A 57281-nucleotide genomic window follows, 5' to 3' on the forward strand; every position below is an offset into this window, starting at 1 on the left:
CGCGGGGGCGGAGGAGGGAGTCGGCCCGGGTTTGGCCGTCGACCGACGACAACCCCGTGAGGTGCGTGCCTGGGCGTCGCGCAGTAGGGCAGGTGACCTTGAGACACACCCTAGGACGCGAGGGTCAGTACAGCTCGACGCCGAACGCGCTCAGCGCCGGGCCGACCGGCTGGAAGAAGGTCTCCCCGCCGGACGTGCAGTCGCCGCTGCCGCCCGAGGTCAGCCCGAGGGCCTTGTCCCCGGCGAACAGCGAGCCGCCGCTGTCGCCCGGCTCGGCGCAGACGGTGGTCTGGATGAGGCCGGTGACCGACCCCTCCTGGTAGTTCACCGTCTGGTCGAGTGCGGTCACCTTGCCGTCGTGCACCTGGGTGGTGCTGCCGCTGCGGCTGACGGTCTGCCCGACGACCGCCTCGGCGGGGCCGGTGATGTCCTGCTCGCCCTTGTCGTACAGGCTCACCACGCCCTTGGTGTCGGACGGGGGGCTCGCGTACTTGACCAGGCCGTAGTCGTGGCCGGGGAACGTCCCGTCCACGGTGTCGCCGAGCGTGGCGCCGCCCTGCGTGGCCGACCACGACTTGCCGATCGCGGTGCAGTGCCCCGCGGTCAGGAAGTAGTAGTCCGAGCCCTTCTTGACGTTGAACCCCAGCGAGCAGCGCCCGCCGTCGGTCCAGATGGCCTCGCCTCCCGCCGTCAGCGGCCGGAACCTGCCGCCGACGTGCGCGAGCCGGACCGCCGCGCCGTGCCTGGCCGCCGCCTTCTTCACCTTCGCGAGCCTCGCGCCGGTGACCGTCTTGTCGACGGACAGGACGACCTGGTTCGTCTTGGGGTCGGGCGCCCAGGCGGTGCCCGGGACGGTCGCCTCCCGTTTGAGCGCGGCCATCACCTTCTTCAGGTCGCCGCCCGACCGGCTGACCGTGCGTGGTTCGGCGCCCGCCGCTCGCACGGACTTGGCCGCGGTCGCGTTGGTCACCGTGACCACGAGCCTGCCGGTCGCGTCGTCCACATAGGACCCGGCGGTGGCTCCGCCGAGCTTGGTGGACAGGCCCTTGACCAGGTGGGCCTGGGCGAGCATCGGGGAGTCGGACGCCGTCCGGGCGACGTCCTTCCTCGCCGGCGCGGCGCTCGCGAGGGCCGGGACGACGGCCAGGCCGGTCGCCGTGAGCCCGAGGGCCGCGCACAGCACGACCGGTCCGCGTCCGCGGGTGTGACGGTTCTTCATGGGAGCCTCCAGAGGGGGATGGGCGCGCCCCTGATGGCGCGCCGGAGGTCGCCTCCGAGCCTGGTGGGTCCGGTTCGCTGAACGGAACCCGAGAATCTGCCGAAGGATCACCGCGCGCGTTGGCACATTGGGTTCGAGTCCGAACCCGTATTTCGGGCATGGTGGCCCGATGGCCGAAACCCGGGCGACCTTGGACGAAACGTCCAATACTGGCCCTGTGTTGGTGCGGGACGGGCCTCCCGGGCGCGTCCGGCCGGACGTATCGTCGAAGACGGCGGGGGCGGCAGCAGGTCACGGGATCCACCCCGCCCCCGGCCTCCGCCCGTTGGAGTCGCCATGGGCATCGAGATCCGGGTGGAAGGGCTCAAGAAGTCGTTCGGGCGGCAGGTGGTGTGGGAGGACGTCACGCTCACGATCCCCGCCGGTGAGATCTCCGCGCTGCTCGGGCCGTCCGGCACGGGCAAGTCGGTCTTCCTGAAGAACCTGGTCGGACTGCTGCGCCCGGACCGCGGCCACGTCTACGTGGACGGCCGCGACGTGCCCCGCGTCCGCGAGAACGAGCTGTACGAGGTGCGCCGCCGGTTCGGCGTCCTGTTCCAGGACGGTGCGCTGTTCGGCTCGATGAACATCTTCGACAACATCGCGTTCCCGCTGCGCGAGCACACCCGCAAGAGCGAGTCGGAGATCCGGCGGATCGTGCTGGAGAAGATGGAGATGGTCGGCCTGACCGGCTCCGACGACAAGCTGCCCGGCGAGATCTCCGGCGGGATGAAGAAGCGCGCCGGGCTCGCCCGCGCGCTCGTCCTCGACCCCGAGGTGATCCTCGCCGACGAGCCGGACTCCGGCCTCGACCCCGTCCGGACGGCCTACCTGAACCAGCTGTTCGTCGACCTGAACGCCGACATGGGCGCGACGTTCCTCATCGTCACCCACGACATCGGCACCGCCCGCGTCCTGCCGGACAACCTCGGCCTGCTGTTCCGCCGCGGCCTGGTGATGTTCGGGCCGCGCGAGATGATCCTGTCCAGCACGCACCCGGCGGTGGACCAGTTCTTCAACGCCCGCCGCGAGGGCCCGATCGGCATGGCCGAGGAGAAGGACTCCGCCGAGCTGGCCGCCGAGCAGGCCGTCGCGGGCCCGGCCCCGCGCGCGCTGCCCGCGCCGATCCTGCCGCAGCTCATGCCGAGCGACGGCCGCGTCCGGCCGGCGATGCGGCGGCCGGGGGAGTGGCTCGCCGCCCACGACGTCCAGCCGCCGCCCGGGTCGTTCGTGGACGACGTCGGGCGGGACTGGCTGCGGGACTGGGACGCGCTCACCGGCGCGGGGCGGCGTCCCGAGTAGTCCGGCCAATTGCGACAATCGGGACGTGACGCTGCTGCTGAACCGCACCGACCTGGAACGCCTCCTCGACCCGTCCGCGATCCTCGCGGCCCTCCGCGCAGGGTTCACCGCCGAACCCGGCGAGACCGGCGCGCGCCGGGTGGTGACCGCGCTGCCTGGGCCCGGCAGCGCGACCGCCCTCATCCCGGGCCTGGTCACGGGCGTCCCGGCCTACACCGTCAAGGTCAACGCGAAGTTCCCGGACGCGCGGCCCGCGCTGCGCGGTGTCGTCTGCCTGCACGACCTGGAGTCCGGCGAGCTGCTCGCGCTGCTCGACTCGGCGACCGTCACCGCCTGGCGCACCGGGCTCGCCGCCGCGCTCGGCACCGACGCGCTCGCCCGGCGCGGCGGCGGGAACGTCGCCGTCATCGGCGCGGGCGCCCAGTCCGACCTGGTGCTGCTCGGCCTCGGCGCGCTCCGCGAGATCACCGGCCTCACCGTCGCCGACCTGGACGCGGGTCGCGCCGCCGCGTTCGCCGAACGGCACGGTGAGCGTCTCGGCGTCCCGTCCGGGACCGCCGCGGACGCCCGCGCCGCCGTCGAGGGCGCGGACATCGTCATCACCGCGACCTGGGCGCGGCACCCGCTGCTGGACGCCGCCGACATCGCTTCCGGCACCCATCTCACCTCGCTCGGCGCGGACGAGCGTGGCAAGACCGAACTGGCCCCCGACCTGCTCGAACACGCCCGCGTCGTGGTCGACGACGTGCCGCTCGCGGTCGACATGGGCGTGCTCGCCACGGCGGGCCTGTCGGTGCGGCACGCGGCCGGGACGCTCGGCGACCTGCTGCGCGGCGAGGTCCCCGGCCGCGTCCGGGACGAGGAGATCACCGTCTACGCCCCGGTCGGCCTCCCCTGGCAGGACCTCGCCCTCTCCTGGACGGCCTACCGGGCGGCGCGCGAAGCGGGCTCGGGAGCGTCCTTCGACTTCCTCGGCTGAGACCTCGGTCGCCGCCGAAAGTCGGATGCCTCCCCTCGCCGGCCACCGCCTAGGTTGGGACCATGACGACCTCCTCCGGCACCACGCCCTCCCACGACACCGCCCTCGTCCTCGGGCCGGGCGGCCCGGTCGGGACGGCCTGGCTGCTCGGCCTCGGAAACGGGCTGCGCCGCGCGGGCGTCGACCTGACCCGCGCCGACCTGATCGTCGGCACCTCGGCGGGCGCGATCGCCGCGGCCGCCTTCACCTCCGGCCGCGACCTGGACGACCTGGCCGAGCTTCCGCCGGGCGAACGGGTCGGCGACCCGTCGGTGATGCCGCGCGCCCTCGAGATCATGAACAGGCCCGGCGCGGACCCGCGCGCGTCGCTGCGCGAGGTCGGCGCGCTGGCCCGCGCGGCGACCGCGATGTCCGGCGAGCAGCACGAGGCCGCCATGGAACGCACCATCGGCACGCGCGCGTGGCCGGACGCGAACCTGCTGGTCACCGCCGTGGACGTCGAGGCCGGACGGCCCGTCGTCTGGACGCGCGACAGCCGCGTCCCGCTCTCCGCCGCCGTCGCGTCGAGCAGCGCCGCGCCCGGCGCGGTCCGCCCGGTCGAGATCGACGGCCGCGAGTACATCGACGGCGCGTTCGGCGGCGGGTCGAACGTCCACCTCGCCCAGGGCGCGGGCACGCTGATCCTCATCGAGCCGCTCGGCCACCTCATGCCCGGCCCGGACGGCGGCGCCGACCTGCGCGTTCGTCCGGACGACGCCGCAGTACGGGCGTACGGCCCGGACCTCGGCGACCGCACCCGCTGGGGCGCGGTCTACCAGGAGGGCCTGCGCCAGTCCGCCGGCCTCGTCGAACCCCTCGCGAAACTGCTGCGCTAACCGGTCACGCGCGGCTGCTGCGAGGTGAGGTGCCACCCCGCGCAGCTCGGGCAGCGGTAGACGCGCGTCTCCGCCTTGTCCCGGTCCTGGCGGCCTTGGCGCTGGATCGTCGCCAGGGCCAGCGTGGCGGCGATGCGGTCCCGGAAGCGGACCTTGCCCGTCGGGCAGCGGCCCGGGGAGTGCTGCCCGGTTCGGCGACGGGACATCGGAACCACCTCCGGCGCATCGGGGAGATGATTCCGGTGTACATCAGGTTGGGAACAAAGTCCCGACTTCATCCAGCAAATGGGTGGGAATAACCCGAGATCCGCATTGAACCCCGTTGGCTTTCGTGTTGGGGTTGAGAGGTGATCTGGGACCGCTTCCGCATCGACGGCCGGGTAGCCGTCGTCACCGGCGCCGGGCGCGGGATCGGCGCCGCCTCCGCCGTCGCGCTCGCGCAGGCGGGCGCCGACGTGGTGCTCGCCGCCCGCACCGAGGAGCAGCTGCGCAAGGTCGCCGCCGAGGTCGAGGCCGCCGGACGGCGCGCGCTGGTCGTCCCGTCCGACCTGGCCGACCCCGCCGCCTGCGCCGAGCTGGCCGGACGCGCCGCGGGCGCGTTCGGACGGATCGACATCGTCGTCAACAACGTCGGCGGCGCCATGCCCCGCGCCTTCCTCGACACCGGCCCGGAGCACCTGGAGGAGGCGTTCCGGTTCAACGTCTCCGGCGCGCACGCCCTGACCTCCGCGGCCGTCCCGCACATGCTCGCCGCGGGCGGGGGAGCGGTCGTCAACATCGCGTCCGCGATGGGACGCATGGCCGGACGCGGCTACCTCGCCTACGGGACGGCCAAGGCCGCGCTCGCCCACTACACCCGCCTCGCCGCCTGCGACCTCGCGCCGCTCATCCGGGTCAACGCGATCGCCGTCGGGTCGGTCGCGACGTCCGCGCTCGACATCGTCATGACCGACGACGGCCTGCGGACCCACATGGAGGCGAACACGCCGCTGCGCCGCATCGGCGACCCGGAGGAGGTCGCCGCGTCCGTCCTCTACCTCGCCTCGCCCGCCGCCGGATACGTCACCGGGACCCTCCTGCGCGTGGACGGCGGCACCGACGTCCCCAACCTCGACCTCGGCCTGCCCGACCTCGCCGCGGGCCGGCCCGGCGCCGCGGATCGGCCCGACCCGGAGGAGTGACCATGACGTACCGCGTCGCGCTGTGGGGAACCGGCAACGTCGGACGGCACGCCCTCGCGGGCATCGTCGCCCGCCCCGACCTGGAGCTCGCCGGCGTCTGGACGTCCACCCCGGCCAAGGCCGGACGTGATGCCGGAGAGCTGTGCGGGCTCGGACCGGTCGGCGTCGCCGCGTCCGGTGACGAGGCTGAGATCCTCGCGCGCGGCGTCGACTGCGTCGTCTACACGTGCATGGCCGACGTCCGCATCCAGGAGGCCCTGGACGACCTCGCCCGGTTGCTGCGCACCGGCGTGGACGTCGTGTCCGCCAGCCCGGTGTTCCTGCAGTTCCCCGATCAGGTCATCCCGGACGAGATGATCGCGCCGATCCGCGCGGCGGCGGCCGAGGGCGGCTCGTCGCTGTTCGTGAACGGCATCGACCCCGGGTTCGCCAACGACGTCCTGCCGATCGCGCTGTCGGGGATCAGCGAGCGGATCGACCAGATCCGCTGCATGGAGATCCTCAACTACGCGACCTACGACCAGGGCACCGTCCTGTTCGACATCATGGGCTTCGGCCGCCCGCTCGACCAGACCCCCATGCTGCTGCTGCCCGGCGTGCTGACGATGGGCTGGGGCAGCGTCGTCCGGCAACTCGCCGCAGCCCTGGCCGTCGAACTCGACGCGATCGAGGAGCACCACGTCAGGCTGCCCGCGCCCGAGACGTTCGAGATCGCGTCCGGGATGATCGAGAAGGGCACGACCGCCGCGCTCCGCTTCGAACTGCGCGGCACGTCCGGCGGACGGCCCGTCATCGTCCTGGAGCACGTGACCCGGCTGCGCGACGACCTCGCGCCCGACTGGCCGCAGCCGTCCGGGCAGGGCTGCTACCGCGTCGAGCTCACCGGCGAGCCGAACTACACGCTCGACCTGCGGCTGCTCGGCTCGGACGGCGACCACAACACCGCCGGGCTGAAGGCGACCGCGATGCGGCTGGTCAACGCCGTCCCGGCGGTCGTCGCGTCCCCGCCCGGCCTGCTCACCGCGCTCGACCTGCCCCTCATCCCCGGCCGCGGCCTGGTCAACCCAGGTGCTTGAGACGCGGCCACAGCTCGGACCAGGGAATCCGCTGCCCCCGGCACACCCAGATCGGGTTGCCCTGTTCCTGGTTCTTCAGATGGACGCCGTCGTCGATGCGCCCGGCGACGGTCACGGACGTCCAGGCGGTGAGCAGGTCGTGCGCTGATTTCGGCCCGACCACGATCGTCGGCCCGCCGCTGTCCGGCGGACGTCCGAAATACCAGAAACCGTTGTGACCGCTGTAGGCACGCGGAAGCCCGTACTTCCCGCCGTACCGGTCGATCGCCCCGGCTTCGCCGTAGTTCCCGGTCAGCAGCGTCGCGCGTGCCCTGTCGGGCAGCGTCCGGTAGACGTCCGCGATCCGCGCGGCGAACCGCGGCCATCCGACCATCTCCGCCGAGTCGACGTTGATGACCGGCTGCGGCGTCACGTGCAGCCACCGGACGGGGTAGACCGGCAGCGTCAGCGCGACCGTCGTCAACCCGACGATCACGATCGTCGGGCGGGCCAGCGTCCAGCCCCAGCCGCGCGGCGCCGACCGCCGCTCCACGTGGACCGCGCCCGCCGCCCACAGCGCGGGCCACAACCCCGCCAGATAGTACGGCTTGCCGCCCGTCGCCAGGAAGAACACGGCCAGCAGCGCATAGGCCCAGGCTAGGAACCGGAACGCCCGCAGCGGACCGGGCCGGGCGAGCCGCCACAGCCCGTAGATCCACAGCCAGGACGGCACGATCCCCGTCAGCAGCACCTGGAACGGCAGGAACCCGGGACGTCCGGCCATCGCGCCCTGCGCCTCGATCTTCCCGGCCATCCCGACCTGCGGCCAGCCGTGCCGCGCCTGCCACACCAGACTCGGCGCGGCCAGCGCCGCCGCCACCGCGACGCCCGCCCAGAGCAGCGGCCGCCGCAGCACCTCACGCGGCCCGGAGATCAGCAGCCCGGCGACGATCCCGGCCAGCAGGAACCCGGCCAGGTACTTGATGTTCAGCGCCACGCCCGCGACGGCTCCGGCGGCGAGCAGCAGGCGGTCGTCGCGCGTCCGCACCCACCGGACGGCCAGCCAGACCAGCGTCGTCGAGACCGGCAGGTCCGGGGACGCGGTGTAGAACGAGTGCCCGATCGCGGCCACGAACGGGCAGATCGCCGTCAGCACCGCCGTGAGCGCCTGCGCGCGCCGTCCGCCGCCCATCTCGCGGGCCGTCAGCGCTGCGACCAGGACCGTCGCGGACGCCGCCAGCGCCGCCGGGATCCGCAGGACGGTCAGCGAGTGCGGCGCGATCTCCGTCATCAGCCGGGTCAGGAACGGGAGCAGCGGCGGCTGGTCCGGATATCCCCAGGCCAGATGCCGTCCCGCGACCAGAAAGTACAGCTCGTCCCGGTGGTAGCCGTACCGCGACGCGAGCAGCATCAGCAGGACGAACGCCCCGCCCGCCGCGAACGCCACCGGACGCCACGCGACCGGCGCGACCGACCCGGGCGGCAGGCCGGACTCCTCCGTCGCCGATTCGGCCATGCCCGCACGCTAACCCCCCGGAAAACCCCGCGTCTTCCGTGGTCCATGGCCGGACACGGCCTCGCCGGGCGCCCGGCTACAGGTTCTCGCGGTGCGCGAGGGCGGCGGCCTGCGTGCGGCTCGTGACGTTCAGCTTGGCCAGGATGTTCGACACGTGCACGCTCGCGGTCTTGGGGGAGATGAACAGCGTCGCCGCGATCTCCTTGTTCCCCATGCCCGTCGCCACCAGCTTCAGCACCTCGCGCTCGCGCGAGGTGAGCCCGCCGAGCGGACCCCGGTCGCCCGCCGCGCCGCCGTCCTGGCGGGACCGGTCGTCCGAGAGCCGCGCCCGCGAGCCCAGGTCGCGCAGCACCCGCAGCAGCGGACGCGCGCCCAGCCGCTCCGCGTCGGCGACGGCGGCGCGCCACTCGTCCGCCGCGCCGTCCCGGTCGCCGTGCTCGGCGAGCGACTCCGCAAGCCGCCACCGCGACCGCGCGACCTCGTAGACGAACCCGTAGTCGAAGATGTCCCGGACGGTCCGCCAGTGCTCCGGCTCGTCGGTGCCGTGCGCGCGCCGCCACTCGGCCTCCGCGCGCGCCAGCCAGCCGCGCCCCTCGGCGCCCATCCACGCGTCGTGCCGTCCGTCCAGCGTGTGCGCCGCCGCGAACCGGGCCTTCTTGACCAGGTCGTCGGCGGCGGCGCGGGCGGCGGCCTCGGCGGCGGCGTCCTTGGAACGCCGCGCCCGGACGGCCCGGTCGGCGTGCGCCCACAGCCCCACCGCCGCGATCCGGATCAGGCTGGTGTGGGTCGGCAGTTCGTCCCGCAGGACGGTCGCGACGTGCTCCAGCGCCCCCGCGTCGTCGCCCTCCCACATCCGCTGCTCGGCGGCCATGCCGCGCGCGACGTAGGAGAGGAACTGCTCGCCGTCCCACAGCGGCTCGATCCACTGGAGCCGGTGCGCGGCGCGCGCGCTGCCCCGCCCCACGTCCAGGAACAGCGCGTACGCGGAGACGACGGCCTCCACGTCGCGCACCACGCGGATGCCGAACCCGTCGGCGATCTCCGACGCCCGGTCCCAGTCGCCCTCGGTGTAGGCGATGAGGAACTGGAGGAACCGGATGTTGATGCCGTAGGTCGACCAGGTGAGCCCGTTGTCGAGGGTGAACCGGACGGCCTCGTCCGCCAGCGCGCGGGCGCGCGAGAGCTCTCCCGTCTCGTACGGCAGATGCGCCTGGACGTACAGCGCGCGCAGGATCACCTGCATGTTGCCCGAGGTCCGGGCCAGCCGCACCGCGTCAGAGAAGGCGCGCGAAACCTCCGGCCCCGGCCCGAGCGTCGCCTCCGTGTGCAGCCCCAGCGAGATCAGCGCGGCGGCCTCGGCGGACGGCACGTCCGCCTCACGCGCCACGCGCAGGGTCTCGGCCGCCATCGCCGGAACCTCGTCGTACCGCTCGGGCGTGGCCAGCAGCGATCGCACATAGGTCGCGAGGACGCGCGCCCGCGCGGGAGTCGGAGGCTCCACCGGGGTGAGGTCGAGCGCCTCCTGCGACCATTTGACCGCCTCTTCCAGGCGGTCCATCTCGTGGAGGTAGTACGCGAGGCGTTCGCGGACGTCCGCGCCGAGCGCCTTGTCCTCCGGATCGATCAGCGTGAGCAGCCGCCGCAGCCGCTGGACCGCCCGTCGCAGGTCCCCGGTCCGCGCGCCCGACCGGACCGCCGACCACTCCAGCTCCACCCGGCTCATGCCCGCGCCCCCTTCGGGGTCGGGCACGCCGTCCCACAGCGCCAGCGCCTGGTCGTAGTGCTCGTATGCCTCGTCCGGCGCGCCCACCCGCTCGGCGTCCTGGCCCGCCTGCACGGACGCGGCGAACGCCGTCGGCAGGTCGTGCGCCGCCATCGAGTGGTAGGCCAGCTCCGCGGCCGCGCGCGGCGTCCGGTTCGCGTCCGGGACCTGCTCCCCGTCCGGCGCCACGGCCTGCAGGAACTGGGCCGCGAACGCGCGGTGCAGCCGGGTGCGCTCACCGGGCAGCAGATCGGCGTAGACGGCCTCGCGGAGCAGCGCGTGCCGGAACGTGTACCCGGCGGGGCCGCTCGGCACCAGGATCTGGTGCGACACCACCTCGCGCAGCGCCTCGCCCGCCACGTCCTCCGACAGGCCGGAGACGCGGCGCAGCAGCTCGTCGTCCACGCGGCGTCCGGCGACGGCCGCGACCCGCACCACGTGCTGCGCGTGTTCGGTCAGCCGCTCGACCCGCGCGAGCAGCAGGTCCGCCAGCGCGGACGGCAGCTCCCGGTCGTCGGCCGCGGCGAACAGCTCGCCCGCGTAGAACGGGTTGCCCTCCGACCGCCGGTGGACGCGTTCGACCAGCTCGACCGGCGGTTTCGCGCCCGTCCGGGACAGCGACGCCAGGAACTCGGCCGTCTCACCCGGCCGGAACGGCTGCAACTCGACCGCCGTGACGTTCGGCAGCCGCAGCAGCTCGGCGACGACCGGCCGCAGCGGATGCCGCCGGTGCAGGTCGTCGGCCCGGTAGGTGCCGACCAGGCAGACCCGCTCGCGCTGGAGCACGCGGCTCAGGAACACCAGCAGGTTGCGGGTGGAACGGTCCGCCCAGTGCAGATCCTCGAGGACGAGCAGCACCGGACGCTGCCCGCCCAGCTCGCCCAGCAGCCCGAGCGTCGCGCCGAGCAACTGCTGCCGGCCCAGGTCGGACGCCTCGTCCGGCGCCCCGTCGCCGTCGGGCAGCAGCCTGCGCAGCACCGGACGCTCCGCCAGCGCCTTCTCGATCGCGGCCCGCTCGTCCTCGGAGGAGCGCGGATCGCGCAGCGCCGTCCACAGGGCGTCCGCCAGCGGCAGGTAGGGCATCGACTCGCCGAGCGCGGCGCACTGCCCGGTCAGCACGGCGAAACCGCGCTCGCGCGCGGTCGTGGTGAGCTCGCCGACGAGGTGCGACTTGCCCACCCCGGCGTCCCCGCCCACCAGAACGACCCCGGCGTGCCCGGCGGCGGCCCGGTCCAACGCCGCGGTGAGCGCGGCGAACTGCGCCTTCCTGCCGATCAGCACCCTTTTCAGCACCTCCACGCGAGTTGCCTCAGTATGCCATCGGAGTCGGGATGATCAGGGCGAGCCCGGCCCCCGGTCCTGGGTGGACCGGGGGCCGGGGCGGCGCCGGGCCGCCGGACGGGAGTGACGGACGGCCCGGCAGGCCGGGAGGGTCAGCTCAGCGACCCCACGAGATCACTGTCGGCCTCCGCGAGCACCCGCTCGACGCCCGACGCGACCTTGGCCTTCTTGGCCTTCGCCTTGTCCTTGCTCCCAGAAGCGGGCGCGGGCTCCCGCTCGGGCTCCGGCGAGGGCGCCGGGACCTTGATCGGCTCGGGCGGCTCCTCGGGCTCCTGGTCCGGCTCCGGCAGGGTCTCGGGCTCCGGGAGGAGGGTCAGGTAGGCCCGCTCGGTCTCGTCGGCGATCCGGTTCCAGCCGTGCCGGGACCGGGCGCGGTCGGCGGCGGCGATCGCGTAGCCGCGGCGCGTGGTCTCCTCGGCGAGCAGCCCCCGGACGGCCAGCCCGATCTGGCGCGGACGGCCCGCCTGGACGTGCAGCCCGGTGATCCCGTCGAGCACGGCGTCCGCGTTCGTTCCGACCGGCGTCACGACCGCCGGGACGCCGCAGGCCATCGCCTCCAGCGCGGACGTCGGGGCGGGCTGCGCCGGAGCGAGGCTCAGCGCGATCCGGGTCGTCCGCAGCAGCCGCGGCAGCGACCGGCGCGGCACCCGGCCGAGGAAGATCACCCGGTCCGCGACGTGCAGCTCCTTGGCCAGGACGGTCAGCCGGCGCACCGACGCGTCGTCCTCCAGCTCCTCCCGGTCCGGGCCGCCCGCGACGGTCAGCTCGGCGTCCGGGACGTGCTGCAGCGCCCGCAGCGCCATCTCGGCCGAGCCGTCCGACAGGTTCCGCGCCACCACCGTGAGCCGCTGCCGGTCGCCGCTCGGCATCGCCGGGCCGACCTCGGAGAACAGCTCCACGTCCACGCCCGGCGGGACGACCCGGACGATGTCGCGCGGGACGCCCGTCCGCACCGCGGCGGCGGCCTCGTCGGCGCTGCGGGCGAGGACGGCGGCGGAGCCGCGCCCGATGGCGCGCTCCAGCCGGGACCGCGCCGGGTGGGCGGTCCGTCCGGCGCGCGCCTCGGTCGCGGCCATGCCGTGGAAGGTCTGGACGAACGGGATGCCGAGCTCCCCGGCGACCGCGCACGCGGCGAGCCCGCCGATCCAGCCGTGCGCGTGCACCACGTCGGGGCGACCCGCGCCGGACCAGCGGCGGCGCAGCTCGTCGGCCAGGTCGCGGACGTGCTCGAGGAGCAGGTCGTCGGGCAGCGGGCGCTCCGGGCCCGCGGTCAGGTTGAACAGCGTCGCGCCGGACGCGAGCCGGGTGCGTCCGCGCGCGTCGGGGGAGCAGCGGCGGCCGTACACCGAGACGCGGTGCCCGGCCCCGTCCTCGTCCTCGGGACGGCCGAGGGCGCGCGCGAGCTCGCGGACATGGGATGCCTGGGACTGGTCTCCGCCGAAGTCGGAAGCGGACACGAGAGCGATGTTCAGGGACCGACGCATCTGGGGGACCTCCGGGTCAGCACAGGGGTAACCGGGAGGTATCTGCGTCGTAGACACCTGTTTCGTAAGCGCGAACGACCGGCGGGAACCGCCCCCGTCAGGGGCGAAGGGCGGGGGGCTTTCTGTCCCCACCCGGTTTCACGCGGTCACGGTGACCATAGTCCCCGACTGTCGGATCGGGCAAACGTGACGGTGTCGGGCATCACTGCGAAAGTGGCGCGCCCGCCAGACCATCCTCACCGTCCCGTCACGGCCTCGGACCGCGTCAGGGAACCCGCGGATCCATCCCGTCGGGGAACCGTGGCCGTCGCGACACCGTCCTAGCGGCATGCCGACTCCCCGCTCACTCACCGCCCTGGCATGCGTGGTGGCGCTCGCCGCGGGCGTCGCGGCCTGCGGCGACCAGACCCCGAAGGCCAAGGTGCTGCGCGGCACCGTGATCAAGCTGCCGCCCGGCGATCCCCGCCCCCTCGGACGCGCCGACACCGCGTTCGGTTTCGGACTGGTCTCCTCGTGGTGCGGAACCGACCCGAACGCCAACATCGTGCTGTCGCCGAGCAGCGTCGCGTCCGGCCTCGGCATGGCCTACCAGGGCGCGCGCGGCCGGACCGCCACCGCCATGGCCCGCACCCTGCACCTGCCGCCCGGCGACCTGCTGCCAGGCCTTCGCGCGCGCACGAGCGAGATGCGCTCGCTCGGCGACAAGAAGGTCTCCGTCAAGGTCTCCGACCAGATCTGGGCGAACACCCGCGTCAGGACCAACACGGACTACCTGGACAGGCTCGCCACCGGCTACGACGCGGGCCTGAAGACCCTCGACTTCTCCAACAAGCCCGAGGACGCCCGCAAGGCGATCAACGCCCAGATCAAGAAGGACACCGGCGGGAAGATCCCCGAACTGCTCCCGAAGGACAAGATCAGAGGCGACACCGGCTGGATCCTCACCGACGCCGTGCACCTCAAGGCCGAGTGGCAGACCAAGTTCGGATCCGCCGGCACCGACCGGTTCACCACCGCAGGCGGACGGACCGTCCAGGCCAAGCTCATGGAGAACAAGAGCCGCTTCGGCTACGCCCGCACTGCCGGATGGACGGCCGTCGACCTTCCCTACTCCGGTGGCAGGCTCAGCATGACCGCACTGCTCCCGGACGCGACGACCCATGGCTGCCCGAAGCTGACCGCCGCGACGTTCGACCGGCTCACCACCACACTCGACATGGGCACGGACGTGGAGATCGTCATGCCCAAGGTGAACCTCTCGTCCAACACCGAACTCGCACCGCTGCTCACCCGGATGGGCATGGGCATCGCCTTCACCGAGGGCGCCGACCTCAGCGGCATCTCGCCGCAGGCGGACAAGATCGGATTCGTCCAGCACGCCGCCACCCTCACGGTGGACGAGAAGGGCACCGAGGGCGCCGCGGCCACCGCCGTCGGCATCGGCGCGACCGGCGCGCCCGCGCCGACCACCAAGAAGATCGAGGTCGTGTTCGACCGCCCGTACCTCATGGTCGTCCGCGACACGAAGACCGGCGAGCCCTTCTTCATGGCCCGGGTCGCCGACCCGACCCGACAATGACCGGGTGATGCTCTGGTACGCCGCCTACGGCTCCAACCTGCACCGCGACCGCTTCCTCCGCTACCTGGAGGGCGGCCGTCCCCAGGGCGGCGCGCGCACCTACACCGGCGCCCGCGACCCGCGCCCGCCCGCCGCCGACCGCCCCGTCCTCCTGCCGGGCGGCATCTACTTCGCCATGGAGTCCCCGGTCTGGGGCGGCGGCATGGCCTTCTACGACCCCACCCTGGACGGCGTGGCCCCGGCCCGCGCCTACCTGCTCACCGCGGGCCAGTTCTGCGACGTCCTCGCCCAGGAGATGCGCCGCGAGACCGGCGCCGACATCGACCTGACCCCCGCCATCACCACCGGCCGCCAAACCCTGGGCGACGGCCGCTACGACACCATTCTGAACGTCGGTGACGTGGCCGGACACCCCATGCTCACCTTCACCTCACCGCACGGCGCCGCCGAAGCCGACCTCAACCCCCCATCCGCCGCCTACCTCACCGTCCTCACCTCCGGCCTCCGCGAGTCCCACGGCTGGCCCCCAGACCAGATCACCACCTACCTGGCGACCCGCCCCGGCGCCCTTGGTAACGTTCGCCCATGAACGTCGGAGATGTGGTAGACGACTTCGAACTCCCCGACGAGACCGGCACGCCCCGCCGTCTCAGCGACCTGCTCGCGGACGGCCCGGTCGTGCTGTTCTTCTACCCGGCGGCCCTCTCGCCCGGCTGCACCGCGGAGGCCTGCCACTTCCGCGACGTCGCCGAGGAACTGGCCGACCTGGGCGCCCGCCCCGTGGGCATCAGCGGCGACGCCCCCACCAAGCAGCATGAGTTCACGCAGAAGCACTCCCTCGGCTACCCCCTGCTCTCCGACCCCGACGGCGCCGTCCGCGCCCGGTTCGGGGTCAAACGCGGCTTCGCCCTCGCCCCCACCCGCCGCCAGACCTTCGTCATCGGCCAGGACCGCCGCATCCTCGAAATCATCAAGTCCGAAGTCCGCATGAACGTCCACGCCGACCGAGCCCTGACCACCCTCCGCAACCTCTGACCCGCCCACACGCCAGCGAGCGCATGGCGTGGGTGTCGTGCGTCGCCATGGGTGGGGTCAGACGCGGGGGAGGAGGATGGCGGAGGGGCGGTCGGGGGCGTGGAAGATCTCCTGGTCGGCGGTGAGGTGGGCGGTGGCGGTGCCGATGGGGGCGCCGGTGCCGGGGTTGCGGGAGACGCGGGGGTAGGCGCCGCTGCAGACCTGGACGCGGACGCGGTGGCCGCGGCGGAAGCGGTGGCCGGCGGGCCAGAGTTCGACCGCGATGCGGCGGACACCGTCGTCGTCTGGATCCGGATCGCTCGGGACGAGACGGCGCATGCCCTCGCAGAGGTTGACCGACACGCCGTCCTCGTCCACGTCGCAGAGGCGGACGACGAAGTCGGTGTGCTGCCGGTCGGAACGGACGTACAGGTCGGCGGAGACCGCGCCGATGACCTCCATGTCCTCGTCCAGCTCGGGCGAGGTGAAGGTGAGGACGTCGCGACGTCGTTCGAGTTTCGCCTGGTCGGCCACGGGATGGCTGTCGCCGAGCAGCGTCGGGCCGCCGAGGAACGGCGTCGGGTGCTCGGGGTCGTACCGGTAGCGGGCGGGCTCGGACTCGGGCGGCGCGTCCGTGGACAGGGCCCCGTCCGGATGCAGGTGCCAGCGCTCCTCGCGCACGCCCGGCACGGGCCAGTCGGGGAACTCGCGCCACTCGTTCGCGCCCGTGATGTACAGCCGGACGGGCATCTCCCGCAGCTCGGACGGATCGTCGAGCAGGAACGCGCGGAACCAGGTCAGGGACTCGCCGACCGAGCCGCGCATCATCCGCTGGTCGGCGTGGAACCACGGCCCGATGGTCAGGTAGGGGCGGTGGCCGCCCGCGCGCAGGGCGGCGTAGTCCTTGATCTGCCAGGGCAGGAAGATGTCGTACCAGCCGCCGATCATGTTGACCGGCGCGGACACCTCCGAGACCGTCCTGGTGAAGTCGCGGCGGTCCCAGAACGGGGTGTCCGGTTCGTGGGTGAGCAGGTCCTGGAAGAACTTCTGCTGCTCGCCGGTCGCGAGGACGTCCAGTTCGGCGAGCGGCTTGCCCGACAGCGCCGCCCGGCGCGCGCGCCGCGGCGACATGATGCCGGTCGTCACCCCCGACAGCGGGTGCTTCATGCGGGCGGTGAGGTCGACCCAGGTCAGCGCCGCCTCGAGCGCGAACGTGCCGCCGACGTTCACCGCGTCGCGGAAGGACGACGCGGTGACCTGCATCGCCAGCGCGCGCAGCTCCGGCCCGGCCTCGGCGGCGACCGCCCACTGCACGTATCCGAGGTAGCTGGGCCCGTGCATCGCGAACGTCCCGCCGAACCACGGCTGCCGCTTGAGCCACTCGATGGTGGCGAGGCCGTCCTCGCGCTCGTCCAGCGGCTCGAACACCCCGCCGGACCCGAACCCGCCGCGGACGCTCTGCACGACGGCCTGGAACCCGTGCGAGGCGAACGTCTGCCCGCACATCAGCCCGAACGGCCCGCGCCGCCCGTACGGCGACCGGACGAGGATGGTCGGCGGACGCTCCACGTCCACGGGCGCGTAGTGGTCGGCGAGCAGGGTCACACCGTCCCTGGTCGGGACCTCGACGTCCCTGGTGACCTCGACACGGTGGGGGCCGTTCCGTAGACCGAGCGCCGTGACCCCCAGGCGGCGCAACATCCCCGTTCCTACCACCTGCCCGATCGTAAACCTCCGCACGGACATTCCCGTCACGCACCCCTCGCGATGTCCGGATGCTCTGTCCCAATGGCCCCGATCGGGCGGCACGACCGAGCTACGATCGATGTTTTGTCTTGAAGGTTCGACATGTGTGGAGGAAGCCGGAGCATGCCTGAATGGCCCGGTTGGGAACCGATCATCATCGCTGGGGCCATCATGGTGGTGGCCCTCGTGGTCGCCATCGCGCTCCGCCTGTTCGCGAAGCGGCTGACGGCGCGCGCGGAGGACACCCGCTGGACGTGGGACGACCTGGCCGCGCGCCTGCTGTACGACCTGGCGCTGCCGCTCAGCCTGCTCGGCGGCGCCTGGCTCGCGGCCAACGCCCTGCCCCTCCACCGAGGGACGATGACCGCGACGGGCCGCGTTCTGACCGCCGCGACCGTGCTGGTCGTGTCGCTGGCGCTCGCCCGCCTGGTCGCGGGCATCATCGCCTCGGTCGCGCTCATCCGGCAGGGCACCGCCGCGAACGTCACCATCTTCACCAACATCAGCAAGGTCCTCGTGCTCGGCGTGGGCGTCCTGGTGATGCTGCAGAGCCTCGGCGTCTCCATCACGCCCCTGCTGGGCGCCCTGGGCGTCGGTGGTCTGGCCGTCGCCCTCGCCCTGCAGGACACCCTGGCCAACCTCTTCGCCGGTGTCCACGTCCTGGCGTCCAGGACGATGGAGCCGGGCGACTACATCAGGCTCAGCAGCGGCCAGGAGGGCTACGTCGTCGACATCAACTGGCGCAACACCTCCATCCGCACCCTCTCGGACAACATCGAGGTCATCCCGAACGCCACGTTCTCCAAGACGATCCTCACCAACTACCACCGCCCCGCGCAGGACATGTCCCTGCTCATCCAGGCGAGCTGCGCGTACGACGCCGACCTGGACCACGTCGAGAAGGTCGTCATCGAGGTCGGCCACGAGGTCATGGCCGAGGTCGAGGGCGGCGTGAAGGACGCCCAGCCGGTCGTCCGCTTCCACACCTTCGACGACTCCCGCATCCACTTCACCGTCATCCTCCGCACCATCGAGTTCGGCGACCAGTTCCGCATCAAGCACGAGTTCGTGAAGCGCCTGCACCGCCGCTTCCGCCTCGAAGGCATCGAGATGCCCCCGCCCACCCGCAAGCTCCTCCTCCCCGACTCCCTCGCCCAGCTGACCAGCGACCACCCACGTCCAACCGACTGACACCCCCCCGGCCGACTCACACCGCCCCCCGGATTCACTCCTCCCACCGGGGGCCCGCCTCACGAAGTCACCCCTCCCGTCACCCCCACCCCAAATTCACTCCTTCCGTCGGGCTCACGGCGGGTTTGCTCCTGCCGTCGGGCCCGTCCCGGGCTTCCTCCTCGCGCCGGGCCCAAAGCGGACTTGCCCTTTCCGTAAGGCCCGCCCCGGATTCACTCCTTCCGTCGGGCCCACGACGGACTTACTCCTTCCGTCGGGCCCGCTCCGGGTTTGCTCTTCGCGTCGTCGGGCCCTTCCCTGGATTGCTCCGGGCTTGCTCCTGCCGTCGGGCCTGGCCAGGGTTGCTCGCGGGTCTGTCCGGCTTGCTCGGCGGGTCGCCGTCGCGATGGCCGCGGACGAGTGGGGCGCCCGACTGCCCTCGCGTCAGGCTCTGACGGCAGGTAGCAGGACGTTGTCGACGAGCTCGGTGAGGTAGTCGTCGGTGAGTCCCTCCGCGTCGAGCGTGCAGCGGTACATCACCATGGCGGGCCCGATCTCGGCGGACATGGGCGTGGCGGCGGACGCACGGACGTCGCCACGTTCCACACCCCGTTCCAGCGCCGCGAGCAACTGCCGCTTGAGCGGATTGATCACTCGCTCCCGGACGACGTCGCGCATCAGGTCCTTGGACTGCTCCCCGTCCTGTTTGAGCATCTCGAAGGCCGTGCCCCTGGTGACGTCCACGACGCGCCGGTAGCAGCCCATCAACTCAATGAGATCGTCACGGATGTTGTCGTGGACCGGCACGTCTGCGGGCACCGGCAGGACATGCTCGAGCGCGTCCGCGACCAGCTCCTCCTTGCCCGACCAGCGACGATAGAGCGCCGCCTTCCCGGTCTGCGCCGCCGCCGCGACCCCCTCCATCGTCAGCCGGAGATACCCGACCTCCGCCAGCTGATCGAGCGCGGCGTTCAGAATCGCGCTCTCCAGCGCCTCCCCACGCCGCCGCGTAGTCGCACTCACCACCCAAACCTCCCCAGCACCCCGTCCAAACGAACCACCCCACCCAACCGCGCCGCCGTTCCGCCCGAGCGTGCTCCTTCGCCCGAGCGTGCTCCTTCGCCTGAGCGTGCTCCTTCGCCTGAGCACGCTGCATTGCCTGAGTGTGCTGCTTTGCGTGGGGGCGCCACGTGCTGGGCGTGGCCTGCTTCGTATCTACGACCTGCTTCGTATGGGCCTGTCGCTCCGCGTGGCTGCGCTGCTTCACATGGACCTGTCGGCCCGCGCGGGCTGGTCGTTCTGCTGAGAGGTGGGGGTGGGGGCGCTCCCCTCGGGGGTCGGTGGGGGGCGGAAATAGTGAACGCGAGCGTTCCCTTTGATGGGCGTGGGTGGTACGTTCGGCGCATAGTGAACGCTTCCGTTCCTTAAATCTTGGCCCTCGGAGGTCGTCTTGTCGACTGTTCCGGGCGGACGGGTGAAGGCCGAGGAGAGTCCGAAGGCCTCCTCGTCGCGCCCGTCGCCTGATTCCCCCCATCATCCCGGACTCGTTCTCGCGGTCATCGTCGGCTGCCAGCTCATGGTCGGGGTCGACACCTCGGTCGTCACCATCGCCCTTCCGGACATCCGCGGGGCGCTCGATCTGTCCACGGGCGGTCTCGCCTGGGTGCAGAACGGCTACACGCTCGCGTTCGGCGGGCTCCTGCTGCTCGGCGGACGGTCGGGCGACATCATCGGCCGCCGGCGCGCGTTCGTCGGCGGGATCGCGCTGTTCACGCTGGCCTCGCTGCTCGGCGGCGTCGCGTCGAACGGCGGAGTGCTGATCTGTGCACGCGCGCTCCAAGGCGTCGGTGCGGCGCTCGCCGCGCCCAGCGCCATGGCTCTGATCGCCACACTGTTCGCCGGTGCCGCCCGGGTGCGCGCGCTCAGTGTCTCGTCCGCCGTGACCGGGTTGGGCGGCGCGCTGGGCATGCTGCTCGGCGGCCTGCTCACGGACCTGTCCTCGTGGCGGCTGGTGTTCTTCATCAATCTCCCCATCGGGTTGCTCATCGCGGTGGCGGCGCCTCGGGTGCTCAGCGAGACCCCGCGCCGTTCGGTCGGAGTCGACGGTGCCGGAGCGGTGACCGGCACGCTCGGGCTGACCGCGCTCGTGTACGGGCTCATCCGGACCGGCTCGGACGGCTGGCACGACGCCCTGGCGCTGGGCGTACTGGGCGCGGCGGCCGTGCTCTTCGTGGTGTTCGTGCTCGTAGAGGCGCGGGTGCCGCACCCGCTCGTCCCGTTGAGGCTGGTGACCGACCGGCAGCGCGCGGGCGCCTTCGCCGGGCTGGCGGCCTTGGTCTCCGGGATGTTCGGCGGCTTCTTCTTCCTCACGCAGTACTTCCAGCAGAACCTGGGGTACGGGCCGCTGGAGGCCGGGGCCGCGTTCCTGCCCATCGTCGGCACGCAGTTCGTGGTGGTGCGCTGCGGGCCCCGCCTACTCAAACGGTTCGGCGCGCGCGTACTGGTGACGACCGGCACGCTTCTGGTGGCCACGGCCATGCTCTGGCTGACCACGCTCGACCCGCATCAGGGTTATGCGGCCGGGCTGCTCGGCCCGCTCCTGCTGTACGGCGCGGGCGGCGGTCTCACGGTGATGCCGCTGATGGCGACCATCCTGTCGAGCGTGACGCCCGAAGACTCGGGTGCGGCCGCCGGCGTCGCACAGACCGTGATGTGGTCGGGCGCGAGCCTCGGCGTGTCCGTCATGGTGGCGGTCTTCGACGCCGTCGCGGGGCGCTCCGGCGGGCACGCCCCTGTCGAAGCCTTCTCCAGGACGTTCGTCACCGGAGCCGCCTTCGCCCTGCTCGCCTCGTTCATCGCCTTCTCCACCCTTCGCCCGGCACGGTCATCGGACCGGCCCGACGCCTGATCGGACCGGCACCGGCGACGTCCGCCTCGGACGCGCCGGTGCCTCCATCGTGCCGAGGCCCGAACCAAGGGGAAAGGTGGAGCGCGATCTGTGGATAACTCGTCGTATCGCCTGGTCAGCCCAAGGCGACGATGCGAAATGGGGGCCTAGGACCCTGCTGGACGCCGCTCGCCGGTCTTCTCGAACAGGGCCAGGATGTCGCTGTGCCCGAACGTCCGCGCCGTTTCCGCCGCGGACGGATCGCCGACCCAAGGATCGGCGCCCGCTTCCAGGAGCGCCCGTACGACCGCCGGCTCCTTCTTGAACACGGCGCCGGCCAGCGGGCGCTGACCCCGGTCGTTCGCGCGTTCGGGGTCGGCGCCATGCTCGACCAACGCGCGGACGGTGTCGGCGTGCCCGTGGTAGGCGGCGAGCATCAGCAGCGTGTCGCCCTTTCCGTTGCTGAGGTTCGCGGGGACCCCGGCCGCGAGGTACGGGACGAGGTCGTCGGTCCGCCCCGCACGGGCCATATCGAACAGGCGGGTGGCGAACCCCTGGAGTTCCGGGTCGACGGCCTCGCCCATGCCCGACAGGTCATGGGCGTCCGAAAGGCCGTTGGAGCCGCTGTTCGAGGACCAGTCCGACTCGGACAGCCGACTGCCGAAGCTGCCCTCCCGGTAGCTCAGGTGTTTCTCCAACGCCACGAGGGAGCCACGATCAGGGAAGGTGTGGAAGCGCACGTCGTCGGCCAGCACGCGCATGATCTGCAGGCCACGCCCCGACTCTGCGGTGTGCGTCGGGGGCCTCCCCGCGGCCTCGGCGGTCCGCGCGTCCACGCCCCGTCCGGAGTCGATCACACGGATCACGCACCGTTCGTCCACGATGGTCGCGCGCACGGTGTAGTCGTCGCCCGCGCGCGCGTGCCGGATCACGTTGGTGCACGCCTCGGTCAGCATCAGCTCGATGTCGCCGCGGATCGACTCGTCCACTCCGAGCGCGGCCAGCGACGAGTCGAGCAGCCGCCGTGCGGCCGGGACGCTCGTGGTGTCCCGGGGCAGCCGCAGTTCGAGGTTGATCTCCACGCTCTCAACGCCTCCCGTACGTCGGCTGGACGTATCGGTTGTCATGGGCCTGCCCCGTCCGCAGGTCCCAAACCTGTCCCAGCGTCCACACAGCCATACCGTCCCACCGCCAGAGCACGGCGTGGGGGATCGCCACTCCGGAATGACGTTGTCAGGATGAACGCGGAGTGGACGCCTTGGGCTGCGGAGCGGACTCCTCGGGACGCGGAGCGGACGCCCTGGGCTGCGGGGTGGGCATCGCCGGGCGCGGTGCGGGCGCTCCGGGGCGTGGTCCGGTGGGCCAGTCGCCACGTTCGACAAGGCGAAGCACCAGTGCGGCGATGTTCCAGGCGTCGTCGACGCCGCTGTGGTGCCGTCCCTCCAAGGGGAGCTTGGCGTGCTTGAGCGCACCGGCCATGCCGATCTTCTGCGGTAGGCGGTGGGCATCCGACCACTGGACCTTCACGTTCACATGGCGCCGCCCGAACGGATAGCGGACGCCGACGGCGGCCGCCTGCCGCTCGAACTGCTTCCGGTCGTAGTCGCCCCAGCTCGTCCACGCGCGCATATGGCTGAAGTGCTCGCGCTCCAGCAGCGCGCACGCCTCGGGGAACGAGACGCCGGTGTCGACCTCGTCCTGGGTGAGGCCGGTCAGCTCGGTGCAGAACTCGCTCACGCGCGAGCGCTCGGGACGGACGAGGATGCGGTGCCTCTCCACGCGCTCGCGCGTGGAGAGGTCCACCACGCAGAGGCCGACCTCGATGATCTCGTTGACCTGGTCCTTCGGCCGGCGGCCCTCCCAGCAGGTCGCCTCGACGTCGACCACGTTCAAGAAGCGTCCGAAATCCTCCATGCGCGGCACCGTAACGGCGGCGTTCGCCGTCCGCGACCGATTTAGCCGCTTCCCGGCGCCGCCACCACGGAGGCAACGGCTCAGGCGCGCCTGCGGATCGGTGCGTAGGAGTCCACGTACTCCTGCCCGGAGAGCTTCTGGATCGCCTGCATGACCTGGTCGGTCGCGTGCCGGACGTCCTCGCGGTCGCGCTCGGCGCCCGTGAACTCCAGGGGCTCGCCGAAGCGGACCTCGACCCGGCCCGGCCTCGGGAGGGTCTGCCCGCGCGGTTGCACGCGGTCGGTCCCGACGATGCCGACCGGGATCACCGGCGCGCCCGTCCGCAGCGCGAGGCGCCCGACCCCGGTGTGGCCCCGGTACAGGCGTCCGTCGGGGGAGCGGGTGCCCTCGGGGTGCAGTGCGAACACCTCTCCGCGCTCCAGGACGGCCGCCGACGCGTCCATCGCCGCCACCACCGCCCGTCCGCCCGCGCGGTCCACGGCGATCGCCCCGATGCCGCGGAAGCACGCCGCCTGAGCCCGGCCCAGCAGGCCCGGCCGCGTGAAGTACTCGTGCTTGCCCAGGAAGAACACCTGCCGCGGGACGACCAGGGGCATGACGAGGGAGTCCCACACCGCCAGGTGGTTGGCCGCCAGGATCACCGGTCCGGACCGTGGCACATGGTGCAACCCCGACACCTGTGGACGGAACGCGACCCGCAGGGCGGGTCCGAGGAGAACGTACTTTGCGAGGGGGTAGACGAGGCGTTCGGGGTCCATGCCTAAAACGCTAGGTTGTGCCCACAAACGCCCGCCCTGTTGGGGTGATACAAGTCGGCGGGGGGGAATTTTGTAGGATCCACTACTTGTCAAGGTGGGTCATGGGCGGAAAGCCCGGTAGCTGTAGGCAAACAGAGCCGGTACGCATGTTCCTCCGATGCGTACCGACTCCCATACGTGCCGAACCAGCGGCGCCCCCCGTGAGCGCCCGCTCGTGCGCCCGCGCTGGAAGCGGCCGTGTCAGCCGCCGGCGCTGGCCATGGCGGCGCGCTGCTGGCGGACGGCCTTGCGCAGCCCCGGGGCGGCGGGCCCGGTGCGGGCCGTCAACTCGGCGATCCGGGCGCGGTGGCGACGGTTCTCGGACCTCGGGACGACCGTCCGGACCTCGCCCGCCGCCGCCAGCGCGACCGCCGCCGCGTCCAGGCTGTTCACGTGCGCGACCGGGCGTCCGCGCAGTGCGGAGGTCACGCCGCCCGACAGCGTCTTCAGCACGCGCGGGTCGCGGATCTCGATCCCGGTGGTGGGGATGAGCCCCAGGACGCGGCGCGGACGCAGCCGGATCCAGCCGCCGCTCTCCAGCTCGTCCCGGACGGTCCGGACCATGGCCCGCGCGTCCTTGCGCACCCAGTGCTGCCAGGGGCGCGGCCGGGAGGCTCCGATCTGCGCGGCGACCCCGTACGGGTCCGGTCCGGGTGTTCCGGCGGCGGGCTTGCCGCGCTCCTCGCCGAGTCGCCCGTCCAGGTAGAGCTCGGTGAGCGCGGCGGCCCGCAGGACGAATCCGAGCCGTTCCCCGCGCAGTGTCAGGCGCCGCTTGCGGGTGTCGTAAGCCAGCAGGAACATCCGCTGGGGCAGTGTCTCCGGGATCTGGACCATGTGACTCGACCTCTACTTTCCGGCTCTACTCCGGCCGGGTGCTCCGGCGCTCCGGCCGGGCCTTCCGGCCCTACTCTCCGGGCGGGTCTCCCGTGGGCTCCCCGTCCGTCCCCGTCCCGGCGGAGTCCTCACCGCCGTCCTCGTCCTTGGCCGGACGCCCCGGCCTCCGCATCCGCCCCGCCTCCTTCGGCATCCGGCCCGCGTCCGCGAGCGCGCGCCGGAGCAGGAACTCGATCTGGGCGTTGGTGCTGCGCAACTCGTCCCCGGCCCACCGCGTCAGCGCGTCGTGCACGGCGGGATCGAGCCGCAGCAGGATCTTCTTGCGCTCGGTGGCCACGGCTTACTGGTAGAGGGATCCGGTGTTGACGACCGGCTGGGCGTCGCGGTCGGCGCAGAGCACCACCAGCAGGTTGCTGACCATCGCGGCCTTGCGCTCCTCGTCCAGCTCCACCACGTGCTCCTCGTCGAGCTTGGTCAGGGCCTGCTGGACCATGCCGACCGCGCCGTCCACGATCTTCTGCCGGGCCGCGACGACCGCGCCCGCCTGCTGGCGCCGCAGCATCGCCTGGGCGATCTCCGGGGCGTACGCGAGCCGGGTGATCCGGGACTCGACGATCTTCACTCCGGCGGACGCCACCCGCTGCGCGATCTCCTGCGACAGCTGGGCGGTGATCTCGTCGGCGTTCTCGCGCAGCGAGGTCCGGTCGGCGGCGTCGTAGGGGAAGGCGCCCGCGATGTGCCGGACGGCCGCCTCGGTCTGGAAGGCGACGAACTCGACGAAGTCGTCCACCTCGAACACGGCGCGCGCGGTGTCCTCGACCTGCCAGACGACGACCGCCGAGATGTCGATCGGGTTGCCGTCCAGGTCGTTGACCTTTGCCATGCCCGTCTCGTGGTTGCGGATCCGGGTGGACACCCGGCGGCGCGAGGTGATCGGGTTCACCCAGCGCAGGCCGTCGGTGCGGACCGTCCCGCTGTAGCTGCCGAGGAGCTGCAGGACCCGCGCCTCGCCCGGCGCGACCGCCGTCAGCCCCGCCGCGAGCGCGAGGCCCGCGAGGAAGACCAGGACTCCGGCGACGACCGCGACCACCGACCCCACGCCCTTGGACCCGACGCCCCCGGCGAAGAGGGCGACCCCCGCCAGGATCACCAGCAGGGCCAGCCCCGCCATCGGCCATCCGCCCATGTCGCGGGCGGGCCGCTCGGCGACCTTCGGACGGGGCATCTCCACCTGTGCTGTTTCCATCACGCCTCCTTGGCTATGGCATCAATCTAGCAAAGTGATATCACTTTTTCCAAGGGGGGTGACGCCGACGGCCCGCCGGAGCGGGCCGAATGTGGCGGATCCGCCAGGTCAGCGGACGGTCTCGGCCCGCGCCTCGTCCCCGGCCCGGTCGACGGCGCCGCCCTCCGCGTCGTCCTCGATGACCTTCGGGACGGACCGGAGCGTCACCAGCGCGGCCGCCGCGACCAGTGCCGCGAACCCGGCGCTGCACACCAGGGCGGCGTGCATGCCGTCGGTGTACGCGCCCCGCGCCAGGTCGGTGACCTGCGACCCGAGCCGCGGCGGTAGCGAGGCCGCGACCCGCAGCGCGGCGGGCAGCGAGTCGCGGACGGCGTGCCCGGCCGGCGCGGAGAGCCCGTCCGGGACGGTGATCCGGTCGCGGTACACCGCGGTCAGGACGCTGCCCAGGACCGCCATCCCGAGCGCCCCGCCCAGCTCGGTCGCCGTCTCGGAGATCGCGGACGCGGCGCCCGAGCGGTCCTTCGGCACCGACGCCAGGACGGTGTCGCCGGTGACCGTCAGCGCCATCCCCATCCCGATGCCGGACATCGCCATCGGCAGCACCAGCGTCCAGTAGGCCGTCCCGCCGTCGACCAGCGTGAACGAGGCGTAGGCCGCGGCGGCGATCGCCAGCCCGGCGGCCACCGTCCGGGCCCGTCCGATCGCGTTGATCAGCGGCGGGGCCAGCGCCGCGCCGCCGACCATCGCGGCGACCGCGCCGGGCAGCCCGGCCAGCCCGGACCGCAGCGGCGACCAGCCGTACACCATCTGGAAGAAGATCGAGAAGATGAGGGACTGCGCGATCAGGGCGAACATCGCGAACATGTTCGTCGCGATCGCTCCGCTGAAGGCCGCCCGGCGGAACAGCGACATGTCGATCAGCGGGTGCGCGGCGGTCAGCTGGCGCCGGACGAACCACACCAGGGCCACCAGTCCGACGGCGAGCGCGATCCCGATGCGGAGGTGCGCGATCCCGTGCGCGGCGGTCTCCTTGATCGCGTACACCGGGCCGAGGACGCCGATCACCGACAGCGGCACGCTCGGCAGGTCCAGCCGTCCGGCGTCGGGGTTCCGCGACTCCGGCAGCACCAGCAGGCCCAGGAGCAGCGCGACCAGCATCACCGGCACGTTGATCAGGAACACCGAACCCCACCAGAAGTGGTTCAGCAGCGCGCCGCCGAGCAGCGGCCCGAGCCCGACCGCCAGGCCGCCGACGCCCATGAACATGCCGACGGCCATCGTCCGCTCCTTCGGCTGGACGAACACGCGCCGCACCAGCGAGAGCGCGGACGGCATCAGCGTCGCCCCGGCGGCGCCCAGCACCGCCCGCGCCACGATCAGCCACTCGGCGGACGGCGCGTACGCGGTCGCGGCGGACGCGGCCGCGAACGCCGCGACCCCGCCCAGGAGCACCCGCTTGTGCCCGAGCCGGTCGCCGAGCACGCCCATGGTGATGAGCAGTCCGGCCAGCGCGAACCCGTACGCGTCCGCGATCCAGAGGATCTGCGTGGCCGACGGGTCCAGATCCGCCGACAGCTTCGGCACCGCCTGGTTCAGCGCCGTCATGTCCACGTTCGGCACGAGCGCCACCAGGGCGCAGACCGCGAACGTGCCCCACTTGCGAGCCTTGGTGATTTCCATGGCCCGGACTCTCGGCCACGGCTCGCACCGCCCACGCACCAACCGCGCACCGCCGTCGGTGCGCGGTTGAACACCTGATCGGACGCGGGGTGCCTACCCGTCGGACAGGGCCGTGGCCTTGGCGTCCTCGGGGGAGAGGTCGGCGCCTCGCTGGCGGAGCTTCTCGAACGCCTCGTCCCCGAGGGCCGCGCGGACGCCGGATACGACGCGGGCCAGGTCAGGGTCGGCGGCAGGCAGCAGACCCGCCAGCGACGTGGACGCCCCCACCAGCAACGCGGCGCGCTCAGCGTTCCCCTCGGCAAGGGCGACGCTCGCCAGACCGAGCGCCGCCTCCGCCCGGTGCATGAAGATCGGATGCTCGAACGCCAGGGACAGCCCCTCGCGATGCAGTTCCCGCGCGCGCACGAGGTCGCCCTCACTCGCGGCGATCCAGCCGAGGCCGGACTTCGCGGCGGCCTTGGTGGCGATGGCGAGGAAACGCTCGGACGCGTACCCGGTGAGCGCCGTCTCGAGCAGCCGCCGCGCCTCCGCCATGTCGCCGCTCAGCCTGGCCACCCGGCCGAGACCGACGTAGGCGGCGGCGGTCTTGTCCGGGGTGCCCGCCCGCAGGCTCAGCTCGCGCGCGGCCTCCAGGTCCGCGCGCGCGGCCGCGAGGTCGCCGTTGTGGACGTGCACCTCGCCGCGCCGGGAGAGCAGGTCGGAGGTGTCCTCGAGGGCGTCCAGGTCCCGGGTCAGGGTCAGGGCCTCGTTCAGCAGCCGCAGCGCCCGCTCGCGGTCGCCGAGCCGGTCGGCGATGTGCGCCTGCGGGTCCAGGGAGTTCGCGACGCCCCAGCGGTCGCCGAGCGCGCGGAACCCCTCGACGGCCGCCGAGCAGGCCACCTCCGCCTCGACCAGCTCGCCGCGGAACTGCAGCATGTACCCGTCGCTCATCTTGATGAGCGCCTGCGTCCACGGCTCGTCCTCGATCCAGTCGGAGTAGGCGGGCAGCGAGTCGGGATCAGGGCCCGCGGTCAGCGCCCACAACACCATCATCGAAGGGTGCCGAAGCCGCCGGCGGATGTTGTTCACCAGCTCGGTCGCGCGTTCCAGCCAGACCGTCGTGCGCGGCCCGGACGCCCCGGACGTCAACGCGTTGGCGACGCACAGGACGTACTCCTCGTCCAGGTCGGACGGAACGTCCGCGCCGAGCTGGACGAGGAGCTCGCCGATGAGGGGTGCGGCGTCCACCCGGCCGCGCAGCCACCAGTACCAGGACAGCGCCGCGACCAGCCGCATCCCGCTTCGCGGGTCGTTCCGGACCGCGTGCCGCAGGGCGGCGTGCAGGTTGCCGTGCTCGTCGGTCATCCGCGCCAGCCACTTCAGCTGGTCGTGCCCGCGCAGCTCGGTGTCGGCGCGTTCGGCCAGGTCGAGGAAGTACCGGACGTGCGCGGCCCGGATCTCCGAGGTCTCCCCGGCCTCGTCGAGCCGTTCGGCGCAGAACGCCCGGATCGTCTCGAGCATCTGGAACCGCACCCCGTCGGACGTCCGGACCAGCGACTTCTCCGCGAGGCCCTCGAGCAGCCACTCGGCGTCGGGGACGTCGCTGACGGCCTCGGCCGTCTCCCTCGTCCAGCCGCCGGAGAAGACCGACAGCCGCCGCGCGAGGGTCCGCTCGTCGTCGTCCAGCAGGTCCCAGCTCCACCCGACGACGGCGCGGAGCGTCTGGTGCCGGGGCGCGGCGGCCCGGTTCCCGCGCGAGAGCAGCCGGAACCGGTCGTCCAGCCGCGCTGCGACCTCGGCGACCGGCAGCGACCGCAGCCGTGCCGCCGCCAGCTCGATCGCCAGCGGCAGGCCGTCCAGTGCGGCGCAGATCCGCCGGACGTCGCCCGCGTTCTCCTCGTCCACCATGAAACCGGGACGGACCGCCTCCGCCCGCTCCACGAACAGCCGCACCGCCGCGAAGTCCGCCGCCTCGTGCGCGCCCGCGTCCTCGGGAGGCAAAGGCAGGGGTGGAATGGGGCACAGCATCTCGCCGGTCACCCCGAGCGCTTCACGGCTGGTCGTCAGCACACGCAGTTCCGGGCAGGACGTCAGCAGCAGGTGCGCCAGCCGTGCCGCCTCTTCCACGACCTGCTCGCAGTTGTCCAGGACGAGCAGGACGCGCCGCCCCGAAAGCCCCGCCACCAGCCGTTCCACGGGATCGGAGACCTGGTCGTCCCGCCGCATGCCGAGCGCTCCGACCAGTGCCGGAGCCACCTCTTCGCCAGCGCCGGCCGTGGCCAGCTCGACGAAGCAGACCTCGCCCTGCTGCCGTGTGGCGGCCTCCACCGCCAGCCGCGTCTTGCCCGCACCACCCGGCCCGAGCAGCGTCACGAACCGGCCGTTCGCCAGCATTTCCCCGATGCGCCGCAGCTCATCGTCCCTGCCCACGAAGCTGGTCAGCTGCGAAGGGATCGTCCGGACGGCCGCCGGCAATTCGACCTCGACCGCTACTGGCGCGTCCATAGGCGCAGCGCTCGGAACGGGCTTTTCGAGGTCGCCGCGCAGGATCGCCACATGCAGATCCGCCAACTCGCCGGACGGATCGGCCCCCAGCTCCTCGGCCAGAACCTGCCGCGCGTTCTCGTAGACCTCCAGCGCCTCGGCCTGTCGTCCGGTCCCGTGAAGCGCGCGCATGAGGAGTCCTCGTGCGCGCTCGCGAAGCGGATGGGCCTCGACAACCTGCCGCAGCCGCTCAACCGCCGCGCCGGGCATACCGGCCGAGACCTGGGCTTCGGCCAAGTCCTCAAGGGCTGCGACGCGTGCCTCCTCCAGTCGCGCCGCCTGTCCTTCAGAGAAGGGCGCCTCTCGGACGTCCGCCAGAGCGGGCCCCCGCCACAGGCCGACCGCCTCCTCCAGCAGTTCGACGGCCAAGGCCGCCTCCCCACGGCTGAGTGCGCGCCGTCCGTCCTGGGCCAGCTCGGCGAATCGCAACGCGTCCACCTGCGCGCCAGGGGCATTCAGCCGGTACCCGGCCGGATGCCCCTCGACCAGCGACGCGTCCCGGAGCCCACGCCGCAGCCGCGAAACCTGCGACTGCAACGCGTTGACCGCCCCGGCGGGCGCGTCCTCGCCGTACAGCCCGTCGATCAGGTGCTCGGTCGTCACCACCCGTCCGGCGGAAAGCGCCAGCATGGCCAGTAGCGCGCGCACACGAGGCCCGCCCACAGCCACGCTCTCCTCGCCGAGTCGCGCCTCGACAGGTCCCAGAACACCGAACTCCATACGGGCAATACTCCCGTATCGGGCGCGCGCTAGTGCGAGACCTCGACCCTGGAATCCGACCGATCCGCAACCGTGGGCTGCACCCGACGCCGGGGGAGCACCAGATAGGACAATCCCAGTCCGGCCAGGCTCAGCACCGCTCCCGCCAGCCCGGTCCAGCGCGCCCCGACATCTGCGATGACGAGACCGCCGACCACGGATCCCACCGCGATCCCGATGTTGAACGCCGCCACGTTCACCGAGATCGCCAGGGTGGGCGCACTGCCGGCGTACTTGAGCAGCAGGCTCTGCAAGGTCGGTGTTGTGGCCGAGGCCAACAGCCCGAACGCCAGCACTCCCACAACAGCGCCGACCTTCCACGGCAGGGCCAACGCCACTACGACGAGCACGATGGCCAGCCCGCCGAACGTCCCGCGCACTGTCCGCTCAAGAGAGCGGTCAGCGAACCGTCCGGCCGCCAACCCGCCCACCAGACTGCCGATGCCGTACACGACCAGGAGCCCGGAAATGGCCGCCGCGCCGAACCCGGCGACGTCCCGCAGCGACGGCGCCAGGTAGGTGAACACGCTCGACACGGCCGCCATCCCGACCGCCGTGGTCGCCACCACGAGCAGGACGGGCCGCGAGACCACCGTCCGGACCTCGTCCCGAACCCGTGTCTCGCTCCTCTCACCCGTCGGCAGCAGAATCCCCAACGCCACCGCCATGACCAGCGCCAACCCCGCGAGCACCGCGAACGGCGCCCGCCACCCGGCGCTCTCACCGATCAGCACCCCGACCGGAACGCCCAGCAAGGTCGCCACGGAGAACCCGGCCGCCACGCCCGCGATCGCCGTCCCGACGCGCTCCGGCCGCACGACCTTGGTGGTCAGCATCAACGCCAGCGTCAGGAACGCCGCGTGGCTCAGCGACGCCATCACGCGTCCCAGGATCAGAACCCCATAGGACGGCGCGACCGAGCACAACGCGTTCCCCGCCGCGAACACCACCAGCAGCCCCACCGCCAGCGCCCGCCGCGGAAGCCGGACCGTGGCCGCGGTCACCAGCGGCCCGCCCACGACGACACCCAGCGCGTAGGCGGTGACCGACTGCCCGGCCACCGCCACCGAAACTCCCAGGTCAGAGGCCACCTGCGGCAACAACCCGGCCACGAGGTACTCCGACGTCCCCACCACGAAAACGCTCGCGCCCAACGCCGCGAGCAACACGAAGATCCTGCTCATGCGACGTAAACTAAAGTTTCACACCTATGTGAGAGTCAAGGGAGCGTCCCATGCGCATCGGCGAGCTGTCCCGCCACACCGAGGTCTCCGAACGCCTCCTCCGCTACTACGAGGAGCAGGGCCTCCTGACCCCCGAACGCCTCCCCAGCGGCTACCGCGAGTACGCCGCGCAGGATGTCGAGACCGTCCGGCGCATCCGCTCCCTGCTCGCCGCCGGCCTCAACACCGCCACCATCGCCACCGTCCTCCCCTGCCTCGAAGGCGACCCCCACCACCTCACCCCCACCTGCCCCAACCTCCTCGCCGACCTCCACCGCGAACGAGCCCGCATGACCGCCGCCATCGAAGCCCTCGAAACCTCCCGAGCCCTCCTCGACACGGTCATCGCCAGGAAATAGCGCCGCCGCCGCCGATCGCTCGTGCGCGCGCGGCACGCCTTTGGCAGACTGGGCCCGTCCGGGGGGACGATTGCCAGAGGCGGAGGCTTCGAAGGCTGATGGGTGCGTCCACCGAGAACGTCTTCACCGGCAGTGCCAACAAGGTCCTGATGGTCGCGCATGCGGACACCATCGTGAACAACTACGGCACGCACCTGGACACAGCGCTCGCAAGGTTCACCCTCCCGGCAGCCCCCGCGCCCTTCGTCGACCGCGTCCCACAAGCTCGCAGCCTGGACGAGGCTTGGGAACGCCCACGCGAACCCGGCACGCCCGCACTCGTCCTCCTGCGCGGGCTCTCAGGCATCGGACGGCGGTCACTCGCCCTGCGCTGGGCCCACGACCACGCCGACCACTTCCCCGACGGACGGTTCTTCCTCGACCTTCCCGCGACAGGCGGACGCGCCGCCGCCTCACCGGACGACCTGCTCGCACCTCTCCTCCGCGCCAACGACGTCCCCGAGGACGCCATCCAGCGCGAGGGCGCGATCCCGCTCTGGCTGCGCGCGACGGCCGCGAAGCGCGTGCTGCTCGTCCTGAACGGCGTCGAACTCCCGGGACAGCTCGCGCCGTTCCTGCCGCCGTCCAGCGCGTCCATGGTCATCGCCATCACCGACCGCGACCCCGTGCCGCTGCTCGCCGAGCACGGCTGCGACGACCTCCCGATCGGCGAACTCGAGGACTGGGCGGGCCGCGAACTGCTCCGCACCGTCGCGGGCGCCGACCACATCGACGCCGACCCGGATGCCGTGGACGACCTCCTGCGCCTCTGCGAAGGCCACCCGGAGACGCTGCGCCTCGCCGCCGCGCACGTGGCCGCCGGCAGGCGTGGAGTCGGCGCGGCCGTCCGCCGGTTGCGCCGCGACCTGGCCGGGAACAGTGTGATCATGACGCTGGGGGAGGGCGCGTACGAGTCGCTTCCGCCGGCCGCCCAACGCGGGTTCGCCCTGCTCGGCCTGCATCCCGCGGCCGACGACCGGTTCGGGACGGCGGCCGGGCCGGTCTCGTTCGTCCCGGCGGCGGCCGCGGCCCTCCTCGGCACCGACGAGGACTCCGCCCTCGACGTGCTGGACGCCCTCGCCGATCACCAGCTGCTGCGCAGCGAGAACGACCGCTTCCACATGCCGGACCGCATCCGGCGCCACGCCAACGCCACCGCGGCCATCCGCCTGCCCGAGGACGAACGGGACGCGGCCGTCCGCCGCACGATCGAGTGGTACCTGACGACGGCTGCCGCGGCTGACCGCACAGCGAACCCCTACCGTCCGGTCTTCGGGACGGTCTACGACACCTTGGGCCCGTCACCGTTCGGCACGAAACGGCGCGCACTGAACTGGCTGCAACTCGAACACCCGAACCTCTGCGCTGTCGCCTACACCTCCTACGACCGCGGCTGGCACGACCTAACGGTTCAGCTATGCGAAGCCCAGTGGGCGCTCCAGCTTTCGGCCCGCCCCTACGGCACCTTCATCCCCGTCCTGGAACGCGGCTTGGAAGCCGCCGAAGCCTTGGACGACGCACGCTGGCTGTTCCGCCTGACAACGCAGCTTGGCCGCGCCTACTTCGAGACCCGGCAGTTCGCTGCGGCCCGATCCGTCCTCGCCAGGGCCCGGGATGCCGCACTCGACACAGGCGACCCCCTCAACCTGGCCTCAGCCGAGGAATTCATGGGCCGGGCCTACCTGGACGCAGGCGACTACGCAGATGCCCGCCCCTACCTCGAACGAGCACGTTCCCTGGAGGAACGGCACGACCGTCCCCGTGGCGTGGCCATCAACCTGCACCACCTCGCACGCGTGTCCCTCGGCCTGGGGGAGTGGGAATCCGCCATCGCCTACGCCACCGAATCCGGCGAGCGTTTCGCCAACGTCCGCGACCACAACGGCGACATCAAGCCCGACCAGTACAACCAGGGCCGCACCCTCTTCACCCTGGGCCAGGCCCAAGGACAAGCCGGCCGCACCCCTGACGCAGTGGCCACCCTGAAATCAGCCCTGGACATCATGCGGGACGAAGACCGCCCCTACCAGCAGGCCGAAATCCTGGAAGCCCTGTCCCGCTTCGCCGACCCAGCCGACAGGCCGTCCTACCGCGAACAGGCGATCGCCGCCTACGACCGCGTCCACAGCGAACGCGCGGACCGCCTCCGCGAGGAACCCCTCAGCTGACGTCCACGTCAATGACACGTTCCCCCAAGCGCAACCGCTTCGGCATAGGCCGCCTATAGGCCAGCGAACCCAGCACGCCCAGATCCGGAACATCGGCGCGCAACTTCAAACTGGCCCCATCCCGGAGCCACACCACACACCCGTCGTCCTCAACGTCCGCGACCACCGAACAAGAAGGCAGCAAGGCGAAAACCCGCTCAGGCGCCACACCCGCCATCGGCCCAGGGGAACCTGCCCGACGCACAAGAACACCTGCGAACCCGCGTGCCCGCATATCGGTGCAGGCATCCTCCACAACAACATGGGCGGACTCCCCAAGCCGAGGCACCTCGCCCATCAGCGGCACCCGCTCGACCCGTCCGTCCGCGTCGCACGAAGCAACCAGCACCCCGGGCCCGTCCACGCCCCACTCGGCCCGCTCAACCTCAGCAGGCGGAACCGGAACCACCCGAGCCGGCCGCTCCGGCTCGGGCAACCCCATCAGCCGGTACATGGCCTCCCGAAGAACGGCAGCGGCCTCACCTCGCCGCTCGACCGCCAACCCCGCGAACAACTCACCCAGCGCCGGATCATGCCGCCTCATCGCGTCCTCAATCTGAGGACGCAACGGAACCCCATCCCGAAGCCGAGGCGCCACGTCGGCCAAAACGTCCATCGCCGTCCCCGGCGAGATGTCGTCCTCGTCATAAGCGGCAAGCACAGTCGGACGCCCCAGAGCAGCCCCGTACAACGTCACAGACCCGTGATCCCCGACCACGCAATCCGCCGCCGCAAGCGCGGCCCGCCACCCCTCCCGAGGCGGAATCAACAACAATCCAGCCCGCCGACAATCCGCGAGCCACGACCGAACCTGCCAGGCCCCATGCCCATGCCACACATTCGGATGCACGACCGCCGCAACCCGATACTCGTCCACGGGCAGTTCACGCAACAGCCGCCCCACAACCGAGGGATCAGCACCCAGCAACGAAGTAGAGCCCCAGGTGGACGAAACAACGACCAGCCGCTGCCCGTCCCGAACCCTGAGCCGCTCCCGATAAACGCGGCGCCACTCACCACTCGCCGCCATCCGGTCGAAGCAGACGTCCCCCGCGACCACGGCGTGCGGCACAGCCTCCGGACACGACTCCTTCAGCCGGACGAGCTGCTCACCATGCGACAACACCAAAACGGCCGGAACCACCCGCCCACCCCGGACGAGCTGCTCCTCCCCAAGCCCGTAGACCGTTTTCCGTTTTCCGTTTTCCGTTTTCAAATACTTATTGTAACCAATGCCATGTGGCATAACAATAAGCGGCGCCTTGACCAGATGCAGATCCCCACTGCTGGACGCGCTCAACGCCAGATCAAACGACTCCCTGACCGCCTGCTCCCAGGGAATGACCAGCGCCCCGACGTCCCGCAGAAACTCCTCAACGCCATCCGTGAAAGCCGAAGCCGGAATCCGCGTGTAAACGACCTGCGCCCGCAACTCGTCCTCAAGAACGGCGAGCACATCCAGCAGCCGCCCCAACGCCGTCACCGAATGCACGACGACCAGAACCTTCTTCGCCCCCGCAAACGTCGACCAGCGATCGGCATCGGCCCCCACAGGAACCCGCGCGAACCGCTGCGAGCCCCTTTCCGCCGTCACACAATCCTCCACCGCTCGCGTCCCAAGTCTCCCAGCACTGTAGCCGCGAGGTGGAAGTACCGGATTCGGCTCCGACGGATGTCAGGCGGAAGGCGCGTCTCCGGCTCCAGAGGTGTCCGCCAGAAGTCCGGCGAGGAATTCCTGCGTCTCAGGATCGGTGGCGTGGATGACGGTCCCTGACATCCCGCGGGTCAGGAGAACCTTGTAGATGTTCCGGATGTGCTGCTCGACCTGGCTGTCGGAGACGCTCCTCCTCGCCAGCACGGGGTCCTGGTTCTCCTCGCGGACGGTGACCAGCCGCCCGTGCCGGGCGATCAGATCAGGCCCGATGATCACTCCCGACCAGTCGTACTCGAAGCCCTGCGCGGTGTAGACACAGCCGATCTGGTCGAAACCGCCGTCCATGGTCGCCCACAGGGCACTGGGCGGGGCCTGCCCCACCGCCCGGTCGCCCCTGACGTTCCACGGACGCGCCCAGTCCCCGATCCTGACGTCCGGAACGAGAGTGTTGCCCTCGCCCAGCTTGCTCCACGGCCAGCAGTACCCCGCCGAGATCCGGGCGGTCCCACCGCCGCGCGTCCTCTCCCGCAGGGCATCCTCCAGTTCGGCGGGCGACTTCGCCAGGACGACCTCGAAACCGCCGTCCCCGGCCCACGGGTGGGGCTCGCCGTCCTCGTCGCGGAGACCGAGCAGGTCCAGCACCCACCGTTCGTACTTCGCACTGCCGCCGCACCGCCACTGACCGTCCAGATCGACCTGGTGCACCCGGAACCCGAGGTTCCGCGCGTGGCTCCGGATGGCCTCGACCGTCCCCGTCTCGCCGGGCTTCACCACCTGGTGCTCGTCCAGGAGGAACACCGGCACCCGCGCGGCCGCGATCAGTTCGTCCACCTGCGGGCGGCCGGTGCGTTGCGCAGCGCGCGTGAACCGGTTCTCGGAGGTCTCCCTGATGCGGTGTGCCTCGTCGCAGATCAGGACGTCTAGCTCGTTCTTCTCCGCGTCCATGAAGCTGTTGAAGTACGTGAAGAGCTCCTGCATCCGCCGGTCGCCCTTGCCGACGTGCTTCCGCATCGTCTGGGTGAACGAGCGGGATCCGGTGGCGTGCAGCACCGAACGTCCCTGCCGGTTCAGCTCGCCCAGGAGCGAGAGCGCGATCACGCTCTTGCCGCTGCCCGGCCCGCCGGTGATGACGACGATCCGCTTGGTGTCCGAGCGGTACGCCTGCCGCACCGCGTGCATGACCATCTCGTAGGCCACACGCTGCTTGTCCAGCAGGACGAACTGCTCCCGGTTCCTGATCTCTTCGGCCGCCGCCTCCATGAGCTTCTTCGACGGCGCGATCGTGCTGTCGAGCAGCCGGTCGGCGGCTCCGGCGCCGGGCTCCGGCGCGAACTGGGCGCGCAGGTAGTCCAGGAACGCGCCGCGCCGCGTCTTGGTGAACATCCGGGTCCGCTCGTCCTGGACGAGATCGAACAGGTCGTTCACATTTCGGTCCTCGGCGTTGTGCAGGTAGGCCACGCCCCGCACCGATTCGGGCTCGTCGTGGACAGCGGCCACGGAATTCGTGATCGCGTCGCAGTAATCCCGAACCTGGAGCAGCGGATGCTCCGCCTCCCGCGTGTAACCGGGGACGACGACCAGCTTCTCGTTCTCCTCGAACAGCCCGGCCTGGCTCCACTGCTTCAGCTCGACGACCACATAGACGTCGCGGCCGGTCCGCCGGTCCATCCCGGCGAGCACGACATCGGCGCGCCTGTCGCTGCGCGGCATCTTGTACTCGACGAGCATCTCGACCTTGCCGAGACCCGCCTCCACCAGGTCACGCGCCAGCACCGGGAGGCTGCGGCGCCAGGACTTCCGTTCGCTCTCGCCCGCCCCGCGCCCCGTCATCGCTCTCAGGTGGTCGTTGATGATCCCGACGAGCTGTCGCTCGATGGGCGACGCGATAAGACTTTCGGCGGACGTGCAGAAGGCCGTCGACACGAACCAGCTCCCAGGCAGCACGAATTCCTCGTGCGGCATGGGAGCGTGTCCGCCGACCGTCCTCAGGGACGCTCAGCAGAAGCCCGTCGGGCCGCTAACGCTTACGCGAAGAGATTATCGGTGGAAACCGACCTCAGGTAGGCCGAAGCGGAGGGGCTTTACGCGCGGACCCCCGATAGGTCTCGGCGTCGTACCGCAAAGCCCCCTCCGCCATCTTGTCGGCTGCGGCCTCCAGCAGATCGACGCCCAAGACATCGGCCAGCCGCGTCAGGTAGGAGAACACATCGCCCAACTCGGCCCGGACCCGCGCTCCCGCCTCCGGATCGTCCATCACCCGGACGCTCTGCTCGGGCGTGAGCCACTGCAACTCGGCGACCAGCTCGCCGATCTCACCCGAGAGCGCCATCGCCAGATTCTTGGGCGTATGGAACTGCTCCCAGTCCCGCTCGGTGGCGAACTCCCGCAACCGCCCGGCCAGCTCTTCAATGCTCTCCACCGAACCAGGCTAGTACGCCCCTCCCGGCCCAGAATCCAACCAGGACGCGCATGTCGCCCTACTTGCGAAGGTGGGCGAGGACGCTCTGCCAGTCGTCCTTGGTGAACACCAGTGGTGGAGTGATGCGCGGCGCCTTGGTGTCACGCACGCCGATCGCGCCGTCCGCGGCGCGGCCAGCCTCGACACAGTTGCCGTTGGGTTCGCTGTGGCTCGACTTGCGCCAGCTCGTGTAGTTCTTGGTCATGCCTCCGATCCTGTCTGCTCTGACAGCTGATCGGCCACCAGTCCGAGGAAGACGAGGCTGTCTTCCGGAGCCAAGGCCGCACCCTGAAGGCGCCCGTAGATTCCGGTGTATCGCGCGATTTCGCTGCGCTTGCCGAGGACGACGTCGGCGGTGACGTTGTCTACGACCGCGAGTGGTGCATCACCGGGTTCCTGGAACGTGTAGAGCGAGAAGGTGGCCTTGGGCAGAAACCCGCCCGGCACCCGAGTGCCGGTTTGGAGGACGCGGACCGTGATGCGTTCGCTCCCGGACACGACGGCGGCCACGTGGCGGAGTTGCTCGGCCATGACGGCAGGCGGGATGTCCAGCCGCCGGATCATGACTTCATCCAGCACGGCCTCGTAGATCGGGCCGTCCGTATCCAGGAGATGACGCTGGCGGCGTGCTCGTGCCTCCGCCATGCGCTCTGGTTTGTAGGGGAGCGGTCCTTGGAGAGCGTCGAGTTCGACCATGGCTTGGATGAACCCGGGCGTCTGGAGGATGGCGGGCATGCCCGTTTGTGTGTACTCGCGGATGGTTTCGGCCGAGTCCTCGAGGTCGGCGTAGAGCTTCTGGCGGGGGCCCATGGTGTCGCCGAACCTGTCCCACCAGCCGCGCTGCCCGGCCTCGCGGGCGAGTTTGACGAGCCGGTCGTACTGGCGGCCCTCAACGCCGAGGAGTTCGAGGATGTTCATGATCTCGCCCAGGTCGGGGCGGACCTGGCCGTTCTCCAGACGGGTGATCTTCGTTCGGGACGCGTAGACCAGGCGGCCCACCTCGTCGGCGGTCAGGTCCCGGTCTTCGCGGATCTTGCGTAGCTCCGCGGCCAGACGGCGGCGGCGGACGTAAGGGCTGGGCAAGGCCGTTCCCCCTTTGAGCGGACCGATGCTACGGAATGTGCCGAGCGATGACGCTCTGCGTTCGGTCGCAGTGTGCAACCGAACGCGGCCGTCTGCTGGGACTCAGGTGAAATCGCAGGTCATCGAGCGGAATTCGACGACACATTCGCATGCGCCGAGACAGAACGTGCGTCGATCGCACGTGCGGGATTCGCACGTGCGGAACCGAACGGTGCCGATCGACGCCCCCTGGACCGGATCGCCGTGCATGCTCCGCCACGACGAGTGACGATGTGCGGCAGACGTGCGGGAACTCGCACGTCGACCCCGCTTCCACCGGCATTTCGAGGTGTCAGATGTCCCTGGAGTTCTTCTCGCCGTCCGAATCCCCGTCCATCGCGCAGCGCTGGAGTCGCGCGTTCGCCGGGGAGGCGGAGCAGGCGTCGGCGGTGCGCCGCTTCGTCTCCGTCCTGATCGGTGACTGCCCGGTCCTCGACGACGTGTTGCTGTCGGTGGACGAACTCGTCGTCAACGCGCTCCGGCATACCAAGTCCGGCGGTCCCGGCGGAGCGTTCACCGTCGAGATCCGACGCGACGGCGGGACGGTCGCGGTCGCCGTCCGGGACCAGGGCGGGCCGACCGAACCGGCCGTGCCCGCTTCCGACGACCTCGCCGAGTCCGGATGCGGCCTGCGGATGGTCTCGGCGCTCGCCGCCGGGTGGGGTTGGTTCGGTAGCGAGCGGTCCCGGACGGTCACGGCCATGTTCTCCGACAGCGTCTCGGTCACGTGGAACGAGGCGGCATGACGCCCGAAGCCGTCCATCGGCAGACCGCCGAACGCGTCCACTCGGCGATGGCCGCCGCCATGCGCGCCGAAGCGCAGCGTATCGGCGCCGCCGCACTGAATGCTCGCCTGGGTCGTCCCGACGCCGACTTCGCTCGCGAGGCCCGCACGTTGGTGCTGGCGCTCGCGGTGGCGCTGACGTCGGTGCTGCACGTCCATCGCCGCGGCACCGACCCATATGGCGAAGGCATGTGCCTGAGCTGCGGAAGTCGGGAGTGCCGCACTGTCCGCGTCATCGCCGAAGCGCTGGCCGCCTATCAGCTTCGTCCGGCGGCGATCGATCGGGCCGAAGCGTGGCGACGGGCCGACATGTGGTTCGTCCGCAACTGCTCCGATCGCGTCGCGTTGACGGTCGAGGAGTTCGACGCCGGGTTCGTGGCACGTTCCAGCGCCCACCAGGACGTCCTCGTCCTCGATCGAGCGCGCGGAACCCTTACGCGATGGCCATCGTTGCCCACGGCCGAACTCGTTGAGCAGTACGCCCAGTACCGGGACCGGTGCTGACCTGCGTGACCGTCGGTCAGGCGGGGATGGGGCCGCCGTCGGATTCGCCTTTGCGGTTGGGGTCGTCCTCGAGGTACTCGTCTTCGGGCCAGAGGTCGTTGGCCAGCCAGGCGAGGTACTCCTCGTCGCCGGGCGGGAGCTCGGCGGTCATGGACTCGGGGTAGGAGGGGTGGGGCTCCGGAGTGCGCAGGGGCATGGCGCGGAGGAGGCGCGGCAGGCACATCGTGGCGAAGAGACCGGCGAGCGTGGCAAGGACCAGAGCTGCGATCAACCCCTGCCGTCCTTCCGTGCGTAAGGAGCAAAACACTTGAACGCTACTAGACGTACCTATCGGACGTCGGGGCGACATGCCGCGCGTGTGGGAGTGATCTTGCGAAGTTTCACCGGTGTTGGACCATGCCTCGGTCTGAGGTTGGAGCCCGGAGGCCGGACGCACCGAGGCGTGGCGGGGGCAGAATCGCCCCGTGATCGAGAACGGTGAAGGGCGACCGGAGCCTGTCGAAGCGGCTCGTGGGCTCGCCGAGCGGCTCATCGCCGACGGTGTCATCGTGCGTGACCGCGACGGCCTGGGGACGCGCCTCCAGGAGGAGATGCGCGACCGGCTGGCCCAGGGGCCGGCCGAGGCGAGCCCAGCCGAACTGGACGAGGCGCGCTACCAGGTCGCCGACCCTCGCCTCCCTTGATCGCTGGAATTTCCTGATCCGTCGCGGCAGCGGCGCGGGGGAGGGAGGCACAATCGTGCCTATGGGCGAAGTAGTCACCTACTGTCGTATCTGCGAGCCGCTCTGCGGGTTGACGGCGACCGTCGAGGACGGCGTCGTGACCGCGATCCGCGCCGACCGGGCGCATCCGCTGTCGCGGGGCTTCGCGTGTCCGAAGGGCATCGCGATGGCCGAGGTGCAGAACGATCCGGACCGGGTCGTCCAGCCGTTGCGGCGGACGCCGGACGGCGCCTTCGAGTCCGTGACCTGGGACGAGGCGCTGGGCGACATCGCCTGGAGGCTGAACGCCCTGCGCCGCGAGCACGGTGGCGACTCGATCGGCTGGTACTTCGGCAACCCGGCCACGTTCTCGTACACGCATCCGCTGTGGCTGAGCGGGTTCATGCGCGCGCTCGGCTCGCCTCACCTGTACTCGGCGGGTTCGCAGGACACCAATAGCCGGTTCGCCGCGAGTGCCCTGCTCTATGGCGCGCCGCACCTCGTCCCGCTGCCCGATATCGAGCGGACCGATATCCTGCTGATGCTCGGCGCGAACCCGCTCGTCTCGCACGGGAGCCTGGTCAGCGTGCCGCGCATCCGGGAGAGCCTGAAGGGGATCGTCAAGCGGGGCGGACGCGTCGTCGTCGGCGATCCGCGCCGGACCGAGACGGCACGGGCCTTCGAACACCTGCCGATCGCGCCGGACGGCGACGCCTGGCTGCTGCTCTCCCTGCTCAATGTCCTCTTCGACGACGGTCTCGCCGACATCGACACCTGCGTCCGGCAGAGCCGAGGGCTGGCGACCCTGCGCGCCCTCGTCCGCGACTTCCCGCCCGAGCGAACGCAGGCGCACAGCGGGGTCGCCCCGGACGCGGCGAGACGGCTGGCGCACGACCTCGCCGCCGCGCCTCGCGCCGTCGTTTACGGGCGGACCGGAACATGTCTCGGCGCGCACGCCACGCTCGTCGCGTTCCTCATCGACGCGGTCAACGCCGTGACCGGCAACCTCGACAGTCCCGGCGGCGCGATCTTCGGTGAGTCGCCGCTCCCGGTGGACGAGATCGTCAAACTTTCCGGCCTCGGCACCTACGGTCGCACGCACTCGCGGATCGGCGGCTTCCCCGACGTCCTCGGCACCTTCCCGGCCGGGATCGTGGCCGACGAGATCACCACACCCGGCCCGGGACGGATGCGCGCGCTGATCGTCTCGGCGGGCAACCCGGTGCTCTCGGTCCCCGGCGCGAGAGCGCTCGACGCCGTACTGGACGAACTCGACCTGCTGGTCTGCATCGATCTCTACGTCAACGAGACCGGCCGCAAGGCGGACTACGTCCTGCCCGCGACCACCTTCCTCGAGCGCGAGGACTTCCCACTGCCCTTCCTGCAGAACTACCTGACCCCCTACGTCACCTGGACCGAGGCCGTCGTCCCGCCGCGCGGCGAGGCCCGCCAGGAGTGGGAGGTGATCGACGAACTTGCCACCCGCATGGGCATCGGCATCGGCGGCGGTCCGCAACGCCTCGCCCACCGCCTCGGCCTGCGTCCGTCCCCGCGCCTGATCGTGGACATGCTGCTGCGATCCGGCCCGCGCGGCGACAGGTTCGGGCTCCGTCCGAACGGCCTGAGCCTCCGGAAACTCCAGAGGAACCCGCACGGGATCGTCCTCGCCGATCACCAGCCGACCGGACGCCTGCGAAGCCGCATCACCCATCCGGACCGCCGCGTCCACCTGGCCCCGGACGAGATCGTCACCGAGATCGAGCGCCTCCAAGCCGCCCCGCCCGCGCCCCCGCATCTGCCGCTCCGCCTGATCGGCCTCCGCGAACCGCGCTCGCACAACTCGTGGATGCACAACGCGCCGTCCCTCATGCGCGCGCGTACGCACGCCGCACGGATCCATCCGCAGGACGCCGCCCGCCACGGCCTCGAAGACGGAACGCTCTGCGAGATCACGTCCGCGCACGGGACGATCCGTCTCCCGGTCACGATTACGGACGAGGTCACTCCCGGCGTCGTGGCCGTTCCGCACGGGTGGGGACACGAGGGTGGCGGCTGGCGCGTCGCGAACGCGAACGGCGGCGCGAACGTCAACGTCCTGGCCTCACCAGAGCCCGACGACCTGGAGAAACCGGCGGGGATGGCCCGGCTGAACGGGATCCCGGTGAAGGTGGTGCCCGTGGGGCGGGAATCGAACATGGAGGACGCCGGGGCGCGATCCGGGCGTCCAATTACGGACACAGTGAATTAATGATCACCAGGGGCCAAAACCAGCCCTCTTGGTCAACTCTTTACCTTCGTGTTTTGATCGCTCAGGAAAGCGGGTCCGACGGGTCCGAGTCGTTCTCCACGTCGAGTCCGACCACCGAGGCGCATCCGGTGCAGATCCACTCGGCCACCACCGCCTCGGGCTCGTTGCCCAGTCCGAGCGCGTGGTACGGCTCGGCGACCGGCCGGCGGTGCATGCCGTGGCCGCAGGATGAGTGCAGCAGCCGTCCGCAGCGGGGGCACGGCCACACGTCCTCCCGGCGCAGCAGGCAGCTCGGGCAGTGCGGAACCTCGGTGAGGTCGAGCATGCCGAGCTCGTGCCGCCACTGCTGTTCCAGGTCGAGGTAGTCGTCGGCCGGCCAGTGGTGGTCGGCGAGCCAGGCGAGGTACTCCTCCGCGGCCGGCTCCAGCTCGGCCGTCAGGGACTCCGGATGCCCACCGGAGTCCGTCCCGGTGGCCTGACCGGCCGCGACGGCGGGGTGCGGACGGGGCGCGGCGCGCCGCAAGGCGGCCAGCAGCGTCAGCAGGCCGGCGATCACGATCACGGCCAAGACCATCGCGGAATCCTTTCATGATCGTGCTGCGGGGAAGTCGGATCATGAATTCACTTCACAAAGCCGAGCGAACGCTATCGGAAAGAGTCTTATCGGAAAAGTCGATCACCATGGGACGGGAATTCCGATCATGAAAGGATGATGTCCGAAACTCCGCTCATCTTCGTCCATAACCCGTATATCGAACAATCGGGACGCCCTGCGCCGCAACCCGGGTCACCCGCCCCCGGGGGTGGGGTTTTCCGCAGGTCGCGGCCTCCGGAAGACCCGAGGGGAGTGGGCGGTGGACCTCATGGTGCGCCGGAACCGCCGTTCCTAGCGTTGAGACCATGATCGAAACGACGACGGGATGGACGGCCGCCGCAGCGGCGGCCTCGGCGGGCGAAGGCGGCATCACCGGCTGGGCCACCGACCTAATGGAACGGCTCGGCGCACCCGGCGCGGGCATCGCGATCGCCCTGGAGAACCTGTTCCCGCCGCTGCCGAGCGAGGTGATCCTCCCGCTGGCGGGGTTCACGGCGGCGCGCGGCGACATGAACCTGATCGCGGCGCTCGTCTGGACGACGGTCGGCTCGGTCCTGGGCGCACTGGCGCTCTACGGCATCGGCGGCGCGATCGGCCGTGACCGGGTGCGGGCCATCGCGGCCTGGCTGCCGCTGGTGAAGGTGGAGGATCTCGACCGCACCGAGGCGTGGTTCATCCGGCACGGCACGAAGGCGGTCTTCTTCGGCCGGATGATCCCGATCTTCCGCAGCCTGATCTCCGTCCCCGCCGGGGTGGAGCGGATGCCGCTCGGACCCTTCCTCCTCCTGACGACCCTGGGCAGCGCGCTCTGGAACACCCTGTTCGTGATGGCCGGGTACTGGCTGGGCGACAACTGGCACGTCGTCGAGGAGTACGTCGGCGTCTACAGCAAGGCGACCCTGGTGGCCGTCGTGCTGGCCGCCGCGGTGTTCCTGGCCGTCCGGATCGTCCGGAACCGCCGCTCCCGCGCCACCCACCCCGACGCCAACGCCACCCGCCCCGACATCCCCCTCCCACCCCACAGCCACCGCGCCCCCAAGCACCGCGCCCACGACCACTCTGTTCACAGCCATCGCGCCCAGGACCATGGCGGCCGTGAGTCCCGCTGGGACGCCGGGTACGGTCGCACCGAACCTCCGCATGACCTCCCGCCGTCCCGCCGAGTCTGAGGAACGTCCCATCTCACGCCCCGTCCCACGCCCCACCGGCGACGCACCGGAAGACCGACGAGCGACAGGCTGGCGAGCCGCCGGACGGATGCTGAGCCGGACGGCCGCGGGCCTCGCGCTCGGAACGGCGACCGCCGTCATCACCATCCCGCTGGCTCCCGTCCTCCTCCACGCGAAGTCCGCGCGGACGATGGCGGAGCTGGAACGGCGCAGGCTCCTCACGTTCTTCCGCGCGGACGCCCCGCCCGCCGATCGGGACCCGCGCCGGGCGGCCGCCTACCTCCTCGCGCGAGTGCCGATCGGGCTGCTCGGAGGCGTGATCCTGGCGCTGTGCGGAGCGGGCGTCGCGTCCGCGATCCGCCTGGCCGTCGGATGGTGGATCACCGGACGGAACCTGGACCGCATCCCGCCCTCGCCGACGATCGTCCTGTACTTCGCGCTCGTCGGGATCGTCCTGGCGTTCCTGGCCGGGCAGGGCCTCGCCGGCGTGGTGGCCGCGGAACGACGGCTCGCGGCCCGCTTCCTCGGCCCCGACCAGCTGGAGGCGTATCGGCGGCGCGTCGAGGAGTTGGCGGCGAGCCGCGCCGAGGTCGTCGCCGCCGTGGACGACGAGCGCCGCCGCATCGAACGCGACCTGCACGACGGCGTCCAGCAGCGGCTCGTCGCGCTCGGCATGCTGATCGGCCGGGCCCGCCGCGCGGACGACCCGGACCGTGCCCGCGACCTGCTGCTCCAGGCGCACGACGAGTCGCGCCGCGCGCTGGAGGACCTGCGCGAGACGTCCTGGCGGGTCTTCCCGTCCGCGCTCGATTCCGAGGGCCTCGCCGCCGCGCTCGAAGCGGTCGCCGAGCGCGCCCCGTTCCCGGTGGACGTCGAGGTCGCCCTGGACGCGCCGGGCCGTCCGCCGCGCGAGGTCGAGACGGCCGCGTACTTCGTGGTCTGCGAGGCGGTGACGAACGCGGCCAAGCACGCCGGGGCGTCCCGGGTGTCGGTCCGGGTGACCGGGGACGGCAGAATCCTCGTTGTGAGGATCATCGACGACGGGACGGGCGGCGCCGAGCCGTCCGGCGGCGGCCTGCGCGGACTGGCCCGCCGCGCGGCGGCGCTCGACGGGACGTTCACCGTGGCCAGCCCGCCCGGCGGCCCCACCGAGATCACCGCGGAGCTGCCATGCGCCTGACCCCGCACCGCCCACGCCGAGGACGACCATGCGCGTGATGCTGGCCGAGGACTCCGCGCTCCTCCGCGAGGGCCTGGTACGCCTGCTCGCGGAGGAGGGGCACGAGGTCGTCGCAGCGGTCGGCGACGCCGACGCGCTGCTCGCCGCCGTCGCCGCCGACCCGCCGGACGTGGTCGTCGTGGACGTCCGCATGCCGCCCACGCACACCGACGAAGGACTGCGCGCCGCGCTCGAACTCCGCAGGACCCGTCCGGACGTGGGTGTCCTCGTCCTGTCGCAGTACGTGGAGCGCCGGTTCGCCACCGAACTGCTCACCTCCAGCGCGAACGGCGTCGGCTACCTGCTGAAGGACCGCGTCGCGCAGGTGGACGAGTTCCTGGACGCCCTGGACCGCGTGCACGCGGGCGGCGCGGCGTTCGACCCGGAGGTCGTGCGGCGGCTGCTCGCGGGCGCCGACCGCGAACGCGCCGACCCCCTCTCCGGACTCACCCCGCGCGAGCGGGACGTCCTGGCCGCCATGGCCGAGGGCCTGACGAACGCGACGATCGCCGAACGCCTGCACGTCTCGCAGAGCGCCGTGGAGAAACACGCCAACGCGATCTTCGGCAAGCTCGGCCTGGGGGAGTCGTCCGGCTACAGCCGCCGCGTCCTGGCCGTCCTCCGCCACCTGGGCGCGTGACCTCCGCCGCACCCGGACCGCCCGCCGAACTGGCAGGCTGACCACCACGGAAACCGACCCCCACCGACGGAGGAGAACGGCATGACGGACAGGCTCGACTGGATCCCCGCGACGGAGCGTCCCGACCTGCTGGCCGAGCCCGTCGCGGCGGCCATCGCGGACGTCCAGGGCGCCAAGGTCGCCGAGATCGACCCCGAGCTGGCCGACACCGCCGCGTTCTGCGAGCGCTATGGCGTCGGGATGGAGGTCAGCGCGAACTGCGTGGTCGTCGCGGCCAAGCGTGGCGGCGAGGTGAGCTACGCGGCGTGCATGGTCCTCGCCACGGGCCGGGCAGACGTGAACGGCGTCGTCCGCAAGCACCTGGGCGCCCGCAAGGCGTCCTTCGCGCCGATGACGGAGGCGACGTCGCTGACCGGCATGGAGTACGGCGGCATCACCCCGGTCGGCCTGCCCGCGGACTGGCCGATCCTCGTGGACGCCGCGGTCGCCGAAGCCGGCGAGGTCGTGATCGGCGGGGGAGTGCGCGGGTCGAAGCTCCTCGTCCCGGGCAAGTCGCTGGCCGCGCTACCGGGCGCGGAGGTTCTCCCGTTGGCCCAGTAGGGAACGTTCCCGCGGCACCTAACGGCGGGTGCCGCGGAGGTTGTCGGCGACGCGGGCGAGGGCCGTCCCGAGGACGTCCAGCTCCTCCTCGGACAGCAGGTCGATCAGCCGGCGCCGGACGACGCCGCGATGCCCCGGACGCACCTGGGCGAGCCGCTCCTCGCCCTCGGCGGTGAGCCCCGCCCAGATCGCGCGGCGGTCGGTCGGGCAGGGCGTCCGGCGCACCAGCCCGCGCTGCTCGAGCTGGGTGACCTGGTAGGTCAGCCGGCTCTTGGAGATCATCGCGCGGCGGGCGAGGTCGGTCATGCGCAGCCGCCGCTCGTCCGCCTCGCGCAGCGTCACCAGGATCTCGAAGTCGGCGTGGGAGAGCTCGCCGTCCGCCTTGAGCTGCCGCTCGATCTCCTGGTCCAGCAGGTGCGACGCGGCGAGGAAGCCCGTCCAGGCGCGCAGCTCGGCGGGCGCGAGCGGATCGCCGTCACCGGCCGGCCCCGGATCGGCGTCGTCGGCGCGCGTGGAGTCCGCGTCACCGGACGAACCGGGGCGGTCGGAGCGGTCGGGGTCGAACATGAACCTCATTCTATTCGGTTCAGAATTGAATCATCTCTGCGGGAGTGTTAGTACAGTTTTGAACGATCTGTTCCCCCCGCCATGAACCACGCCCGGGCACTCCCGCCCGGGCGATCCCCGCGAAGGAGCTCCCGTGTACCTGTCCCGCAGATTCCCCGCGCTGTCCGACACAGGGCTGCTGCTCGGCCGCCTCGTGCTCGGCGTGGTGTTCATCGCGCACGGCTGGCAGAAGTTCCACAAGTACGGGCACGGCAACGTCACCAAGATGTTCGACGGCATGGGCATCCCGCTGCCGAGCCTGGCCGCGTTCTACGCGACGTGGGTCGAGCTGGCCGGCGGCGTCGCGCTGGTCGTCGGTGTCCTGGTCCCCCTCGTCGGCGTGCTGCTGTTCGCCGACATGGCGGGCGCCCTCTGGTACGCCCACACCGACCACGGCTTCTTCTCCGAGAAGGGCGGCTACGAGTACGTCCTGGTGCTCGGCGTCCTGTCCCTGCTCGTGGCCCTCGCCGGTCCGGGACGGCTGTCCCTGGACGCGCTGCTCGGCGGCGGCCTGAGGAGGGACGCCCTCCACACCGAACGCCGGGCCGTCGAGGTCTGACCCTTCCGAGGGGCGGAACCCGGCCGAAACGCCGTTCCCGAGTGAGTGCGGGCGCCCGGGGACGGCGCTGACCGGCGAAGGGCCCGGATCCGACCGGCGGGGGCCGGGTCCGGGCCCTTCTCATGTCTCCGTCCTGTCATCCCCTGTGCCGCATGTCGTGTCGTGCGAAGAATAGACAGGTAATGACACGTATGATGCGGTCATGTGATCATGTGACCCGCGTGACCGGCTTCCGGGCGGGTAGATCACAGGTGATCGCACGGATCACCGGAAGGGCAGGTCCTGGGTGTCGCGCGCTAGTGAGTTCGTCGTGGTGGCCAACCGCCTCCCCGTGGACCGGATCGTCGGCGAGGACGGCGAGCCGTCCTGGCGGCGCAGTCCCGGTGGGCTGGTCAGCGCCATCGCGCCGCTGATGCGCCGCCGGCACGGGACCTGGATCGGCTGGGCCGGCGCCCCCGACGAGCGGATCGAGCCGTTCACCGAGGACGGCATGTCGCTCGTCCCCGTCCAGCAGACCGCCGAGGACGTCGAGCTCTACTACGAGGGCTTCTCCAACGCGACCCTCTGGCCGCTCTACCACGACGTCATCGCCCCGCCCGTCTACGACCGGGCGATGTGGGACGCCTACGTCCGCGTCAACGAACGCTTCGCCACGGTGACCGCCGAGGTCGCCGGCAAGGGCGCGATGGTCTGGATTCAGGACTACCAGCTCCAGCTCGTGCCCGCGATGCTCCGCCGCCTCCGCCCCGACCTGCGCATCGGGTTCTTCCTTCACATTCCGTTCCCGCCGTTGGAGCTGTTCTGGCAGCTGCCGTGGCGCCGCCAGATCCTCGAAGGGCTGCTCGGCGCCGACCTGGTCGGCTTCCAGCTGCCCGGCGCGGCGCAGAACTTCGTCCGGCTGTGCCGCCGCCTGCTCGACGCCCGCACCTTCAAGCAGGACGTGTTCTGGGAGGGCCGCACCGTCCGCGCCCGCGCGTTCCCCATCTCGGTGGACGCCGAGGAACTGAGCCGCCTCACCGCCGAGCCGTCCGTCCGCCGCCGCGCCGCCGAGATCCGCGAGAGCTTCCGCGACGCGAAGCTGCTGCTCGGCGTCGACCGGCTCGACTACACCAAGGGCATCGCCCAGCGCCTGGAGGCGTTCGGCGAGCTGTTCCGCGACGGTGAGCTGCGTCCGGGCGAGGCCGCGTTCATCCAGATCGCCACGCCCAGCCGCGAACGCGTCGAGCAGTACCAGCTGCTCCGCGACCAGATCGAGCAGCAGGTCGGGCACATCAACGGCGAGCACGGCGAGCTCGGCACGCCGGTCATCCACTACCTGCACACGTCCTACGACCGGCCCGAGCTCGCCGCCCTCTTCCTCGCCGCGGACGTCATGGTCGTCACCCCGCTGCGGGACGGCATGAACCTGGTCGCCAAGGAGTACGTCGCCTGCCGTGAGGACCTCCACGGCGCCCTCGTCCTCAGCGAGTTCGCCGGCGCCGCCGCCGAGCTCAAGCGCGCCTACCAGGTCAACCCGTACGACATCGACGGCCTGAAGCAGTCCCTGCTGGACGCCCTGCGCGACTCCCCGGCCGAACAGGGCCGCCGCATGCGCGCGATGCGCCGCCGCGTCCTCGAGCACGACGTGGACCGCTGGGCCCGCGAGTTCCTCGCCGCGCTGGAGGAGCCGAGCCCGCCCGCCGCCATCGCGCGCGAAGCCGTCTGACGCGGCGACCGGTCCGCACGCGAAAGCACGACGGGCGTGCCGTCCGAGTGGAAGAGACGGCACGCCCGTCGCGGGCTTTCAGGCCCGCTGAGCGGGGCCCGCGGAGTCAGGACGCGAGGTTGAAGGCGGCCCAGACGGCCTTGCCTCCGGTGCTGAGCGGTGCCCAGCCCCACGCGTCGCTGACACCTGCGACGACGACGATTCCACGGCCGTCCTCGCTGAAGGTGTCCTCGGGCTGGGCCACGGCGGGCCTCCTGCCGCTCGGATCCGTCACGGTCACGACCAGCCGGCGCGGGTGACCGAGCAGCACCAGCTGTATCGGACGTGACTGAATCTGATTTACGGACGTCTCCACACCATGTCGGAGTGCGTTGGTGACCAGTTCGGAGACGGCCACCAGGACATCGGAGCCATCGCCGGGCATCCCCCACCCGGCGAGGGTCTCGCGCGTGAACGCACGGGCCGTGCGGGGCGCCGTGGGGTTGGCCGACAGGATCTTGCGCGCGGTGCGCGGGCTGCCCTCGTGCGGCGTCGGCCAGAGTCCGGCGAAACCGGACGAAGTGGGCGTATCGGTGTGACGGGAGAGCAAGGGGGTCGTGTCTCCGGCTGCGGCGCCGTCGGCGGTCGCGGGATCGGCGTAGGTGAACGGGAGCTCCAGGGGCCGCCGGCCCCGCTCGATGGAAGCCGCGAGGTCGTCGGCCTGGTCAACGAACATTGGCAACCCCAGGGGCGTGCGGACGGGACGGGTGCGAGCGTTCGCTATCTTGCTCCTCACGTCGTGCAGATGCAAGACCGTATGCAAGCACGGATGCAAGGCCATACGCACGACCAGATGCACGTGCATTTCGTATCATCGCTCTCGGGGCCGGTTCTGGAACCGGGGGTGGGGACAGGGCGGCCCGTCTTCCGGACGGGCCACGACCGCAGCAAGGGGGGCTCACGATGGACGGCGAGTCAGTGCCGACCGTCATGCGCGGACGGCTCGAGTGGCAGAAGAGCCGCCGTAGCAATCCGAACGGCAACTGCGTCGAACTGGCGGAACTGCCGACGGGGGACATCGCGGTCCGCAACTCCCGCTATCCCGAAGGACCGATCCTCGTGTACACGCGCGCGGAGATAGAGGCCTTCGTGGGCGGGGCCAAGGACGGGGATTTCGACCACATGCTGGTCTGAGCGCCGGGCCGCGTTCCGACCGCACGATCCGGGAAGCGGCCCGACGTCACCGGCCCGATCCGGCGTTCGCGGCCGGGCCGACCGCCATCGTTCGCCCCCGGCGTGCCCCGGTGCGCCGGAATCGGCCTCGTTCGAGGGCCAGAATGGGCCCCTTGCGGCGGCCCGAATCCGGGCCGTTTCGACAATCCGAAACCAGCCACCCGTCTCCGGGTGGACCGCTCCCGACCGCACGCCGATTCGAGGGTCCGCACCCGGGCGACGCGTGGGGGACCAACCGAATGACATTCCATTCGCGGTCCGGGGCGGGTACCGTGCGGTCCCATGCACCTGGGGCAGATCGCCGCTCAGACGCCCGACAAGCCCGCCGTGATCATGGCGGGGTCCGGCCGGGTCCTCACCTTCCGGGAGCTGGACGAGGAGTCCAACCGCCTGGCCCGGCTGCTCGCCGCCGCCGGCCTGCGTCCCGGCGACCACATCGCCTTCATGCTGGAGAACCACCCGCTGTTCCTCGCGATCGCGTGGGCGGCGCAGCGTTCCGGCCTCTACTACACCGCCGTCAGCTCCCGGCTCCAGCCCGACGAGCTCGCCTACATCGTCGACAACTGCGGGGCGAGGGCGTTCATCACCAGTGCCGCCCTCGCCGACCGCGTCGCCGCCGTTCCGTCCGAGCGGATCCCGAACGTCACGCTGAAACTGATGCTGGACGGCACCGCGCCCGGCTTCGACTCCTATGAGGAACGCGTGGCCGAGCAGCCGCCGACGCTGCTGCCCGACGAGGTCGAGGGCGCCGACATGCTCTACTCGTCCGGCACGACGGGACGTCCCAAAGGCGTCAGGACCCCGCTCACGCTCGCCCCGGCCGGCACCCCGTCCGGGCTGTACCAGCTGATCACGCTGCTGTTCCAGCCGGACGGCGACTCGGTGTACCTGTCGCCCGCACCGCTGTACCACGCGGCGCCTCTGCGCTACAGCCTCAACTTCCATCGCTGTGGTTCGACCGTCGTGGTGATGGAGAAGTTCGATCCGGAGGCCGCCCTCGCGGCGATCGAACGGTACGGCGTCACGCACAGCCAATGGGTGCCGACGATGTTCATCCGGATGCTGAAACTGCCCGACGAGGTGCGCACCCGGTACGACCTGTCGTCGCTGAAACACGCCGTCCACGCCGCGGCGCCCTGCCCGATTCCCGTGAAAGAGCGGATTCTCGACTGGTGGGGCCCGATCCTGCACGAGTACTACGCGGGGACGGAGGGCAACTGCTTCGTCTACGCGAGCCCGTCCGACTGGCTTGCGCACAAGGGCACCGTCGGCCGTCCGCTGCTGGGGCAGGTCCACGTGTGCGACGAGGACGGCAACGAACTCCCGGCCGGTCAGAACGGCACGCTCTACTTCGGTGACGGAGGTTCGTTCGAGTACCACGGGGACCCGGACAAGACCGCCGCGTCCCGCGACCCGCGGGGCCGCGGCTGGACGACCCTGGGCGATGTCGGCCATGTCGACGAGGACGGTTTCCTGTACCTCACCGACCGCCGCTCCTACATGATCATCAGTGGCGGGGTGAACATCTACCCGCAGGAGGCGGAGAACGTCCTCGCCGTCCATCCGGACGTGGCGGACGTCGCCGTCATCGGCGTCCCGGACGAGGAGATGGGCGAGGCGGTCAAGGCGGTCGTCCAGCCCGCCGAGCACGCGGAGGCCGGGGCCGAACTGGAGGCCGCGCTGGTCGCCTACTGTCGTGACCGCCTCGCCCACTACAAGTGCCCGCGGTCGATCGACTTCCGCGCCGAGCTGCCGCGTCATCCCACCGGCAAGCTGTACAAGCGCCTGCTGAGGGATGAGTACTGGAAGGGGCAGGCCCCGGCCGGGGCCTCCTGATCCGGTCGGGGTCAGGTGAGGTGGTCGCCGGTTCGGAGATCGTCCAGCAGGCTGGGATGGGTCGGCCGCCAGCCGAACCGCTCCCGGGTGATGGCGCTGGACGCCGGCTGGTCGACGGCGAAGACGCCGCCGAGGAACCCGTAGTCCTCGGCCGGGACGGACTTGGCCGGCAGGTCGAGCCGGTCGCCGATGATCTGGGCGATGGTGAGCATGGGGTCGCCTTCGTCGGCGACCGCGTGCGCCACGGTTCCCGGGTCGGCGTTCTCCAGGACGAGGCGGAACAGGCGGGCGGTGTCGCGCCGGTGCACCGCGGGCCAGCGCTGGGTCCCGTCGCCGACGTATCCGGAGACGCCCGTGCGGCGGGCCGCCGCGATGAGGATGCTGGCGAATCCGGACTGCTCGCCGCGGGCGTGGACCGACCGCGGCAGGCGCACGACGGCCGACCGGACGCCGTGGTCGGCCAGGCCGAGGACCGTCCGGGCGTTGCGGCCGCGGCCCCCGGCGGGTCCTTCGGTCGGCGCCGGGTCGTCCTCGGTCGAGGCGCGACCCGGGATGGCCGGGGTGCCGGAGGCGATGACGAACGGCTTGCCGCTGCCCTTGAGCGCGGCGCCGAACGTCTCGACGGTGGAGCCCTCCTCGGCGACGGCCTCGGCGAACCTGCTGAAGTCGTGGCCGAAGGCCAGGTGGATGACGCCGTCGCATTCGGCCGCGCCGGTGCGCAGGATGTCGGCGTCCTGGAGGTCGCCGCGGACGACGGTGGCCCCGGCCTTGGCGGCGACCTGGGCGGAACGGTCGGAGCGGGCCAGGCCGAGCACCTCGTGGCCGGCGGAGACGAGTTCGGGTACCACGGCGGAGCCGATTCCTCCGCCGGCGCCGGTGACGAAGACGCGCATGAGCATGCTCCCGGTGATGGGACAATGGTCTTATCACCGTAACAGGGTGATGGGACCTTTGTCCCATCACTTGTGGAGGCTTGGAGGAGCGGCATGGCTCGTTGGGAGGGTGACGCGCGCGTACGTCTCGTCGACGCCGCGTTGCACCTGTTCTCGGAACAGGGCTACGACAGGACGACCGTCGCCGAGATCGCCGAGCGCGCCGGGCTCACCAAGAGCACGTTCTTCCGCTATTTCCCGGACAAGAGGGAGGTCCTCGCCGCGGGGCAGGAGACGCTGTCGCGGCTGCTGTCCGAGGGCGTCGCCGCCGCGCCCGCGGGGGCCACTCCGCTCGACGCGGTCGGTTCCGGGCTCGAGCGCGCGGCCGGTGCGATGACCCCGGCCAATCGCGAGCTCGCCCCGAAGGTTCGGTCCGTCATCGCGTCCAGTGCCGAACTTCAGGAGCGTGACCAGCTCAAACAGGTCGGCATGGCGGCGGCGGTCGTGGACGCGTTGCGGGCCCGGGGGGTGCCGGATCCGATGGCCGGCCTGGCGGCCGAGATCGGGATGCTCGCCTTCAAGGACGCCTTCGCCACCTGGAGCGCATCGGACGGCGAGCGGGAACTCGGTGAGCTCGCGCGCGAAGCGTTGGACCGGCTTCGTGGTGCTCTCAGCGAGTTGGCCTGAGGCGTCGTTCGACGGTGTGTTCCGCTGTCGGGGCGGCCTCCGCCGGCGGTGAAATGGAGTGCGGTGAGGCGGCGGCGTGAGCATGATTCACACCATGTCCTATGAAATCCATGCACGACAGATCGAGATCGAGGTCGGCGGGACCGGGCGGATGACCGCCTACCTGGCCCGTCCGGACGACGCGGAGGCGCGTCCGGTGGTGCTCGTCGGGGCGGAGCTCTGGGGGCTGACGGAAGAGATCCGGGAGGTCGTCCGCAAGGTCGCCGAGCTGGGGTACGTCGCGATCGCCCCGGACGTCTATCACCGCTTCGGCGCCGAGGGCGCGACCGGGATGGCGGAGAACGACGAGAACCGGCAGCGCGGTTTCGCGATGATCGGGCAGCTCACGCGGGACGACGTCGCGACCGACCTGAGTGCGGCTCTCGCGTATGCGCGGGCGGAGGCGAACGGGGGACCGAAGGCGGGCGCGCTGGGCTTCAGCGTGGGCGGACACTTCGCCTTCTTCGCGGCGAACCGGTTGGGCCTCAACGCCGCGGCGATCTACTACCCGGGTTGGCTGGCGGTCGCCGGGACCGCGCTGAGCCGTCCCGAGCCGCTGCTGGAGCTCGTCTCGCAGGAGATCGGCGACGGCGGCGGCAGCCGGATGCTGCTGTTCTGGGCCGAGCTCGACCACGTCATCGACGCCGAGCAGCGGAAGCGCGTCGACGAGGAGCTCACGGCCGCCGGAGCCGAGTACGAGGCGATCGTGTACCCGGGCGCCAAGCACGCGTTCTTCTTCCCGGGCCGCGAGATGTACGACAAGGAGGCCGCCGAGGACTCGTGGGCGCGCATCCGGGATCTGTTCGCCGCCGAACTGGCCTGATCACATGGCCTGGACAGGGCTGACCGCACGGCCTGGATCGGGCTGACCGCACGGCCTGGTGCAGGGCTTGGTCGGACGGAGAAAGGGGGACGCCCTGGTGCCCGGCCCCTGCGAAGGGGCGGGCACCAGGGCGTCCGGGTGACGGGAGACCCGTCAGTGCATCGGCATCGGAGCTTCCACGTCCGTGGCCTCGGGCTTGCGGCGCGGCAGGAACAGCGCCGGAAGGAAGGCCAGGAGCAGCAGCGCCGCCGACCACCAGTAGGTGGTCTGGAACGCGTCCGCCATCTTGTGCGGGATCTGCGCCAGGACGTTCGGCGGGAGCTTCGCCAGCGCGGCGGCCTGCTGCGCCTGGTCGCCGCCCGACGGGAGGCCGCGGTCCTTCAGCTCGGACGCCAGCAGGACCGCGATGAACGCGGTGCCGACCGAGCCGGCGACCTGCTGGATGATGTTCAGCGCGGTGCTCGCCCGCGGAACCTCCGCGTGCTGCAGCGTCTGCATCGCGGCGGACATGGTCGGCA

General features: G+C 71.5%; 53 protein-coding genes (1 of these 53 running past the window's edge). 26 read left to right on the top strand and 27 right to left on the bottom strand.

What is annotated here, in order from left to right:
• Nucleotides 1-124: 124 nt before the first annotated feature.
• Nucleotides 125-1219: a S1 family peptidase gene (locus AB0L06_RS26745; protein WP_500233847.1), complete on the bottom strand. Its 1095-nt coding sequence runs from the start codon at nt 1217-1219 to the stop codon at nt 125-127.
• A 336-nt stretch (nt 1220-1555) separates the two neighbouring features.
• Here AB0L06_RS26745 and AB0L06_RS26750 point away from each other — a divergent pair, with 336 nt between their 5' ends.
• From AB0L06_RS26750 to AB0L06_RS26760, 3 genes are all read left to right on the top strand, one after another.
• Nucleotides 1556-2560, top strand: coding sequence for an ABC transporter ATP-binding protein (locus tag AB0L06_RS26750; RefSeq protein WP_500233848.1), 1005 nt, complete (start codon nt 1556-1558; stop codon nt 2558-2560).
• A gap of 25 nt (nt 2561-2585) precedes the next feature.
• On the top strand, nt 2586-3539 hold the full coding sequence (locus AB0L06_RS26755; RefSeq protein WP_500233849.1) for an ornithine cyclodeaminase family protein: 954 nt from the start codon (nt 2586-2588) through the stop codon (nt 3537-3539).
• Between the two features lie 62 nt (nt 3540-3601).
• Nucleotides 3602-4414 carry a patatin-like phospholipase family protein gene (locus tag AB0L06_RS26760; RefSeq protein WP_500233850.1) on the top strand — a complete coding sequence of 271 codons (813 nt, stop codon included), beginning with the start codon at nt 3602-3604 and terminating at the stop codon, nt 4412-4414.
• Here the strand turns inward: AB0L06_RS26760 and AB0L06_RS26765 are convergent.
• Nucleotides 4411-4620, bottom strand: a complete 210-nt coding sequence (locus AB0L06_RS26765) for a hypothetical protein (protein WP_500233851.1) — start codon at nt 4618-4620, stop codon at nt 4411-4413. The two genes, AB0L06_RS26760 and AB0L06_RS26765, sit on opposite strands and share 4 nt — an antisense overlap.
• Before the next feature lie 141 nt (nt 4621-4761).
• Between AB0L06_RS26765 and AB0L06_RS26770 the strand changes: the two genes are divergently transcribed.
• Both AB0L06_RS26770 and AB0L06_RS26775 read left to right on the top strand, forming a co-directional pair.
• On the top strand, nt 4762-5595 hold the full coding sequence (locus AB0L06_RS26770; RefSeq protein WP_500233852.1) for an SDR family oxidoreductase: 834 nt from the start codon (nt 4762-4764) through the stop codon (nt 5593-5595).
• A 2-nt stretch (nt 5596-5597) separates the two neighbouring features.
• Complete coding sequence (locus AB0L06_RS26775; protein ID WP_500233853.1) at nt 5598-6671, top strand: NAD(P)H-dependent amine dehydrogenase family protein; 1074 nt, start codon at nt 5598-5600, stop codon at nt 6669-6671.
• Here the strand turns inward: AB0L06_RS26775 and AB0L06_RS26780 are convergent.
• The 3 genes from AB0L06_RS26780 to AB0L06_RS26790 form a co-directional block, all read right to left on the bottom strand.
• The gene (locus AB0L06_RS26780) at nt 6655-8166 is read right to left on the bottom strand and encodes a glycosyltransferase family 39 protein (protein WP_500233854.1); all 1512 of its coding nucleotides are present in this window, start codon (nt 8164-8166) and stop codon (nt 6655-6657) included. The genes AB0L06_RS26775 and AB0L06_RS26780 overlap by 17 nt on opposite strands.
• Before the next feature lie 76 nt (nt 8167-8242).
• Nucleotides 8243-11227 (bottom strand): helix-turn-helix transcriptional regulator, encoded by a 2985-nt coding sequence (locus AB0L06_RS26785; RefSeq protein WP_500233855.1) that lies wholly within the window; start codon nt 11225-11227, stop codon nt 8243-8245.
• A gap of 134 nt (nt 11228-11361) precedes the next feature.
• The gene (locus AB0L06_RS26790; protein WP_500233856.1) at nt 11362-12726 is read right to left on the bottom strand and encodes a glycosyltransferase; all 1365 of its coding nucleotides are present in this window, start codon (nt 12724-12726) and stop codon (nt 11362-11364) included.
• A gap of 355 nt (nt 12727-13081) precedes the next feature.
• Here AB0L06_RS26790 and AB0L06_RS26795 point away from each other — a divergent pair, with 355 nt between their 5' ends.
• From AB0L06_RS26795 to AB0L06_RS26805, 3 genes are read left to right on the top strand one after another with little or no spacing between them, the layout of a single operon-like run.
• Nucleotides 13082-14332, top strand: a complete 1251-nt coding sequence (locus tag AB0L06_RS26795) for a serpin family protein (RefSeq protein ID WP_500233857.1) — start codon at nt 13082-13084, stop codon at nt 14330-14332.
• 7 nt (nt 14333-14339) lie between these two features.
• Nucleotides 14340-14921, top strand: coding sequence for a histone deacetylase (locus AB0L06_RS26800; protein ID WP_500234109.1), 582 nt, complete (start codon nt 14340-14342; stop codon nt 14919-14921).
• Entirely contained in the window at nt 14918-15367 is a 450-nt protein-coding gene (locus AB0L06_RS26805; RefSeq protein WP_500233858.1) for a peroxiredoxin, read from the top strand. The genes AB0L06_RS26800 and AB0L06_RS26805 overlap by 4 nt, the downstream gene beginning before the upstream one ends.
• 57 nt (nt 15368-15424) lie before the next feature.
• Here the strand turns inward: AB0L06_RS26805 and AB0L06_RS26810 are convergent, their stop codons facing one another.
• On the bottom strand, nt 15425-17062 hold the full coding sequence (locus AB0L06_RS26810; RefSeq protein WP_500233859.1) for a CocE/NonD family hydrolase: 1638 nt from the start codon (nt 17060-17062) through the stop codon (nt 15425-15427).
• 153 nt (nt 17063-17215) lie between these two features.
• On the opposite strand from AB0L06_RS26810, the gene AB0L06_RS26815 reads away from it, so the two are divergent.
• Entirely contained in the window at nt 17216-18283 is a 1068-nt protein-coding gene (locus AB0L06_RS26815; protein WP_500233860.1) for a mechanosensitive ion channel family protein, read from the top strand.
• Nucleotides 18284-18706: 423 nt separating this feature from the next.
• On the opposite strand, the gene AB0L06_RS26820 is transcribed toward AB0L06_RS26815, so the two are convergent.
• Nucleotides 18707-19285, bottom strand: a complete 579-nt coding sequence (locus AB0L06_RS26820) for a TetR/AcrR family transcriptional regulator (protein ID WP_500233861.1) — start codon at nt 19283-19285, stop codon at nt 18707-18709.
• 427 nt (nt 19286-19712) lie between these two features.
• Between AB0L06_RS26820 and AB0L06_RS26825 the strand changes: the two genes are divergently transcribed.
• The gene (locus tag AB0L06_RS26825; protein ID WP_500233862.1) at nt 19713-21170 is read left to right on the top strand and encodes an MFS transporter; all 1458 of its coding nucleotides are present in this window, start codon (nt 19713-19715) and stop codon (nt 21168-21170) included.
• 146 nt (nt 21171-21316) lie between these two features.
• Here AB0L06_RS26825 and AB0L06_RS26830 read toward each other — a convergent pair whose 3' ends face one another.
• From AB0L06_RS26830 to AB0L06_RS26870, 9 genes are all read right to left on the bottom strand, one after another.
• A complete protein-coding gene (locus tag AB0L06_RS26830; protein WP_500233863.1) occupies nt 21317-22231 on the bottom strand; it encodes an ATP-binding protein in 915 nt (304 codons plus the stop codon).
• A gap of 151 nt (nt 22232-22382) precedes the next feature.
• Nucleotides 22383-23063: a 3'-5' exonuclease gene (locus AB0L06_RS26835; RefSeq protein ID WP_500233864.1), complete on the bottom strand. Its 681-nt coding sequence runs from the start codon at nt 23061-23063 to the stop codon at nt 22383-22385.
• An 80-nt stretch (nt 23064-23143) separates the two neighbouring features.
• Complete coding sequence (locus AB0L06_RS26840) at nt 23144-23821, bottom strand: lysophospholipid acyltransferase family protein (RefSeq protein ID WP_500233865.1); 678 nt, start codon at nt 23819-23821, stop codon at nt 23144-23146.
• A gap of 240 nt (nt 23822-24061) precedes the next feature.
• Entirely contained in the window at nt 24062-24694 is a 633-nt protein-coding gene (locus tag AB0L06_RS26845; protein ID WP_500233866.1) for a GOLPH3/VPS74 family protein, read from the bottom strand.
• 70 nt (nt 24695-24764) lie between these two features.
• Complete coding sequence (locus AB0L06_RS26850) at nt 24765-25031, bottom strand: type II toxin-antitoxin system antitoxin (RefSeq protein WP_500233867.1); 267 nt, start codon at nt 25029-25031, stop codon at nt 24765-24767.
• A gap of 3 nt (nt 25032-25034) precedes the next feature.
• Nucleotides 25035-25940: an SPFH domain-containing protein gene (locus AB0L06_RS26855; protein WP_500233868.1), complete on the bottom strand. Its 906-nt coding sequence runs from the start codon at nt 25938-25940 to the stop codon at nt 25035-25037.
• Between the two features lie 108 nt (nt 25941-26048).
• Entirely contained in the window at nt 26049-27620 is a 1572-nt protein-coding gene (locus tag AB0L06_RS26860; protein ID WP_500233869.1) for an MFS transporter, read from the bottom strand.
• A gap of 93 nt (nt 27621-27713) precedes the next feature.
• Entirely contained in the window at nt 27714-30863 is a 3150-nt protein-coding gene (locus tag AB0L06_RS26865) for an AfsR/SARP family transcriptional regulator (protein WP_500233870.1), read from the bottom strand.
• A gap of 29 nt (nt 30864-30892) precedes the next feature.
• Nucleotides 30893-32086, bottom strand: coding sequence for an MFS transporter (locus AB0L06_RS26870; protein ID WP_500233871.1), 1194 nt, complete (start codon nt 32084-32086; stop codon nt 30893-30895).
• A gap of 50 nt (nt 32087-32136) precedes the next feature.
• Between AB0L06_RS26870 and AB0L06_RS26875 the strand changes: the two genes are divergently transcribed.
• Nucleotides 32137-32484, top strand: coding sequence for a MerR family transcriptional regulator (locus AB0L06_RS26875; RefSeq protein WP_500233872.1), 348 nt, complete (start codon nt 32137-32139; stop codon nt 32482-32484).
• Nucleotides 32485-32582: 98 nt separating this feature from the next.
• Nucleotides 32583-34691: a hypothetical protein gene (locus AB0L06_RS26880; protein WP_500233873.1), complete on the top strand. Its 2109-nt coding sequence runs from the start codon at nt 32583-32585 to the stop codon at nt 34689-34691.
• Here AB0L06_RS26880 and AB0L06_RS26885 read toward each other — a convergent pair.
• The 5 genes from AB0L06_RS26885 to AB0L06_RS26905 form a co-directional block, all read right to left on the bottom strand.
• The gene (locus AB0L06_RS26885; RefSeq protein WP_500233874.1) at nt 34684-36324 is read right to left on the bottom strand and encodes a hypothetical protein; all 1641 of its coding nucleotides are present in this window, start codon (nt 36322-36324) and stop codon (nt 34684-34686) included. The two genes, AB0L06_RS26880 and AB0L06_RS26885, sit on opposite strands and share 8 nt — an antisense overlap.
• 81 nt (nt 36325-36405) lie before the next feature.
• Entirely contained in the window at nt 36406-38346 is a 1941-nt protein-coding gene (locus AB0L06_RS26890; RefSeq protein ID WP_500233875.1) for a DNA/RNA helicase domain-containing protein, read from the bottom strand.
• Between the two features lie 94 nt (nt 38347-38440).
• Complete coding sequence (locus AB0L06_RS26895) at nt 38441-38803, bottom strand: nucleotide pyrophosphohydrolase (RefSeq protein ID WP_500233876.1); 363 nt, start codon at nt 38801-38803, stop codon at nt 38441-38443.
• A gap of 58 nt (nt 38804-38861) precedes the next feature.
• Nucleotides 38862-39047, bottom strand: a complete 186-nt coding sequence (locus AB0L06_RS26900; protein ID WP_500233877.1) for a DUF397 domain-containing protein — start codon at nt 39045-39047, stop codon at nt 38862-38864.
• Nucleotides 39044-40003, bottom strand: a complete 960-nt coding sequence (locus AB0L06_RS26905; protein ID WP_500233878.1) for a helix-turn-helix domain-containing protein — start codon at nt 40001-40003, stop codon at nt 39044-39046. The genes AB0L06_RS26900 and AB0L06_RS26905 overlap by 4 nt, the downstream gene beginning before the upstream one ends.
• 257 nt (nt 40004-40260) lie before the next feature.
• Here AB0L06_RS26905 and AB0L06_RS26910 point away from each other — a divergent pair, with 257 nt between their 5' ends.
• Together AB0L06_RS26910 and AB0L06_RS26915 are read left to right on the top strand one after the other, a co-directional pair.
• Entirely contained in the window at nt 40261-40710 is a 450-nt protein-coding gene (locus AB0L06_RS26910; RefSeq protein ID WP_500233879.1) for an ATP-binding protein, read from the top strand.
• Nucleotides 40707-41252 (top strand): SUKH-4 family immunity protein, encoded by a 546-nt coding sequence (locus tag AB0L06_RS26915; protein WP_500233880.1) that lies wholly within the window; start codon nt 40707-40709, stop codon nt 41250-41252. Before AB0L06_RS26910 ends, AB0L06_RS26915 begins: the two co-directional genes overlap by 4 nt.
• A gap of 16 nt (nt 41253-41268) precedes the next feature.
• On the opposite strand, the gene AB0L06_RS26920 is transcribed toward AB0L06_RS26915, so the two are convergent.
• Nucleotides 41269-41523: a hypothetical protein gene (locus AB0L06_RS26920; RefSeq protein ID WP_500233881.1), complete on the bottom strand. Its 255-nt coding sequence runs from the start codon at nt 41521-41523 to the stop codon at nt 41269-41271.
• A 193-nt stretch (nt 41524-41716) separates the two neighbouring features.
• Here AB0L06_RS26920 and AB0L06_RS26925 point away from each other — a divergent pair, with 193 nt between their 5' ends.
• Together AB0L06_RS26925 and AB0L06_RS26930 are read left to right on the top strand one after the other, a co-directional pair.
• Nucleotides 41717-41935 (top strand): hypothetical protein, encoded by a 219-nt coding sequence (locus tag AB0L06_RS26925; protein WP_500233882.1) that lies wholly within the window; start codon nt 41717-41719, stop codon nt 41933-41935.
• 61 nt (nt 41936-41996) lie between these two features.
• On the top strand, nt 41997-44201 hold the full coding sequence (locus tag AB0L06_RS26930) for a molybdopterin-dependent oxidoreductase (RefSeq protein WP_500233883.1): 2205 nt from the start codon (nt 41997-41999) through the stop codon (nt 44199-44201).
• Between the two features lie 61 nt (nt 44202-44262).
• On the opposite strand, the gene AB0L06_RS26935 is transcribed toward AB0L06_RS26930, so the two are convergent.
• On the bottom strand, nt 44263-44775 hold the full coding sequence (locus AB0L06_RS26935; RefSeq protein WP_500233884.1) for a hypothetical protein: 513 nt from the start codon (nt 44773-44775) through the stop codon (nt 44263-44265).
• A gap of 326 nt (nt 44776-45101) precedes the next feature.
• On the opposite strand from AB0L06_RS26935, the gene AB0L06_RS26940 reads away from it, so the two are divergent.
• The 4 genes from AB0L06_RS26940 (at nt 45102) to AB0L06_RS26955 (ending at nt 48424) form a co-directional block, all read left to right on the top strand.
• Complete coding sequence (locus AB0L06_RS26940; protein ID WP_500233885.1) at nt 45102-45965, top strand: DedA family protein; 864 nt, start codon at nt 45102-45104, stop codon at nt 45963-45965.
• 88 nt (nt 45966-46053) lie between these two features.
• The gene (locus tag AB0L06_RS26945; RefSeq protein ID WP_500233886.1) at nt 46054-47145 is read left to right on the top strand and encodes a sensor histidine kinase; all 1092 of its coding nucleotides are present in this window, start codon (nt 46054-46056) and stop codon (nt 47143-47145) included.
• A 28-nt stretch (nt 47146-47173) separates the two neighbouring features.
• On the top strand, nt 47174-47824 hold the full coding sequence (locus tag AB0L06_RS26950; protein WP_500233887.1) for a response regulator: 651 nt from the start codon (nt 47174-47176) through the stop codon (nt 47822-47824).
• Nucleotides 47825-47905: 81 nt separating this feature from the next.
• Nucleotides 47906-48424 (top strand): YbaK/EbsC family protein, encoded by a 519-nt coding sequence (locus AB0L06_RS26955; protein ID WP_500233888.1) that lies wholly within the window; start codon nt 47906-47908, stop codon nt 48422-48424.
• An 18-nt stretch (nt 48425-48442) separates the two neighbouring features.
• Here AB0L06_RS26955 and AB0L06_RS26960 read toward each other — a convergent pair whose 3' ends face one another.
• The gene (locus AB0L06_RS26960; protein WP_500233889.1) at nt 48443-48991 is read right to left on the bottom strand and encodes a MarR family winged helix-turn-helix transcriptional regulator; all 549 of its coding nucleotides are present in this window, start codon (nt 48989-48991) and stop codon (nt 48443-48445) included.
• Between the two features lie 133 nt (nt 48992-49124).
• Between AB0L06_RS26960 and AB0L06_RS26965 the strand changes: the two genes are divergently transcribed.
• Nucleotides 49125-49589 (top strand): DoxX family protein, encoded by a 465-nt coding sequence (locus AB0L06_RS26965; RefSeq protein WP_500233890.1) that lies wholly within the window; start codon nt 49125-49127, stop codon nt 49587-49589.
• Nucleotides 49590-49875: 286 nt separating this feature from the next.
• Nucleotides 49876-51294, top strand: coding sequence for an alpha,alpha-trehalose-phosphate synthase (UDP-forming) (locus AB0L06_RS26970; protein WP_500233891.1), 1419 nt, complete (start codon nt 49876-49878; stop codon nt 51292-51294).
• 106 nt (nt 51295-51400) lie between these two features.
• Here AB0L06_RS26970 and AB0L06_RS26975 read toward each other — a convergent pair whose 3' ends face one another.
• Nucleotides 51401-52132, bottom strand: coding sequence for an ATP-binding protein (locus AB0L06_RS26975; protein WP_500233892.1), 732 nt, complete (start codon nt 52130-52132; stop codon nt 51401-51403).
• Between the two features lie 104 nt (nt 52133-52236).
• On the opposite strand from AB0L06_RS26975, the gene AB0L06_RS26980 reads away from it, so the two are divergent.
• Nucleotides 52237-52467 carry a DUF397 domain-containing protein gene (locus AB0L06_RS26980; RefSeq protein ID WP_500233893.1) on the top strand — a complete coding sequence of 77 codons (231 nt, stop codon included), beginning with the start codon at nt 52237-52239 and terminating at the stop codon, nt 52465-52467.
• Nucleotides 52468-52788: 321 nt separating this feature from the next.
• Nucleotides 52789-54342 (top strand): acyl-CoA synthetase, encoded by a 1554-nt coding sequence (locus AB0L06_RS26985; protein WP_500233894.1) that lies wholly within the window; start codon nt 52789-52791, stop codon nt 54340-54342.
• Between the two features lie 11 nt (nt 54343-54353).
• Here the strand turns inward: AB0L06_RS26985 and AB0L06_RS26990 are convergent, their stop codons facing one another.
• Entirely contained in the window at nt 54354-55235 is an 882-nt protein-coding gene (locus AB0L06_RS26990) for an SDR family oxidoreductase (RefSeq protein ID WP_500233895.1), read from the bottom strand.
• Between the two features lie 93 nt (nt 55236-55328).
• Between AB0L06_RS26990 and AB0L06_RS26995 the strand changes: the two genes are divergently transcribed.
• A complete protein-coding gene (locus AB0L06_RS26995) occupies nt 55329-55901 on the top strand; it encodes a TetR/AcrR family transcriptional regulator (RefSeq protein WP_500233896.1) in 573 nt (190 codons plus the stop codon).
• Nucleotides 55902-55995: 94 nt separating this feature from the next.
• Entirely contained in the window at nt 55996-56763 is a 768-nt protein-coding gene (locus AB0L06_RS27000) for a dienelactone hydrolase family protein (RefSeq protein WP_500233897.1), read from the top strand.
• A gap of 153 nt (nt 56764-56916) precedes the next feature.
• On the opposite strand, the gene AB0L06_RS27005 is transcribed toward AB0L06_RS27000, so the two are convergent.
• Nucleotides 56917-57281: the 3' end of a DHA2 family efflux MFS transporter permease subunit gene (locus AB0L06_RS27005; protein WP_500233898.1), read on the bottom strand. 1108 nt of this gene lie beyond the right edge of the window; 365 of the gene's 1473 nt are visible here — the last part of the coding sequence; the start codon falls outside the window, past its right edge — the gene reads right to left on this strand; it ends in the stop codon at nt 56917-56919.

The sequence above is a fragment of the Spirillospora sp. NPDC052269 genome (assembly GCF_040679435.1).
Lineage (GTDB): Bacteria > Actinomycetota > Actinomycetes > Streptosporangiales > Streptosporangiaceae > Spirillospora.

Bases quoted from the DNA above. Each gene is read 5' to 3' on its own strand.
- AB0L06_RS26745 (WP_500233847.1), bottom strand. From the start codon at position 1,219: ATGAAGAACCGTCACACCCGCGGACGCGGACCGGTCGTGCTGTGCGCG.
- AB0L06_RS26750 (WP_500233848.1), top strand. From the start codon at position 1,556: ATGGGCATCGAGATCCGGGTGGAAGGGCTCAAGAAGTCGTTCGGGCGG.
- AB0L06_RS26760 (WP_500233850.1), top strand. From the start codon at position 3,602: ATGACGACCTCCTCCGGCACCACGCCCTCCCACGACACCGCCCTCGTC.
- AB0L06_RS26765 (WP_500233851.1), bottom strand. From the start codon at position 4,620: ATGTCCCGTCGCCGAACCGGGCAGCACTCCCCGGGCCGCTGCCCGACG.
- AB0L06_RS26775 (WP_500233853.1), top strand. From the start codon at position 5,598: ATGACGTACCGCGTCGCGCTGTGGGGAACCGGCAACGTCGGACGGCAC.
- AB0L06_RS26780 (WP_500233854.1), bottom strand. From the start codon at position 8,166: ATGGCCGAATCGGCGACGGAGGAGTCCGGCCTGCCGCCCGGGTCGGTC.
- AB0L06_RS26795 (WP_500233857.1), top strand. From the start codon at position 13,082: ATGCCGACTCCCCGCTCACTCACCGCCCTGGCATGCGTGGTGGCGCTC.
- AB0L06_RS26800 (WP_500234109.1), top strand. From the start codon at position 14,340: ATGCTCTGGTACGCCGCCTACGGCTCCAACCTGCACCGCGACCGCTTC.
- AB0L06_RS26805 (WP_500233858.1), top strand. From the start codon at position 14,918: ATGAACGTCGGAGATGTGGTAGACGACTTCGAACTCCCCGACGAGACC.
- AB0L06_RS26815 (WP_500233860.1), top strand. From the start codon at position 17,216: ATGCCTGAATGGCCCGGTTGGGAACCGATCATCATCGCTGGGGCCATC.
- AB0L06_RS26835 (WP_500233864.1), bottom strand. From the start codon at position 23,063: ATGGAGGATTTCGGACGCTTCTTGAACGTGGTCGACGTCGAGGCGACC.
- AB0L06_RS26840 (WP_500233865.1), bottom strand. From the start codon at position 23,821: ATGGACCCCGAACGCCTCGTCTACCCCCTCGCAAAGTACGTTCTCCTC.
- AB0L06_RS26845 (WP_500233866.1), bottom strand. From the start codon at position 24,694: ATGGTCCAGATCCCGGAGACACTGCCCCAGCGGATGTTCCTGCTGGCT.
- AB0L06_RS26855 (WP_500233868.1), bottom strand. From the start codon at position 25,940: ATGGAAACAGCACAGGTGGAGATGCCCCGTCCGAAGGTCGCCGAGCGG.
- AB0L06_RS26860 (WP_500233869.1), bottom strand. From the start codon at position 27,620: ATGGAAATCACCAAGGCTCGCAAGTGGGGCACGTTCGCGGTCTGCGCC.
- AB0L06_RS26865 (WP_500233870.1), bottom strand. From the start codon at position 30,863: ATGGAGTTCGGTGTTCTGGGACCTGTCGAGGCGCGACTCGGCGAGGAG.
- AB0L06_RS26870 (WP_500233871.1), bottom strand. From the start codon at position 32,086: ATGAGCAGGATCTTCGTGTTGCTCGCGGCGTTGGGCGCGAGCGTTTTC.
- AB0L06_RS26875 (WP_500233872.1), top strand. From the start codon at position 32,137: ATGCGCATCGGCGAGCTGTCCCGCCACACCGAGGTCTCCGAACGCCTC.
- AB0L06_RS26880 (WP_500233873.1), top strand. From the start codon at position 32,583: ATGGGTGCGTCCACCGAGAACGTCTTCACCGGCAGTGCCAACAAGGTC.
- AB0L06_RS26890 (WP_500233875.1), bottom strand. From the start codon at position 38,346: ATGCCGCACGAGGAATTCGTGCTGCCTGGGAGCTGGTTCGTGTCGACG.
- AB0L06_RS26900 (WP_500233877.1), bottom strand. From the start codon at position 39,047: ATGACCAAGAACTACACGAGCTGGCGCAAGTCGAGCCACAGCGAACCC.
- AB0L06_RS26910 (WP_500233879.1), top strand. From the start codon at position 40,261: ATGTCCCTGGAGTTCTTCTCGCCGTCCGAATCCCCGTCCATCGCGCAG.
- AB0L06_RS26915 (WP_500233880.1), top strand. From the start codon at position 40,707: ATGACGCCCGAAGCCGTCCATCGGCAGACCGCCGAACGCGTCCACTCG.
- AB0L06_RS26930 (WP_500233883.1), top strand. From the start codon at position 41,997: ATGGGCGAAGTAGTCACCTACTGTCGTATCTGCGAGCCGCTCTGCGGG.
- AB0L06_RS26935 (WP_500233884.1), bottom strand. From the start codon at position 44,775: ATGGTCTTGGCCGTGATCGTGATCGCCGGCCTGCTGACGCTGCTGGCC.
- AB0L06_RS26940 (WP_500233885.1), top strand. From the start codon at position 45,102: ATGATCGAAACGACGACGGGATGGACGGCCGCCGCAGCGGCGGCCTCG.
- AB0L06_RS26945 (WP_500233886.1), top strand. From the start codon at position 46,054: ATGCTGAGCCGGACGGCCGCGGGCCTCGCGCTCGGAACGGCGACCGCC.
- AB0L06_RS26950 (WP_500233887.1), top strand. From the start codon at position 47,174: ATGCGCGTGATGCTGGCCGAGGACTCCGCGCTCCTCCGCGAGGGCCTG.
- AB0L06_RS26955 (WP_500233888.1), top strand. From the start codon at position 47,906: ATGACGGACAGGCTCGACTGGATCCCCGCGACGGAGCGTCCCGACCTG.
- AB0L06_RS26960 (WP_500233889.1), bottom strand. From the start codon at position 48,991: ATGTTCGACCCCGACCGCTCCGACCGCCCCGGTTCGTCCGGTGACGCG.
- AB0L06_RS26980 (WP_500233893.1), top strand. From the start codon at position 52,237: ATGGACGGCGAGTCAGTGCCGACCGTCATGCGCGGACGGCTCGAGTGG.
- AB0L06_RS26985 (WP_500233894.1), top strand. From the start codon at position 52,789: ATGCACCTGGGGCAGATCGCCGCTCAGACGCCCGACAAGCCCGCCGTG.
- AB0L06_RS26990 (WP_500233895.1), bottom strand. From the start codon at position 55,235: ATGCGCGTCTTCGTCACCGGCGCCGGCGGAGGAATCGGCTCCGCCGTG.
- AB0L06_RS26995 (WP_500233896.1), top strand. From the start codon at position 55,329: ATGGCTCGTTGGGAGGGTGACGCGCGCGTACGTCTCGTCGACGCCGCG.
- AB0L06_RS27000 (WP_500233897.1), top strand. From the start codon at position 55,996: ATGTCCTATGAAATCCATGCACGACAGATCGAGATCGAGGTCGGCGGG.